The organism is Allotamlana fucoidanivorans (genome assembly GCF_006265225.1).
Classification (GTDB): Bacteria; Bacteroidota; Bacteroidia; order Flavobacteriales; family Flavobacteriaceae; genus Allotamlana; species Allotamlana fucoidanivorans.
The window spans coordinates 230,685-288,355 of record NZ_VDCS01000005.1 but is presented as its reverse complement, the minus strand read 5'-3'; the positions used below and the strand labels follow the sequence as shown (position 1 = coordinate 288,355).

Annotated in this window: 44 protein-coding genes and 1 tRNA gene; 20 read left to right on the top strand and 25 right to left on the bottom strand. The window is 34.9% G+C overall.

What is annotated here, in order from left to right; translation table 11 throughout:
• Nucleotides 1-210 precede the first annotated feature (210 nt).
• Entirely contained in the window at nucleotides 211-642 is a 432-nt protein-coding gene (locus tag FGF67_RS06825) for a tellurite resistance TerB family protein (RefSeq protein ID WP_139696057.1), read from the bottom strand.
• A gap of 147 nt (nucleotides 643-789) precedes the next feature.
• On the opposite strand from FGF67_RS06825, the gene mfd reads away from it, so the two are divergent.
• Both mfd and FGF67_RS06815 read left to right on the top strand, forming a co-directional pair.
• On the top strand, nucleotides 790-4,143 hold the full coding sequence (gene mfd / locus FGF67_RS06820) for a transcription-repair coupling factor (protein WP_139696055.1): 3,354 nt from the start codon (nucleotides 790-792) through the stop codon (nucleotides 4,141-4,143).
• 17 nt (nucleotides 4,144-4,160) lie between these two features.
• A complete protein-coding gene (locus tag FGF67_RS06815) occupies nucleotides 4,161-5,507 on the top strand; it encodes a TlpA family protein disulfide reductase (protein ID WP_139696052.1) in 1,347 nt (448 codons plus the stop codon).
• A 4-nt stretch (nucleotides 5,508-5,511) separates the two neighbouring features.
• Here the strand turns inward: FGF67_RS06815 and FGF67_RS06810 are convergent, their stop codons facing one another.
• The 6 genes from FGF67_RS06810 to FGF67_RS06785 all read right to left on the bottom strand — a co-directional run bounded on the left by FGF67_RS06810 (nucleotide 5,512) and on the right by FGF67_RS06785 (nucleotide 12,209).
• Nucleotides 5,512-5,874: a YraN family protein gene (locus FGF67_RS06810; protein ID WP_139696049.1), complete on the bottom strand. Its 363-nt coding sequence runs from the start codon at nucleotides 5,872-5,874 to the stop codon at nucleotides 5,512-5,514.
• 2 nt (nucleotides 5,875-5,876) lie between these two features.
• Nucleotides 5,877-7,037 carry a metal ABC transporter permease gene (locus FGF67_RS06805; RefSeq protein ID WP_139696047.1) on the bottom strand — a complete coding sequence of 387 codons (1,161 nt, stop codon included), beginning with the start codon at nucleotides 7,035-7,037 and terminating at the stop codon, nucleotides 5,877-5,879.
• On the bottom strand, nucleotides 7,030-8,157 hold the full coding sequence (locus FGF67_RS06800; protein ID WP_139696045.1) for a metal ABC transporter permease: 1,128 nt from the start codon (nucleotides 8,155-8,157) through the stop codon (nucleotides 7,030-7,032). The genes FGF67_RS06805 and FGF67_RS06800 overlap by 8 nt, the downstream gene beginning before the upstream one ends.
• 3 nt (nucleotides 8,158-8,160) lie before the next feature.
• Complete coding sequence (locus FGF67_RS06795; protein WP_139696043.1) at nucleotides 8,161-8,898, bottom strand: metal ABC transporter ATP-binding protein; 738 nt, start codon at nucleotides 8,896-8,898, stop codon at nucleotides 8,161-8,163.
• 90 nt (nucleotides 8,899-8,988) lie between these two features.
• Complete coding sequence (locus FGF67_RS06790; protein WP_139696041.1) at nucleotides 8,989-9,894, bottom strand: metal ABC transporter solute-binding protein, Zn/Mn family; 906 nt, start codon at nucleotides 9,892-9,894, stop codon at nucleotides 8,989-8,991.
• A gap of 8 nt (nucleotides 9,895-9,902) precedes the next feature.
• Entirely contained in the window at nucleotides 9,903-12,209 is a 2,307-nt protein-coding gene (locus tag FGF67_RS06785; RefSeq protein WP_139696040.1) for a TonB-dependent receptor, read from the bottom strand.
• A 100-nt stretch (nucleotides 12,210-12,309) separates the two neighbouring features.
• Between FGF67_RS06785 and FGF67_RS06780 the strand changes: the two genes are divergently transcribed.
• Nucleotides 12,310-12,966, top strand: coding sequence for a metal-dependent transcriptional regulator (locus FGF67_RS06780; RefSeq protein WP_139696038.1), 657 nt, complete (start codon nucleotides 12,310-12,312; stop codon nucleotides 12,964-12,966).
• 25 nt (nucleotides 12,967-12,991) lie between these two features.
• Here FGF67_RS06780 and FGF67_RS06775 read toward each other — a convergent pair whose 3' ends face one another.
• The 4 genes from FGF67_RS06775 to FGF67_RS06755 form a co-directional block, all read right to left on the bottom strand.
• Nucleotides 12,992-13,876, bottom strand: a complete 885-nt coding sequence (locus tag FGF67_RS06775) for a 3-keto-disaccharide hydrolase (protein ID WP_139696035.1) — start codon at nucleotides 13,874-13,876, stop codon at nucleotides 12,992-12,994.
• Nucleotides 13,877-14,147: 271 nt separating this feature from the next.
• Entirely contained in the window at nucleotides 14,148-16,247 is a 2,100-nt protein-coding gene (gene feoB / locus FGF67_RS06765; RefSeq protein ID WP_139696032.1) for a ferrous iron transport protein B, read from the bottom strand.
• Nucleotides 16,240-16,476: a FeoA family protein gene (locus tag FGF67_RS06760; protein WP_139696029.1), complete on the bottom strand. Its 237-nt coding sequence runs from the start codon at nucleotides 16,474-16,476 to the stop codon at nucleotides 16,240-16,242. The genes feoB and FGF67_RS06760 overlap by 8 nt, the downstream gene beginning before the upstream one ends.
• A gap of 71 nt (nucleotides 16,477-16,547) precedes the next feature.
• Nucleotides 16,548-17,222 (bottom strand): SCO family protein, encoded by a 675-nt coding sequence (locus tag FGF67_RS06755; RefSeq protein WP_139696027.1) that lies wholly within the window; start codon nucleotides 17,220-17,222, stop codon nucleotides 16,548-16,550.
• A 167-nt stretch (nucleotides 17,223-17,389) separates the two neighbouring features.
• Between FGF67_RS06755 and rseP the strand changes: the two genes are divergently transcribed.
• The 6 genes from rseP to FGF67_RS06725 all read left to right on the top strand — a co-directional run bounded on the left by rseP (nucleotide 17,390) and on the right by FGF67_RS06725 (nucleotide 22,418).
• A complete protein-coding gene (gene rseP / locus FGF67_RS06750; protein WP_139696025.1) occupies nucleotides 17,390-18,736 on the top strand; it encodes an RIP metalloprotease RseP in 1,347 nt (448 codons plus the stop codon).
• A gap of 72 nt (nucleotides 18,737-18,808) precedes the next feature.
• Nucleotides 18,809-18,882, top strand: a tRNA-Asn gene (locus FGF67_RS06745).
• 279 nt (nucleotides 18,883-19,161) lie between these two features.
• Entirely contained in the window at nucleotides 19,162-19,692 is a 531-nt protein-coding gene (locus FGF67_RS06740) for a hypothetical protein (RefSeq protein ID WP_139696023.1), read from the top strand.
• Nucleotides 19,693-19,914: 222 nt separating this feature from the next.
• Nucleotides 19,915-20,505, top strand: coding sequence for a Crp/Fnr family transcriptional regulator (locus tag FGF67_RS06735; RefSeq protein ID WP_139696022.1), 591 nt, complete (start codon nucleotides 19,915-19,917; stop codon nucleotides 20,503-20,505).
• A gap of 151 nt (nucleotides 20,506-20,656) precedes the next feature.
• A complete protein-coding gene (locus tag FGF67_RS06730; RefSeq protein WP_139696020.1) occupies nucleotides 20,657-21,160 on the top strand; it encodes a hypothetical protein in 504 nt (167 codons plus the stop codon).
• Between the two features lie 37 nt (nucleotides 21,161-21,197).
• Nucleotides 21,198-22,418, top strand: coding sequence for a serine hydrolase domain-containing protein (locus tag FGF67_RS06725; RefSeq protein WP_139696018.1), 1,221 nt, complete (start codon nucleotides 21,198-21,200; stop codon nucleotides 22,416-22,418).
• A gap of 118 nt (nucleotides 22,419-22,536) precedes the next feature.
• Here the strand turns inward: FGF67_RS06725 and FGF67_RS06720 are convergent, their stop codons facing one another.
• The 10 genes from FGF67_RS06720 to FGF67_RS06675 form a co-directional block, all read right to left on the bottom strand.
• The gene (locus FGF67_RS06720) at nucleotides 22,537-22,740 is read right to left on the bottom strand and encodes a hypothetical protein (protein ID WP_139696016.1); all 204 of its coding nucleotides are present in this window, start codon (nucleotides 22,738-22,740) and stop codon (nucleotides 22,537-22,539) included.
• Nucleotides 22,718-23,089: a hypothetical protein gene (locus FGF67_RS06715; protein ID WP_139696014.1), complete on the bottom strand. Its 372-nt coding sequence runs from the start codon at nucleotides 23,087-23,089 to the stop codon at nucleotides 22,718-22,720. Before FGF67_RS06715 ends, FGF67_RS06720 begins: the two co-directional genes overlap by 23 nt.
• A gap of 13 nt (nucleotides 23,090-23,102) precedes the next feature.
• A complete protein-coding gene (locus FGF67_RS06710; RefSeq protein WP_139696012.1) occupies nucleotides 23,103-23,453 on the bottom strand; it encodes a YtxH domain-containing protein in 351 nt (116 codons plus the stop codon).
• 180 nt (nucleotides 23,454-23,633) lie between these two features.
• The gene (locus FGF67_RS06705) at nucleotides 23,634-23,927 is read right to left on the bottom strand and encodes a FoF1 ATP synthase subunit delta/epsilon (protein ID WP_139696010.1); all 294 of its coding nucleotides are present in this window, start codon (nucleotides 23,925-23,927) and stop codon (nucleotides 23,634-23,636) included.
• An 82-nt stretch (nucleotides 23,928-24,009) separates the two neighbouring features.
• Complete coding sequence (atpD, locus tag FGF67_RS06700; protein WP_139696008.1) at nucleotides 24,010-25,518, bottom strand: F0F1 ATP synthase subunit beta; 1,509 nt, start codon at nucleotides 25,516-25,518, stop codon at nucleotides 24,010-24,012.
• A gap of 167 nt (nucleotides 25,519-25,685) precedes the next feature.
• Complete coding sequence (locus FGF67_RS06695; protein WP_139696111.1) at nucleotides 25,686-27,239, bottom strand: SGNH/GDSL hydrolase family protein; 1,554 nt, start codon at nucleotides 27,237-27,239, stop codon at nucleotides 25,686-25,688.
• 19 nt (nucleotides 27,240-27,258) lie between these two features.
• Nucleotides 27,259-30,024 (bottom strand): TonB-dependent receptor, encoded by a 2,766-nt coding sequence (locus FGF67_RS06690; RefSeq protein WP_139696006.1) that lies wholly within the window; start codon nucleotides 30,022-30,024, stop codon nucleotides 27,259-27,261.
• A 303-nt stretch (nucleotides 30,025-30,327) separates the two neighbouring features.
• On the bottom strand, nucleotides 30,328-32,181 hold the full coding sequence (glmS, locus tag FGF67_RS06685) for a glutamine--fructose-6-phosphate transaminase (isomerizing) (protein ID WP_139696004.1): 1,854 nt from the start codon (nucleotides 32,179-32,181) through the stop codon (nucleotides 30,328-30,330).
• 147 nt (nucleotides 32,182-32,328) lie between these two features.
• Nucleotides 32,329-34,038 (bottom strand): DUF4270 domain-containing protein, encoded by a 1,710-nt coding sequence (locus FGF67_RS06680; RefSeq protein ID WP_139696002.1) that lies wholly within the window; start codon nucleotides 34,036-34,038, stop codon nucleotides 32,329-32,331.
• Between the two features lie 29 nt (nucleotides 34,039-34,067).
• Nucleotides 34,068-34,877: a glycogen/starch synthase gene (locus FGF67_RS06675; RefSeq protein WP_139696000.1), complete on the bottom strand. Its 810-nt coding sequence runs from the start codon at nucleotides 34,875-34,877 to the stop codon at nucleotides 34,068-34,070.
• A 193-nt stretch (nucleotides 34,878-35,070) separates the two neighbouring features.
• On the opposite strand from FGF67_RS06675, the gene panC reads away from it, so the two are divergent.
• The 11 genes from panC to FGF67_RS06620 all read left to right on the top strand — a co-directional run bounded on the left by panC (nucleotide 35,071) and on the right by FGF67_RS06620 (nucleotide 54,772).
• Entirely contained in the window at nucleotides 35,071-35,922 is an 852-nt protein-coding gene (gene panC / locus FGF67_RS06670; protein ID WP_139695998.1) for a pantoate--beta-alanine ligase, read from the top strand.
• Between the two features lie 13 nt (nucleotides 35,923-35,935).
• Nucleotides 35,936-36,286 (top strand): aspartate 1-decarboxylase, encoded by a 351-nt coding sequence (gene panD / locus FGF67_RS06665; RefSeq protein ID WP_139695996.1) that lies wholly within the window; start codon nucleotides 35,936-35,938, stop codon nucleotides 36,284-36,286.
• 3 nt (nucleotides 36,287-36,289) lie between these two features.
• Nucleotides 36,290-37,249, top strand: coding sequence for a lysylphosphatidylglycerol synthase transmembrane domain-containing protein (locus tag FGF67_RS06660; RefSeq protein ID WP_139695994.1), 960 nt, complete (start codon nucleotides 36,290-36,292; stop codon nucleotides 37,247-37,249).
• Nucleotides 37,250-37,335: 86 nt separating this feature from the next.
• The gene (locus FGF67_RS06655; RefSeq protein WP_139695992.1) at nucleotides 37,336-38,484 is read left to right on the top strand and encodes an alpha/beta hydrolase; all 1,149 of its coding nucleotides are present in this window, start codon (nucleotides 37,336-37,338) and stop codon (nucleotides 38,482-38,484) included.
• Nucleotides 38,484-39,842, top strand: coding sequence for a DNA repair protein RadA (gene radA, locus FGF67_RS06650; protein WP_139695990.1), 1,359 nt, complete (start codon nucleotides 38,484-38,486; stop codon nucleotides 39,840-39,842). Before FGF67_RS06655 ends, radA begins: the two co-directional genes overlap by 1 nt.
• Nucleotides 39,843-40,133: 291 nt before the next feature.
• Complete coding sequence (locus tag FGF67_RS06645) at nucleotides 40,134-44,189, top strand: LamG-like jellyroll fold domain-containing protein (RefSeq protein WP_139695988.1); 4,056 nt, start codon at nucleotides 40,134-40,136, stop codon at nucleotides 44,187-44,189.
• A gap of 367 nt (nucleotides 44,190-44,556) precedes the next feature.
• Nucleotides 44,557-48,204 carry a LamG-like jellyroll fold domain-containing protein gene (locus FGF67_RS06640; RefSeq protein WP_139695985.1) on the top strand — a complete coding sequence of 1,216 codons (3,648 nt, stop codon included), beginning with the start codon at nucleotides 44,557-44,559 and terminating at the stop codon, nucleotides 48,202-48,204.
• Nucleotides 48,205-48,332: 128 nt separating this feature from the next.
• On the top strand, nucleotides 48,333-51,737 hold the full coding sequence (gene ileS / locus FGF67_RS06635; protein WP_139695983.1) for an isoleucine--tRNA ligase: 3,405 nt from the start codon (nucleotides 48,333-48,335) through the stop codon (nucleotides 51,735-51,737).
• Nucleotides 51,738-51,741: 4 nt separating this feature from the next.
• Nucleotides 51,742-52,119: a TraR/DksA family transcriptional regulator gene (locus tag FGF67_RS06630; RefSeq protein ID WP_199240662.1), complete on the top strand. Its 378-nt coding sequence runs from the start codon at nucleotides 51,742-51,744 to the stop codon at nucleotides 52,117-52,119.
• 62 nt (nucleotides 52,120-52,181) lie between these two features.
• On the top strand, nucleotides 52,182-52,811 hold the full coding sequence (locus FGF67_RS06625; protein ID WP_139695981.1) for a lipoprotein signal peptidase: 630 nt from the start codon (nucleotides 52,182-52,184) through the stop codon (nucleotides 52,809-52,811).
• 80 nt (nucleotides 52,812-52,891) lie between these two features.
• Complete coding sequence (locus FGF67_RS06620; RefSeq protein WP_139695980.1) at nucleotides 52,892-54,772, top strand: OmpA family protein; 1,881 nt, start codon at nucleotides 52,892-52,894, stop codon at nucleotides 54,770-54,772.
• Here FGF67_RS06620 and FGF67_RS06615 read toward each other — a convergent pair.
• From FGF67_RS06615 to FGF67_RS06600, 4 genes are read right to left on the bottom strand one after another with little or no spacing between them, the layout of a single operon-like run.
• Entirely contained in the window at nucleotides 54,769-55,335 is a 567-nt protein-coding gene (locus tag FGF67_RS06615) for a 5-formyltetrahydrofolate cyclo-ligase (RefSeq protein WP_139695978.1), read from the bottom strand. The two genes, FGF67_RS06620 and FGF67_RS06615, sit on opposite strands and share 4 nt — an antisense overlap.
• Nucleotides 55,336-56,310 (bottom strand): succinylglutamate desuccinylase/aspartoacylase family protein, encoded by a 975-nt coding sequence (locus FGF67_RS06610; RefSeq protein WP_139695976.1) that lies wholly within the window; start codon nucleotides 56,308-56,310, stop codon nucleotides 55,336-55,338.
• Nucleotides 56,311-57,186 (bottom strand): 30S ribosomal protein S6--L-glutamate ligase, encoded by an 876-nt coding sequence (gene rimK, locus FGF67_RS06605; protein WP_139695974.1) that lies wholly within the window; start codon nucleotides 57,184-57,186, stop codon nucleotides 56,311-56,313. It lies immediately after the preceding gene.
• Nucleotides 57,183-57,608, bottom strand: coding sequence for an ATP-dependent zinc protease family protein (locus FGF67_RS06600; RefSeq protein WP_139695972.1), 426 nt, complete (start codon nucleotides 57,606-57,608; stop codon nucleotides 57,183-57,185). The genes rimK and FGF67_RS06600 overlap by 4 nt, the downstream gene beginning before the upstream one ends.
• Nucleotides 57,609-57,671 lie beyond the last annotated feature (63 nt).

Below are 57,671 nucleotides of genomic sequence, written 5' to 3'. Positions count from 1 at the left end.
GTTTAAATAATATAACTATTGGTTAATATACAGCAACGTTTGATTTTTTTTGAATCAGAACGTGCAAAAACAGAAGATGTCAAGTTTATTTAAAGTTTTGATACAGCGTTTTGTGCGGTTCTCAGTTATGGTTTTAAAGCATAATCGCAAAAAAAAAAGCGAGCTTCAAATGAGAAGCTCGCTTTTGGTTATTTTCAAAATGAAATCTTTTTATTTATTCATGTTTTTTATTTGATCTTTGAATGTGTCAAGATCAACACCATTATTTACAAGTGTAAGTGCTTTATCCACTATATATTTCACATTTACGGCATGAAACCCTAAGCCGACACCAATTTTATTTAATAATTTATGCTCAGAGTCTCCTTTTATTTGGTCTACATGAACCATTCTTACCAAATCATAAAGACGCTCTAAACGTAGGTCATATTCAACGGGAGGGTTGATTGGGTGTGTTTTGTAGTTTTTTAAAATGTCCTTATACTGTGCTTCACTAATATCTAGGTTGTGAGCCAAACGATCTAAAAACGCTTGTTCTTCAGGGGTAATAATGCCATCATCCATGGCTACACGCACTATAGCAGCAAAATGTCCTTCATTTCGCCTTTTAAAACCTCCATCAAATAAGTTTGAAAATGACATATGTTTTGTGTTTTGTTAGTTACACAAACCTACATATTTTTTTTGTTTATTAATAGAGTTCGCATTCATAATTTTAACGCATTCATAATAAGAATTTGCCAAATTAAATACGCTAAGATGTATATTTGCAACTTAAAATGCAATTAGGTGAGTATAAGTGACCTCTCTCAAACCTATATACAGGCTTTGCAAACGCAAAATCTGCAGGATTGTCTTACCAAAAACCAAAATAAAATTCATGTAAAAGGCCTAGTCGGCTCTTCATTATCATTTGTAATATCAAGTGTTTTTAATACTATTAATAGGCCATTTTTAATGGTTTTTAATGATAAAGAAGAAGCTGCACACTATCTAAATGATTTAGAGCAATTATTAGGTGATAAAGATGTTTTGTTTTATCCAGGAAGTTACAGGCGGCCCTATGAAATTGAGGAAACTGATAATGCTAATGTGCTTCTTAGGGCTGAGGTTTTAAACAGAATTAATTCTCAAAAGAAACCAGCCATTATAGTCACCTATCCTGATGCTCTTTTTGAGCAGGTGGTCACTAGAAGAGAACTGGAACGTAACACCCTTAAAGTCTCTGTTCAGGATAATTTATCTATTGATTTTGTAAATGAAATATTATTTGAATATAAATTTAAGCGTGTCGATTTTGTTACTGAGCCAGGAGAATTTTCTGTTCGGGGTGGTATTGTTGATGTGTTTTCATTTTCGCATGATGAGCCTTATAGAATTGAGTTTTTTGGTGATGAAGTAGATAGTATTAGAACCTTTGATGTTGAAACACAACTTTCTGTAAATCAGGTTAAAAAAATCAATATTATTCCTAATGTAGCCAATAAATTGGTTGAAGAGAAAAGACAAAGTTTCCTTAAATACATTGCTCAAAAAACGGTGGTTTGCTTAAAGAATGCAGATTTATTGTTTTCAAGGATTGATGATTTTTATGCTAAAGCAGAAGAGGCTTTTGAAACCCTTTCTGAAACGATAAAGCACACCAAACCTCAGGAACTGTTTTGTAATTCAATATTGCTTAAAAAACAGCTTTTAGAGTTCTCTATATTAGAATTTGGGCCCACTTCATTGTTTTCAAATGCCTATAAAAGCATTGAAACTATTACTTATCAAACCACGCCACAGCCATCATTCAATAAACAATTTAATCTTTTAATAGAAGACTTAAATACCAACCATAATAAAGGATATGTTAATTACATAGCTTGTGTTAGTGAGCAACAAGCCAAAAGATTTCATGATATTTTTGATGACGTTGAAGTAGAGGTGGTGTACAAAACGGTTGTATTGTCCTTGCATCAAGGTTTTATTGATCATGAGGCTAAATTAGCCTGCTATACAGACCATCAAATTTTTGAAAGATATCATAAATTTCATCTAAAAAACGGCTATGCTAAAAAACAAGCCATTACACTAAAGGAGCTTACCAATTTAGATATAGGGGATTATGTAACGCATATAGACCATGGTATTGGGCGTTTTGGCGGGCTTCAAAAAATAGATGTAGAAGGAAAAAAACAAGAGGCTATTAAATTGATTTATGGAGAACGTGATGTGCTGTATTTAAGCATTCATTCGTTACATAAAATCACAAAGTTTAATGGCAAAGATGGTAAACCACCTAAAATATACAAATTAGGTAGTAATGCTTGGAAAACCTTAAAACAGAAAACAAAAGCACGTGTCAAGCATGTAGCTTTTAATCTGATTAAATTATATGCAAAGCGTAAAACAGAAAAAGGCTACCAATATAATCCGGATAGTTATATGCAGCACGAACTAGAGGCATCTTTTATCTATGAAGATACTCCTGATCAAAGTTTAGCAACGGCTGATATTAAGGCCGATATGGAAAGTGAACGCCCTATGGATCGCTTGGTATGTGGTGATGTTGGTTTTGGAAAAACTGAAGTCGCTATAAGAGCTGCTTTTAAGGCGGTTGATAATGGTAAGCAAGTGGCGGTTTTGGTGCCAACAACCATATTAGCCTATCAACATGCCAGAACCTTTAGGCAACGGTTGAAGGATTTTCCTGTTGCTGTGGATTATGTGAATAGATTCAGAACCGCAAAAGAAAAAAGAGTAACTCTTGAAGCTTTAGAGTGTGGTGAGGTTGATATTATTATAGGTACGCATCAATTAGTCAATAAAAATGTAAAATTTAAAGATTTAGGACTACTTATTGTTGATGAAGAACAAAAATTTGGCGTTGCTGTAAAAGAAAAGCTTAAAACGATTAAGGATAATGTTGATGTATTAACGCTTACAGCAACACCTATTCCAAGAACCTTACAGTTTAGTTTAATGGCAGCCAGAGATTTATCGGTCATTACCACACCTCCACCAAACAGATATCCTATAGAGAGTCATGTAATCAGATTTAATGAAGAAACCATCAGAGATGCTATTAGCTATGAAATTGAGCGGGGCGGTCAAGTCTTTTTTATTCATAATAGAATAGAGAATATCAAGGAAGTGGCTGGCATGCTACAACGCCTTATTCCTGATGCCAAAATTGGTGTGGGTCATGGACAAATGGAAGGAAAAAAACTAGAACAACTCATGCTGGCTTTTATGGATGGTGCTTTTGATGTTTTAGTAAGTACCACGATTATAGAAAGTGGCTTAGATGTGCCCAATGCCAATACCATCTTTATAAATAACGCTAATAATTTTGGGTTGAGCGATTTGCATCAAATGCGGGGTAGAGTGGGGCGTAGTAATAAAAAGGCGTTCTGTTATTTCATTACTCCAGAATATTCAGCCATGACTGATGATGCCAGAAAACGCATTACCGCCCTTGAACAGTTTACAGAGTTAGGCAGTGGATTTAATATTGCCATGAAAGATCTTGAAATAAGAGGCGCAGGTGATTTATTAGGTGGTGAACAAAGCGGGTTTATTAATGAAATAGGATTTGATACCTACCAAAAAATATTAAACGAAGCTATTGAAGAACTTAAAGAAAATGAGTTTAAAGATTTGTATAATGAACCAGAGGAAAAGAAGGTTTATGTTAAGGATGTAACTATTGATACTGATTTTGAATTGCTTTTCCCTGATAGTTACATCAATAATATAGCTGAAAGATTAAGCTTGTATACACAACTTAATGATTTAAAATCCGAAGATGAATTGCATACCTTTGAAAAGGAATTGATAGATCGTTTTGGAACCTTACCAAAACAGGTGACCGATCTGTTAAATAGTGTCCAAATTAAGTGGTTGGCTACAAAAATTGGTTTTGAAAAAGTGGTGATGAAGAAAGGAAAGTTGATAGGTTATTTTATTCATGATCAGCAAAGTAGTTTTTATCAAAGTGCTAGTTTTACTAGAGTTTTACAATACGTTCAAACCAATCCAAGAGCTTGCAAAATGAAGGAGAAACAAACAAGAAACGGACTTAGGTTAATGCTTACATTTGAAAATATAAAATCGGTAAAACAAGCGTTAGATGCTTTAAAGCCCATTATGGCTCAATAATTGTTTTTAACAGAAGTATGAAACATATCATTTTAATCCTATATCTTATTCCTAGTTTTTTGTTGGGGCAACATGTTATAAAAGGAACGTTTAGCCCAGCAGAAAGCTATAACGTTTTATTGTTGTATAAAGTAACACCAACCATTTCAGAGTATGTTGCCAATGCAAAAATTGATGATATGGGCAAGTTTGAAATAAAATTAGATTCCACCATTCAAAAAGGTGTATATCGATTAGTTTATGCTATGCCTCAAGAAGACTATAACTTTGATGTGATTTATAACGGAAAAGAGGATGTAGAACTTAAGTTTAATGCTGAAACAGGCGTAACTTATGAAAGTTCGTTTGAGAACAGGCTTCTAACCTCTTATACCAACAGCATGTCAATGGTAACGCAAAGCATTGGAAATTATTTTAGAAGAAAAAGTCGAGACACCACAGCTTTAAATACCATTTTTAAAACTCAACGCGAAACTCAGGCAAATTATGAAAATGCAGCAAAAGGGACTATAGCCTTAGAGTTTATTAAAGCAAATAAACCCTATACGCCCAAAGGATATACAGATATCGACTTGTATATAAAAAGCTTAAAAAAACATTATTTTGATTTTGTAGATTTTAGTAATCCAACCTTGCAAAGCTCTAATTTCTTAACGGAAAAAACGTTGAATTATGTGTTTGGTATGTCGTCTAAGAATGCAGATAAAATAACAACATTTAAACAAAATATTGATGTTGTTAGCCAAAAAATGAAAGTGGCTCCCATTGAAATACAGCGTATCTTATTATTTGATTTGTGGCAGCAAATGGCAGATTTAAAAATAGAACCTGTGGCAAATTATATTGCTGAAGAATATTTAATGGATATAGCCGTAAAGCTTAATGATCAGGAGTTATTACATACACTGATATTATATAAAGACCTTTCAAATGGTACAAAGGCTCCTGATTTTTCTTTGGAAGTTGATGGAAAAAATAAGGGTCTAGGAAAATTAAGTAATCTTAATGTAGCGGAACATTATGTTCTGATATTTTGGAGCAGCGGATGTTCTCATTGTTTAGATGAGGTACCACAGTTAAAAATGTTTGTTGATGAACTTCCAAAAGTAACAGTTAAGGTAGTAGCGATTGGCCTTGAAGATGAGCCCACTAAATGGAATGCTTTAATACCAAAATATTCAGATTTTATTCATGTTTATGGCCAAGGTAAATGGGAAAACCATATAGCTGCATCTTATGGTGTAAAGTCAACTCCAACGTATTTTATCCTTAATAAAGCTAAAGAAATATTGGATAAGCCTGAAGATTTTGAAGCGGTGAAAGCCTTTTTTAAGAATAAAGTGTCTAAAATTAGTTCAGAATAAAGCCTTAAAAGTGATAAAAGGCATTTTGTAGATGTTCTATGTCAAAGGTGTTGTTGCTGGTTTTCACTATGGCAATAATGTCAAAGCGAACATCAACATCTAGAGCATTGACTATAACGTATTCATTAACAGCTTTTACAAGATTTTTTATTTGATTGGGTTTAACAAAATCTTGAGGGTTGCCAAAATCTGTACCAGATCGGGTTTTCACTTCAATAATAGCTAGGGTGTTATTAATTTTAGCAATAATATCTACTTCGGCCTTATCAAACCTATAATTTCGTGCCATGATTTCGTACTGTTTATCAATAAGATAATCAACAGCTAGTTGTTCTCCTTTTTTGCCTAGATCATTGTGTTTAGCCATAACTATCCTCTAAATAAAAAGAAATCATCTTTCATGTGCTCAATTTTTGCGTCTTGATTGGTTATGATATAGTCAATGGCTTGCGATGTAAATTTTTCTCCTTTTTTGGTTAGGGAAACAATGTTTTTATCAAACTTTATCATATTATTTTTCAGGGCCAGCTCTAAAACGGTTTTTGAACGTACTTTTTGCCAATTTATATGTTCGTTAAGGTGGTTAACGTGGCGTTCTGTTTCTTCGGTGTGATTTTTTAAATGCAATAAAAAGGTAAGTAGAGATACCTCTGTACGTTGTTGTTTTTCTCTGTACAGAACAGCAATAATTCCTTTGTTTGGTGCAAATAAATAGAGCAGTAAAAACACCAGACCTAGCATGGTGGTTATGGAGCCAGCTATTGAAGCGTCTAGTGCATGGGCTACCCAATAGCCTGAAATGGCACTAAAAATACCAAAGCAAATGGCATAGAGAAGCATACGTTTTAAATCATTGGTTAGTAAATAGGCTGCTGCTGCGGGCGCAATCATTAAAGCAACCACAAGTATGGCGCCAACTGCATCAAAAGCACCCACTGTGGTAATGGAAGACATTGTCATTAGCCCATAATGAATCAGTGCTGGAGAAAAACCTAAAGAGGCTGATAACCCAGCATCAAAGGTGCTTACTTTTAATTCCTTGAAAAATGCAAAGAGTAAAATCACGGTGATAATAAGAATACAGCCAATAATCCATAACGATTTTGGACCTAAATCAAATCCCGAAACTACAAATCTGTCAAAAGGCGCAAAAGCCAGTTCCCCTAATAAAACGGCATCTACATCTAAATGTACATCATTGGCATTTTTAGCAATTAAAATAACTCCAATACTAAACAAAATAGGAAATACCAAGCCAATGGCGGTGTCTTCTTTTACCAATCCAGTTTTTTGAATGTACTCCACTAAAACTACCGTAATGATGCCAGTTATAGCCGCAAGAACAATGAGAAAGGGTGAATTTAAATCGTGAGTGATGAAAAATCCAATAACTATACCAGGTAAAATAGAATGACTTATCGCGTCACTAATCATAGCCATTTTTCTAAGTACCAAGAAGGTGCCAGGAATAGCACAAGCTATGGCAACAATGCAGGCAATGAGTTGTATTTCAAATTGAGCGCTAGTCATTTGTCTTCTCTTGTTGGTTATACAAATTGGTAGCGGTTTTAAAACCTTCTTCGGTTAAGTGCCACATGTTTCCATCAATCTTCACATAATTTTTTCTCACCAGTTGTTGAAGTGTACTTTTAGTAAAACCCTGAAAATTGTTTAGTATTTTTATAGCATGCGGGTGCGAAATATTGTCATGCGTTTCAGCGATGCGAAACATAAAGGCCAAGGTTTTATGTTGTTGTAGGTCGCGTCTGTTTTTTATAAAACGAATTTGTTTAAAGAGCAATCCTCTGCTTGGTGAAAATATAAAAGAGAACAATACGAAAACCCCAGCGATAATGACTATAACAGGACCTGTGGATAAATTATTTTGAGAGGCGCTAATAGCGGTACCAAAAACGCCAGAGAACGCTCCAAAAGTTGCCGATAAAACAATCATTATACCCAGACTGTTGGTCCATTGTCTGGCAGCTGCAGCTGGAGCTAGTAGCATAGCGCTCATTAAAACAACACCAACGGTTTGTAGACCTAAAACAATGGCTAGTACAATAAATGAGGTAATGAGAACATCAATGAACTTTGTGTTAAATCCTAATGTTTTGGTATAATCGGCATCAAACAGTAGAATTTTAAACTCTTTCCAAAAAAGAAGTAGTACAAATAGACAAATGCCGGTAACTATAGCCATCATCCAAACGTCACTTTCTACTAAAGTGGCTGCCTGACCAAAAAGGTATTTATCTAAACCCGCTTGGTTGGCATTAGGTTGTTTTTGAATGAAAGTAAGTAACAACATCCCAAAACCAAAAAACAAAGACAGAATAAGTCCGAGTGCCGTATCAGACTTTAAATGGGTCTTTTTTATGATACTACGAATCCAAAAGGTGCCTATAAGACCACTTATTAAAGCCCCAAGAAGTAACACATGACTATCTTTAGTGCCTGTTAACAGAAACGCTAAGGCTATACCTGGCAAGGCTGCATGAGAGATGGCATCCCCTAAAAGACTCTGTTTTCTTAGCACCGCAAAGCTGCCTAGCATGCCAGTTACAGCACCCAAAATAGCGGTGCCCAGTGTGATGGTTCTAAGGGTGTAATCGGTAAAAACCAGTTTTATATATTCTGATACATCCATGACTTATTCTTGAATACTAACCTTGTAATTGATGCCATAGGTTTTGGTTAAATTATCATCATTGAATATGTCTTTAACCGGACCCGTAGCAATTTTTTTCACGTTTAAGAAGGTTACCCAATCAAAATACTCAGGTACCGTTTGTAAATCATGATGTACTACAATAACAGTTTTTCCTGCCTTTCTGAGTTCTTTTAGAATGTTTATTATAGCAATTTCAGTAGTGGCATCAACACCTTGAAAGGGTTCATCCATAAAATATATGGAAGCGTTTTGCACCAAGGCCCGTGCTAAAAAGATACGTTGTTGCTGTCCGCCTGAAAGTTGGCTGATTTGCCTATTTTTAAAAGGAAGCATACCTACTTTTTCAAGTGCTTCAAGAGCTGCTTTTTTTTCTTTTTGCCCTGGACGTTTTATCCAACCAAGGCTACCATAAGTTCCCATCATAACCACATCAAGTGCTGTGGTTGGAAAATCCCAGTCTACACTTCCTTTTTGAGGCACGTAAGCTACCAATGCTTGTTGTTTTTTATAGGGTTTTCCGTAAATCCTTACACTGCCAGCAATAGGTTTTAAAATACCTAAAATAGACTTGATTAAAGTAGATTTCCCAGCGCCATTGGGCCCTACAATGGCCATAAGGACACCTTCAGGAATTTCTAAATCAATATCCCAAAGTACCGGTTTGTAGTTATAAGCTACGGTAAGGTCATCTATTTGTACAGCTATTTTATTACTCATATTCTTTTTTTAGCCCTGATAGAAGCGGCATCCTTTTTTGAGGAACGAGAAAAAGATACAGCGTATAGCAGGATTTTGCTTCAAATTACATTATTTTAACGCATTAACAATGGTATTAACATTGTATTTAAACATGCCAATATAAGTGCCTTCAATTGTGCCTTTGTCACCCAAAGCATCCGAGTATAGTAATCCTCCAATAGTAACATGATGGCCTTTTGAATTCACTGCGGCCTGTAAGGCTTCAACGGTTCGTTTTGGTACCGAACTTTCCACAAAAATGGCTTTTACTTGTTTTTCTATGATAAAGTTTGATAGATTTTGAACGTCTTGTACGCCTGCTTCTGTTGCGGTTGATAAGCCCTGCAGGCCTACTACTTCAAAATCAAACGCTTTTCCAAAATAATTGAAGGCATCATGTGCTGTGACTAAAATACGTTGTTCTTGAGGCAACTCATCGATTTTATCGTATACTTCTTTTTTAAGCTTATTTAGTTTTTCAATATAGACTTTTCTATTTGATGCAAAAACGGCACTTTTCTCCGGTATTGCTTCCGAAAGGTAATACTCAACAAAAACAGCAACTTCTTTCCAATAATCAATATCAAACCAAATATGCGGATCATAATTTGAAGCAAAATAGTCAGAACCAATGAGGGTGTTCTTGTCAATAGCAGCTGAGATGGCAATGGTTTTTTTGTTTTTCATTTTTTCAAAAACTTCAACCAGTTTGCCTTCCAGATGTAAGCCATTGTAAAAAATAAGATCGGCGTTGTATAGTTTGGTAACGTCCCCTTCACTGGCTTTGTATAAATGCGGATCTACACCACTACCCATTAGGCCTTGTAGATTGACTTCATCTTGGGCAATATTTGTAACTAAATCTGTGATCATGGTGGTTGTAGTGACCACATTGAGTTTACCATTTGTTTCTTTCTCATTTTTACAATTGAGAAAGAGTAATGATATGAAAAGTATAAAGATTGATTTTTGCATGGTTAAAATTAATTTAAAGTATAGCGTAATCCAAAAAATAATCGTCTCCCTTGATTGGGGGCATAAACATAGGACGGATCAAAGGTTAGGGCATACGGGTTGTTTTCAGTGGGCATAACACCTCCAGGTTGCACTGTGATGGTTTGCCCTGTGGCAGGGCTGGTAGCCATGACAGGTTGGTCTGACTCATTGTAGTCTACTTGTCTATCAAACGGATCTTCAGATCTAGCAATAATAAACGGATTTCCTTTATTAGGTGTCCAGTTTAAAAGATTTTTAATACCAGCGTAGATTTCAAAATTATTGAATCCGTTATAGGTAAATTGAATGTTTTGAATACTCCATGTTGGTGAATATTCACTACGCGGATCAAGTTCACCAAGCAGAGGTAAGCGCATGGGTCCATAAATATTTCCTGTATAATCTACCGTTATATTTGTTGGAAAATGTTTATAAGATAAAGACCAAACCCCTGTAAACCGCTCCGTTAATATTTGTCGTGTTTTTTCGCCATCCTCTGTCTTTGAAACGTCTTGAAACGTGGCACCTAATGATCCTTTAATACCATGACCTAAAATACCATCTATATTAAAGCTAAGGCCTTTGGTGGTTGAAAAGCCATCTAAATTTCTGTAAAATATTTTATTGGGATCTGAATCATAATCGGGAATAATGGCATTGGTAAAATAGGTATACCAGGCAGAAGCATCAAAAGTGAATAGCATACCACTTTTTGTATATAATTTTTTGAGATAGTTTAAGGTGATGTTATACGATGTTTCGGGTTCAAGCTCACCTTCTATAATAACATCTCTTGCGCCTGTAAGTGCAGCATGCTCTTCTGTAAACAGGTTAACTACCCTAAAACCAGTACCGGCGTTGAGTCTAATAATATCCTCTTCTGTGGGTTTAAACCTATATGCTAGTCTTGGTGTAACAATGGAACCATGGCGTTTATCATAATCATATCTAGCACCTAAAAGTAGACGTTGTTTTGAACTTAAGGTAATTTCATCCTGTACAAACACAGAGGGTATAGTAACTTCATCGGCAGTGTTGGTAGCAGGCGTATTATCATCATAAAAATTGTAGCGTGCAGCCAAACCAAAAAGAAGGTCATTGTTTTTTAGTGATTTATCCCAAAGGAGTTGCCCAAAACCTATGCGCTGTTTTGCTAGGTAGGGTGTGTCTCCGTATACGGAATTTTGATCATGGTCTGAATATGAAAACTGAAAGGTCATTTTTTCATGAATGGGCAGTTGATAGTTTCCAATAATTTCATAACGCGAGGTGTAGATGCTTTCTCCATAAATAACATCACCGCCACGATAGGTTTTGTTCCATTGCATTTCGCCGCCCCAACGGTCTTCATAAAAATAGCGTCCTGCCAAAGAGAATAATCTGTTGTTTTTTCGTTTGAAATTCCACTTTTGAAAAACCGAAATACGATCTTGAAGGGTAACATCGGTAAAGTTATCCTGATTTTTATCAATAGGGTTGGAGTAGTTGTAGTAGTTTGCCCCGATGAGTACATCGGTTTTTCTCCCAACCTTTGCTTTAAGTCCTGCGTCAAAATTAAATTCGCCCCAATCACTTAAATAGCTATCAGCAAACACCACGGGAGCATTTTCAGGTAATTTGGTAATGATGTTTATCAGGCCGCCCACGGCTTCACTGCCATATAGTGATGATGCTGGGCCTTTAACAATTTCAACTTGTTCAATAAGGGAATTGGGTATTCCTGATAACCCATAAACGGTTGACAGTCCACTAACTATAGGCATACCGTCAATAAGAACCAATGTATATGGGCCCTCAAGACCATTAATATGAATATCGCCAGTATTACACACATTACAGTTTAATTGCGGGCGCACGCCATTTACATTTTGCAGGGCTTCAAAAATATTTGGTGTTGGATTTTTTTTAAAAAAGGCAGGTGCATAGACCTCAACGGGCACTGGGCTTTCTAACCTTGAAACGGCTTTTAACGTACCAGTAACAATAACTTCGTCAAGGCTTTCAGACTCCTCGAGTTCGAAATTTATTGTAGCTGTTTTGCCTTCTGTTACTAAAATTTGCTTTTCTACTTTTTTAAAGCCCGTAAACGAGGCTACAATGGTATACTTGCCAGGTGCAATGTTTTTTATGATATAGAAGCCGTCTTCGTTACTTGAACTTCCTTTTGAATTGTTTTTAAGGTATACATTAACAAAAGGAAGGGGAGCCCCGTTTGCACGTGTTGTGCCAGCAATATGTTGTCCGGTTGCGCTTAAACTTAAAATACTAATAAGGAGTATGATAAGGTTTTTCATGATTTAAGTTTTTGCAAATATAAAATAAAATTTAGATTAGTCTAAAAATTATTTTAATGTAATAAATATTATATCTTTGCGTAGTGACTAAATTATATTCATGATTACCCTTACAGAAGAGAACTATATCAAGGCGATTTATCACTTAGGGAAGTACGGTGCCCACAATGTGAGTACCAATGCTATTGCTAAAGAAATGGAAACTAAGGCCTCATCGGTGACCGATATGGTGAAGAAGCTTTCTGAAAAAGGGTATGCCGACTACAAGAAATACCAAGGCGTTACTTTAACCGAAGAAGGAAAGGAAATTGCTTTGAGCATTGTGAGAAAACACCGCTTATGGGAGGTGTTTTTAGTAGATCATTTAAACTTTTCTTGGGATGAGGTTCATGAGGTAGCCGAACAATTGGAACATATAAAATCTAAAAAATTGATTGAGCAGTTGGATGCTTTTTTAGGATTTCCAACGCATGATCCGCATGGAGATCCTATACCCGATAAATCTGGACATATTAAAAAAATAGATAAAATTTTGCTTTCAGAAGCCCAAGTAGGGCATCGAGGTATTTGTGTAGGTGTAAAGGATTCTTCGTCTAATTTTCTTAAATATTTAGATAAGAATAGCATTGCCTTGGGTACTGAAATTGAAATTATTCACCGCGAACCTTTTGATCATTCTATTACAATACAAGCTAACAATAAAGAACTTATTATTTCAAACTTGATAGCCAATAACTTATTTATTAGAGTTTCTTAGATTGCTTTAATATTTTTAAAATAGATTATGATTTAAATCGTACTGTCTTCTTTATGAATTTTGGAAACTCTTTTATGGGCGTTATGGTTAAATCTTTGTAGTAACACGCAGCGGCTTCTGATTGAATTTGTATTTGTCCTTCCGTTAAAGGTTTTCCTGTTTCAGGGTTTATAGCGTTTTCAACAACCATAACTATTTGTCCGTTTACCACGTGTACTGCATCATTTCCTAATACATATATTTCTAAATGATTCCATTGCCCGTGTGGCATGTCGGGTTCAATATAGGCATGAATATAGCCATTGCCTTCAAAATAGGTGTCTTGGGTTGGGTCATATTGTTTCTTTTGAGCATTGCCTCGAATTTCAACCTTTGGACCAGAAACTTTAGGAATTTCAGTGTTTCCAGAAAGCGGAATGAAATCACCAAGATCTGTTTCCTGTACTTGATATTCTAAGCTGGTTTTCCACGTTTTCCAAAACCTTCCATGAGCTCCATAGGCATGGTACAAAATACCAGAATCTCTTTTGGCGTTAAGCCGAGGTTCCCATTTTTTATCGCCCCATTTAAACTTAACACTCAAATGATAGTTGCTAAAGTTTTTTTCTGTGGTGAGTCCGCCATAAATTTCACCTGTAATTTTTAGAACAAGGCTGCCTTCTTCTTCAATAACAGAGAACACCTGTTTTGCGTCTTGGTTTAAGCCAATGGGTGTACCACTGTTTACATTGTTAGATTGATACGTGCCTTCAGGAAGTCCTTTTACCGTGGTATGCGGAACACCAAGCCATGTTTCAAATTGACTCAAATTAGCATCCAATAAGGCAATTGATTTTGATTTATTCTGGCTATATGTTAAAAGGGAAGCTGCAAAGCATAGGCATAAAAAGAGTCTTAACTTAAAATACATGTTGCGTGTTTTTTACAAGTGTACTCAAATGTAATAAAAATAGATAAGCTATAGCCTTGAAAATATTGGTATAGCACAATTTGTATTTCAGGACATTATGATAATCTGCTAGTGGCAACCACAATCTTCATTGCCACACGCTTTTTTGGGTTTTGATTTTTTCCAAAAGAACTTTTTAATTAAAAAAGCCACAGCCAGTCCAACTGCAGAAAAAGCTAATATATTTTGTACTATGGTATTCATACCTTTAAAGGTCGTAAAAAAGTGGTAATTATTTCAATAATTGGAAGGCAATTAAAGCAACAATATATGCAAAAGAAGACATCAAGGCTAATTGAAGTGAAGGCCATTTCCAAGAATTGGTCTCTCTTTTTACCACAGCCAAAGTACTCATACACTGCATAGCAAAGGCATAAAAAAGTAGCAAGGATATTCCAGAAGCAAAATTAAACAAAGGCCCTCCCAAAATAGGATTGACTTCGCCAGCCATTCTATTTTTAATCGTTTCTTCATCGTCACTTCCTACACTGTAAATTGTGGCTAATGTACCAACAAACACCTCACGAGCAGCAAACGAACTTACAATAGCAATGCCAATTTTCCAGTCGTAACCCAAAGGTCTTATAACGGGTTCAATGGCTCTTCCTGTAATTCCTATAAAAGAATGCTCTAACTTATGTGATGTTATTTTATTTTGAAGTTCTTCGTCGCTTAAATTTTGCGAGGCAAATTGGGTTTTAACAATTTCTTCAGCATTATTAAATTGTTCTCCAGGGCCATATGAAGCCAAAAACCATAATACAATAGAAATAGCCAAAATAATTTTACCAGCTCCAAAAACAAATGCTTTTGTTTTTTCAACAACGGTTAGCACTACGTTTTTAAAAAGTGGTAATTTATAGTTGGGCATTTCAACCACAAAGAAAGATTTACTTTTTATTTGAAGCACTTTATTAAGGATATAAGCTGAAATGACTGCGGTTCCAAAGCCGATTAAGTACAGTAACATTAGGGTTAACGCTTGATAGCTTAAGCCCAAGAAGCGCCCTTCTGGTATTACCAAAGCAATTATAATAAGGTATACAGGCAGTCTGGCTGAACACGTTGTGAATGGGGTGACTAAAATGGTGATTAAGCGTTCTTTCCAACTTTCAATATTTCTTGTAGCCATAATAGCTGGAATGGCACAGGCTGTACCAGAAATAAGAGGCACGACACTCTTACCACTTAAACCAAAACGCCTCATAACACGATCCATTAAAAATACCACACGGCTCATATAGCCACTTTCTTCAAGAATAGAGATGAATAGAAAGAGAAAGGCAATTTGAGGAATAAAAATAACAATACCGCCTAACCCAGGAATAATACCTTCGGTAAGCAAGCTGGTAAAGGCGCCGTCGGGGAGTAAGTTAGCTAACCACTCACTTAATGAAGCAAAAGAGGCATCAATGAAATCCATTGGCACCGTAGCCCAGTCATAAATAGCTTGAAAAATAAGAAGCAGAATGGCAAAAAATATAATATACCCCCAAAATTTATGGGTTAAAATACGGTCAAATTTGGTGCGTAAATCTTTGGCCTGTGTTACATCAATGGTTTGCCCAACTTTTAAAACGTTGTTAATAAATTGATAGCGTTTTATGGTTTCCTTTTGCTGTAAACGTTTTAAGTCGGCATTAGTTTTTGTCTTGAAATCGGCCACCGCATCCACTTCGTTACGATCTACTTTCCCAAAATTAACATCTTGTGTAATAACCAACCACAATTTGTACATGAGTTGATTTGGAAAGGTTTTTTTCAAATTTTCAAAATACGTAACGTCAATGGAAGCAATATCTAAACAAGGTTTTACAGAAACATCTTTGTAATTAGAAATAAGCTGTTTTAATTCATCAATACCTTGTTTTTTTCTGGTGCTAACCAAGGCAATTTTTGTTTGAAGCTCCTTTTCTAAATGCTCAATATCCAATGAAATACCCTTGTAGCTCATTCTGTCGGCCATGTTTATCACCAAGATGGTAGGTATTTGTAAATCTTTTATTTGTGTAAATATTAAAAGATTACGCTTTAGGTTTTCAACATCAGTAACTACAACAGCAATATCAGGAAAGTCTTTGTTATTTTGATTTAAAAGAAGTTCAATAACTACGCTTTCATCTAATGAAGAGGCGTTTAAGCTGTAGGTTCCTGGTAAATCTATAATATGAGCTTTTACGCCTCTGGGGAGCTTACAAACTCCCTCCTTTTTTTCAACAGTAATACCAGGATAGTTTCCTACTTTTTGGTTTAAACCCGTTAAAGCATTAAATACCGAGGTTTTTCCTGTGTTTGGGTTACCAATTAGTGCAACATTAATCTGTTTACTCATTAGTTACCTTTTCAATTAAAATGTGAGCTGCCGTTTCTTTTCTAATAGCAAGATGAGACCCATTTATATTTAAATACATAGGGTCTTGAAATGGCGCTACTTGAACAAGTTTTACTGAATTACCAGGTAAACATCCCATTTCTAAAAGCTTTAGCGGAATGTGAATGGATGACACATCAGTAATGATAGCGTCTTCTCCTCGTTTTAAATGTGCTAAAGTATCTTGCAATGTTATTTAGATTGATTTTAAAGAAGCAAAAATAGTGTAAAAAATTAGCCTAAAAAAATGTATTTATAAAACTATTGCTGGTATTCTTCTTTTAGAATTTTGATGTCTTTTAAAAGACGCAAAATATCTTCTGAATTTGTGCCGTCATAAAACCCACGTATTTGCCGTTTTTTGTCTATGAGCATAAAGTTTTCGGTATGAATCATGTCAAAGGGACCACCATCGCCGTTATCTTTTACGGCTAAATAGCTTTTTCTGGCAAGCTCATAAATTTGCTTTTTATCACCAGTTACTAAATTCCATTTTTCGTCATTAACTCCCTTTTTGTTTGCGTACTGTCTTAATTGTGCCACAGTATCAATATCTGGTGTTACCGAATGTGATAACAGCATCACCTCGTCATCATTTAAAATCTCTTTTTGTATATCTGCCATGTGGTTGGTCATAATAGGGCATATCGTTTGGCAGGTGGTAAAAAAGAAATCAGCCACATATATTTTATCCTTGTAAGCTTCTTGAGTTATAATGTTTCCGTTTTGATTAACCAGACTAAAATCTGCTATTTTATGGTATTTCTTTTTGTATTGTATCGTGCTGTCTACCAATTCTGTGCTTACCATAGCGGGTTGGTAAATAGGGAGCGGTTGGTAAACGTTCAGCGTATTATAAATAAGGGCTATGATGACAATAGAAATGATTGTAAAAGCAATGGCAAATTTTTTGTACGCTTTAAAAAACGATAGCATGCGAACTTATATAAAATTATAAACACAAAAATACAATGAATTACGGATTTGGTTGTTAGATTTTTAGTTTAAAATGGTGTTAAAAAGAGATGCATACCGTAATAGTTTTTTCAAAGTTGGTTTAAAACGTTACTTTTGTGCGATTATAAAAAAATGTTAGACGATATATGGAATTTGTTATAAAGATATCTCAGTTTTTATTAAGCTTATCACTACTGATTATTCTTCATGAATTAGGGCACTTTATTCCTGCCAAAGCTTTTAAAACTCGGGTAGAAAAGTTTTACTTGTTTTTTGATGTCAAGTTCTCACTGTTTAAAAAGAAAATAGGAGAAACGGTATACGGTATAGGGTGGTTGCCTTTAGGAGGGTATGTGAAAATTTCGGGCATGATTGATGAGAGTATGGATACCGAGCAAATGGCACAAGAACCACAACCTTGGGAATTTCGGTCTAAACCAGCATGGCAAAGATTAATAATTATGTTAGGTGGTGTTACCGTAAATTTCTTGTTAGCCATATTAATTTACATCGGCATGAGTTATTTTTATGGTGATATCTTTCTTCCTAATGAAAATATAAAAGACGGATTACTTATTGAAAGTTCTGTAGCTAATAAAGCAGGATTACAAACTGGTGATAAGATTATAGCTGTAGATGGTGATGAGATTGAAACTTTTTCTCAAATTACTGAAAAGGTGTTGTTTGGTAAAGTTATCACCATTGAGAGAGATGGGAGACAATCTACCATCACGATGCCAGAAGATTTCCTATCACAATTGATGGATGCCAAAGAAAAAGGGTTTATAAATTTAAGACAACCCTTTATTGTTATGAAAGTACCTGATACATCTTTTAATTATACCAGCGGTTTAAAAGAAGGCGACATGCTTGTTGGATTGAATGGTGTTTCAACAAAATATGCCGATCAAGTAAAAACACAATTAGAAGCATTTAAAGGTCAAAGCGTAACAGGAATAGTAAAAAGAGACGATCAAGAGATTGAAGTTCCTCTTAAGATTAGTGATGAAGCTAAATTAGGTTTAGTGATTGCTGGCGGATCTACTTTTGAAACCTTGGAAGCTTTAGGATATTATGATTTTGAAGTTAAAGATTATGGGGTACTAGAAGCATTTCCTGTAGGGTTGAAAAAAGCCAAAGACAAAATTGTGTCATATTGGGATCAACTAGGGGCTATTTTTACGCCCAGCACAGGTGCTTATAAAGGTGTAGGTGGCTTTAAAGCTATATATGATATTTTTCCAAGTTCATGGAGCTGGCAGGTGTTTTGGAACATTACAGCCTTTCTTTCTATCATGTTAGGTGTGTTAAACTTGTTACCTATCCCTGCGTTAGATGGCGGTCACGTCATGTTTCTATTATATGAAATGATATCAGGAAGAAAGCCAGGAGATAAGTTTATGGAGTATGCTCAAATGGTTGGGTTCTTTATTTTAATTGCGCTTGTGCTGTTTGCCAATGGAAACGATATTTATAAAGCCATTTTTGGGTAAAAAATTTTAAAAAATTATTTGCAGTAATTAAAAAACAGTTTATATTTGCACTCGCTAAAGCAAAGCACATCTTCCTCTTTAGCTCAGTTGGTTAGAGCATCTGACTGTTAATCAGAGGGTCCTTGGTTCGAGCCCAAGAAGAGGAGCTTAGCAAGCATAAGGCTTCACAGAAATGTGAGGCCTTTTTTTATGGACTTAACTAAGCTTTTAACTTACCTGTATTTTACGGATCATGATCAATTGTTGTGTTTAGGCAAAAAAAGCATTCACCTACACTAATAAGTGGATGATGTTCTAGTTGCAATGATAAATATAATCTTATCGATATAAGAATAAAACCACCTAAGAAATTAGGTAGTTTTTTTGTGTTTAATACTTTCCATTTAAAGTTCCGTATCTTTAGAAAACTAATCAATAATAATGTTATGACAAAACTATTAATAATTGTGTTAGGTGTTTTTGGGATATTAAGCATAAATGCACAAGAGGAAGGAAAGTTTAGAGTAGGTTTAGATTTGGGGTATGTTTTTGAAAATGATGGCGGTGCACTTTTTTCAGTTGAGCCAAAATATAATATCACTGATAATTCAAATATTGGTTTAAGGCTTGGTTCGGCTGCTTCTCTAGGAATTAAAGATGCCGACTATAATATAAGTATATTAGGTACTTATGACTATTACTTTAGTAGTGAAAATTCTTCAACCTCACCATTCTTAGGAATTGGTTTAGGCTATTTTGCTTTAAGTGATATAGGAGGTCCAGGGGGAGATGTTATTAATCTAGGAGAGCAATTCGGAGCCTTAGTTAGAGGAGGGGTTGAATTGGGTAAATTTAGAATGACTCTAGAATATAATATCCTACCTAAGTCAGATTTAGAGTTTGGGGAATCCATAAAAAATAGTTATTTAGGAGCCAGTATAGGCTTTTATGTTAGTGGTGGAAAATGGAAAAACTAATATCATATTAAACGTTTTTTTATTGTCAATAAATATATCCCTATTAAATAATGAAGTAAACTTCAGCAAATTATCATTACATTGATTCGATAAAACAATATCTGTGAGGAGCTAAGCAAAATCAAGACTTCACAGTAATGTGAGGTCTTTTTTTATGCTTATAAAACACCCCATTTGTTTTTTGTATCTTTAAAAGAATTAATTCCTTAAATGTATTAATTGATGGAGCAAAGGTATGTTCATATGTTAAATCTGGTCAATCGTATTTCCAAATTAGACGCCCTTGAAGAGCAATTAATCATGAATAGCTTTAAACCTTTTAACCTTGTAAAGGGAGCCTGTTTTTTAGAGTCAGGCAAAATTAATAGACATGTTGCTTTTCTTCATAGCGGTTTGGTTAGGTATTTTGTTTATAATGATGGTGATGAAGCGACCTTTGAATTTACTAAAGAAGGAGAGTTTATAGCCGATTACCAAAGCTTCAATAATAAGACACCTTCACTACAAAATATTCAAGCTATAGAGGATTGTGAAATGTTAATAATTAACTATTCCGATCTGCAAAACATATTTAAAAAAGTGTCAAATGGAAATTTAATAGGACGTATTATTATTGAACATCGTTTTGAAGTTATGGTGCGTCAGTTACTCGCCATTTATATGCAGGGGCATGTAGAACGCTATAAAAGTTTTATAGAGAACTATTCTAATCTTGCTCAAAGAATTCCACAGTATCATATAGCGTCTTATGTTGGAGTAAAACCACCCTCATTAAGTAGAATAAGACGAAAATTTGCTAATGACATTTCTTAACTCAGGTTAATGAATCTTAGGTAACAGCTCATTAATTTTGACTTAGAAGTTTGTTAAAAGAAATAGTTTGACCATGAAAAAGATGCACGCAATTAAGTTTTCTAAGGTTTTTTTAAGCTTGATATTGCTAGTTTTTATCGGCTGTAAACAAATGAGTGACATTGAAATAGATCGTTCTGCCAGGCTAAATGGAGGGTTTGAACACATCCAAAATGATTTACCTGTGAATTGGCAAATGTATACGCCTCATACAGTTCCTAACTCTGATTTCAATATTGTGATAGATCAAGAAAATTTTATTGAGGGTAAAAAATCACTTAAGTTTGAAGTCAAACATTGTAAAAGTACTGGCGGATGGGGCTCTCCTGGGTTTACTAATCAGTTTCGCGAGGTAGGAAGTTTTAAAGGAGAAGCTAGTTATAGTATTAAGTTCTGGATTATGAATCAAGGTACAAAATATAGAATTAAGGCAGGTGGTGTTAATGCCTTTGAAGGACATATGAAGGTTATATTGGAAGATAACGCAGACATACACCGGTGGAAAATGTTTGAGTTTATCATAGATGTTCCTAAAGACATGGAACTTAGATTAGAGTTGAATATTCTTGAACCAGGAACTTTCTGGATTGATAATGTCCAAATACATAAAATATAATAGCTGAACCCGTTTTGTGTTACTAAGCCGTATTGAAATGATGAAACTAATCAAAAGAATAGGTAAAGGAATAATAGTTTTTTTATTGTTAGGAAGCCTTATTATAGCATTTTTTTACAGGCAAGAAGCTTATCGTTTATACAAGGTAGTTACCTTTTTTGAACCAGAAAGCATATCGGAGAATTTTCGTGATATTGAGTCCATTTTCCCAATAAGATTAGTTCAAAAATCATCACAACCCTATGCCTTTCCTTATGCCAATAAAGCACATATTTTGCCTAAAAATTTTAGTCATAATGATTCCGTTATAAACACACAATTTTATCTTGATTATACGCTTACAGATGCTTTATTGGTTATACAAAATGATTCTATTAAGCATGAATATTATAGCAATGGATTTCAACCAACAGATACCCATATTTCATTTTCCATGGCTAAATCTGTTATCTCTACACTCATAGGAATAGCTATTGAAGAGGGCTATATTAAAAGTATAAAGAATACCGTTACCGAGTATCTTCCAGAGTTTGAAGGAACGGGGTATGATGGTGTTCAAATTAAAGACGTGTTGCAAATGTCATCAGGAGTGAAGTTTAATGAAGACTATAGTGACTTTTATTCAGATATTAATATTATGGGACGCTATTTTGCTATTGGAAAACCCATGAGAAAATTTGCTAAAACCTTAATAAGAGAACGAGAACCTGGTACTTATAATCAATATGTAAGTATAGATACGCAAGTTCTTGGTATGATTTTGACTAAAGCAACAGGTATGTCAATTTCCGAATATATGTATAAAAAATTGTGGGAACCTATTGGAGCGGAATTTGATGCTTTTTGGATTATTGATAATGAGGGGATGGAGTTTGCTTTAGGTGGCTTGAACTGTACTGCTAAAGACTATGCTAAAATGGGACAGTTATTTCTGAATTTAGGCCATTGGAAGGGTAAACAATTAGTGCCTAGCGAATGGGTAAAGGCGTCCATTACACCAGATGCGCCACATTTAATGCCAGGCAAGCGCACTAATGCTAAATTGAAAGAGGGTTATGGGTATCAATGGTGGATTCCATTAGGTGCTCTTGATGAGTTTTATGCTCAAGGTATTTATACACAATTTATATATGTAGACCCAGATAAAGATATGGTTATTGTTAAACTATCTTCAAATTATCATTTTAAAACAGATACAACCCACTTTTTTCGAGATCATGAACTAACTTTATATAGAACTATTGCTGAATCTTTATAAAGTATTCTTATCATAAAGTGAAATCAAATGTTAGCAGGTTTTCTAATTGGTTGAATGCGATATATTATTGTGTAACAGTTCTACAAACCTAAAACATCAGAACAATGAAAGGTCTTTTTTACCTTTTAAATAGTTTCCTAAGAAATAGAAACGTACTGAGTTTACTTCCAAGTTCAACACCTGTTTGTAGCCACTGTGGCAGTTTTACACTATCCTCATAGTCTTTTTTTAGATGCTTTAATTCTTCTAACGCAATTTTGCGTTCAAGATTGAGAATTTTTAAATCGCGCTCAACACTTTCAAGATTGTGATATATTTTCATCGTTACTAAAAAAGGGTTTGGATAGAGATTTAACAATACTATTGTTTATTCGTTTTCTTAACATATAAACAATCAAAGCAAACAAAAGGTATAAGAGTCCAATTAAGCTAAAACCTAAGGGATAACTCTCTAAAATCACGCTTAATTTAAAGGCTAAGGCCACGGTAAAAAAGCTTAAAGCTATTAAAATTAAGCTACCTATAGCAAGCACCTTTAAGAGCATACTTGCTGAAACAGATAGTTGTTGAAATAGTTTTAATTTATAATATGCATACGATTTATTTAAGAATCGTTCGCCAGTTTCAACCGCTTTTTTATTCGTTTCTTTTACAGAATCAATAACGCTCATTAAGCCGAAGGTTTTAAGAGTTTGTTTTATTTGAAGTCTCCTTTTGAAATTGTTTATTTCGAGCCTTTAAAATAGCTAATTTTTGTTCTAAACTCGTAATAATATCATCAGCTTTGTAACTGGCATTGTTGAGTATAGATTCCAATTGACTATCTAATGAGTCTTTCTTTTGCTTCGCTTGAGATGCTACCTTGTCCTTTACCTCATGGGCTTTTTCAGATAAGTCTGCTTTAGCAGACAAGGCTTCATCCACTAGTTTTTGTCTGGTGTTAATCCCTTTGTCTGGTGCAAATAATATACCTAGAGTTGCCCCTATAGCGCCTCCTGCCAATAAGCCTAATACTAGATTACTACTTTTACTCATCTTGCTTTTTTTTAATTAATATTCCTTTTCCTTAAAATTAACTAAAATAATTGAGATGCCTAAAAAGAGTGATTTAAAAATTAAATCTTAAGTGCGTTTGTATTAATTGGTAACATCTTGAGCAAATAAAAAGGGAATGCAATCGCATTCCCTTTATTTATAGTATATCTTAAAATGAGATTAATCAGCCAAAATAATAGCCTTATTATCTTTCATTTCTAAAGTTCCTGATTTAATATTTATAAGTAAGACTTTGTTGTCTACCATATGAGGTTTAACTTCAGGATGTAATTGGTCATAATCTAAATGGCTTTCAGTGTGTATTCTAATCTTAATAGTTCCTGCTACCAAGGTTGAAACAATTGGAGCGTGATTATTTAACATTTGAAACTCACCATTTGCACCTGGTACAGCTACAGATTCTACCTTTGAATTAAATAATGTTGCTTCAGGGGATACAATTTCTAAATACATATGTTCTAATTATGAATTATGAATTATGAATTCCGAATATATTATGTACTCATAATTCTTCATTCTTAATTCTGAATTAAAATTAAGCTTCAGCTAACATTTTATCACCAGCCTCAATAGCTTCTTCAATGGTTCCTTTAAGGTTGAATGCTGCTTCTGGTAAGTGATCTAACTCACCATCCATAATCATATTAAACCCTTTAATAGTTTCTTTAATATCAACTAATACACCAGGAATACCAGTAAACTGCTCAGCTACGTGGAATGGTTGTGATAAGAAACGTTGTACACGTCTTGCTCTACCTACAGCTAATTTATCGTCTTCCGATAATTCCTCCATACCAAGGATCGCAATAATATCTTGTAATTCTTTGTAACGTTGTAATAACTCTTTAACGCGTTGGGCACAGTTGTAGTGATCTGCTCCTAAAATGTCTGCTGTTAAAATTCTAGACGTAGAATCTAATGGGTCTACCGCAGGATAAATACCTAACTCAGCAATTTTACGAGATAATACTGTTGTTGCATCTAAGTGCGCGAACGTAGTTGCAGGCGCAGGGTCAGTTAAATCATCCGCCGGTACGTAAACCGCTTGTACAGAAGTAATAGATCCTTTTTTAGTTGAAGTAATACGCTCTTGCATAGCACCCATTTCTGTTGCTAATGTTGGTTGGTAACCTACCGCAGAAGGCATACGACCTAATAATGCAGATACCTCAGATCCAGCTTGTGTAAAACGGAAGATGTTATCTACGAAGAAAAGTACGTCTTTTCCTTGACCATCACCAGCGCCATCACGGAAATATTCAGCAATAGTTAAACCAGATAAAGCCACACGTGCACGAGCTCCTGGAGGCTCATTCATTTGTCCGAATACGAAAGTCGCTTTAGATTCTTTCATTTTAGATTTATCTACTTTCGATAAATCCCATCCACCTGCTTCCATAGAATGCATAAAGTCTTCACCATATCGGATAATACCAGACTCTAACATCTCTCTTAAAAGGTCATTTCCTTCACGTGTTCTTTCTCCTACACCAGCAAATACTGATAAACCACCGTGACCTTTTGCAATATTGTTAATCAACTCCTGAATCAATACTGTTTTACCTACACCAGCACCACCAAATAAACCAATTTTACCACCTTTTGCATAAGGCTCAATAAGGTCAATTACTTTAATACCTGTAAATAAAACTTCAGTAGAAGTTGATAAATCTTCAAATTTAGGTGCTTGTCGGTGAATTGGTAATCCCGCATTTCCTGCTTTAGGTAAATCACCAAGACCATCAATAGCATCTCCAATTACATTAAATAAACGTCCGTAAACATCATCACCAATTGGCATTTGGATAGGAGCACCAGTTGCAATAACTTCAGTTCCTCTACTTAAACCATCAGATGAATCCATAGCTATGGTACGAACGGTATCTTCACCAACGTGAGACTGTACCTCTAGTACTAATATAGAACCATCAGGTCTTTTTATTTCTAATGAATCGTAAATTTTTGGAAGCTCTGAACCTGCAGCGAATTCAACATCGATAACTGGTCCAACGATCTGTGCAACTTTTCCTGTAACTTTAGACATTACTTATTTGTTTAATTTTATGCGACTTAATTGTGAAAACACTTTTTGTTTTCGCGCTGCAAAGATATATTTTTTAATTTAAAATGAAAGTGCTTTTTCTTGGCTTTTTTATAATAAAAAAACACCCTCATTTTGAAGGTGTTTTTTGCAATTCTTTCATATTTAAATTATTGTAACAAAGGTGAGTAGTTGGTTGGGTACGCGCCAATATCAACTAAATTGCCAGAGGCTTCAAAATTAGAGCCATATTTAGCATCAATGGCTTTCATAAATTCGTTCGCAATTATGGCGTAACCACGAGAGGTTAAATGTACACCATCTAATGAAAAGGCACCTCCAGTGACCAGATCTGACGTTAAAATAAAATTATTAGACGCTATGCCTGTGTCTTTTAGTTGAGATAACAAGGTATTGGCATCTACAAAGGCCAATCCAGCTTGACCGGCAGCAGCTTCAATAGTAGCATTAAAGTTATCTACTGCGGTTTTAATTTCGGCTTGCTCACTCGGAATGAGTACAAGTTGGTCTTGCAGGGGATAGCTAATGCCATTCACGTTAACAGGTGCTGGTAAGCCCGGAGCCGGTTTTCCAATTTGCGAACCAGCTGCTAAAAGGATTAGATCATCGGGTTTGGCTTGTCTGCATTTTCCAAAAATAGCTCCGAATGCGCCAGCGGTTGGTGCGCCTAAAACAGGAGTAAGTGTGGCTGCAATTTCTGCTGATCTATCGGTTGCGGTTTCGTCATGTATCAGTAAAGGGTTGGGGCCATCAGCGGATAGTAGATTAACTCGGTCGGGTTCTCCTAATGCTGTGAAAATCTGATTTAATGGTCCATAAAGTTGCGCGTTTAAGGTCGGAATTAAAGGCAAAATACTCTCAAAATCTGGGTCTGTAGGATCTAATAGATCCCATGGAATAGTTGTGAAATTTGGTATATCTGATACATAAGGAATATTAGCAATTACGCCTTTTGCACCTCCTGAGGTTAGGGTATTTACTATTGTAGTCATAGCAAAATCAAACGTGGGCTGGTCTGTAATAGGGTTAGTGCCATCACCTCCAGTTAATGCATAGCCTAAAATATCATTACTTCCTAACCATAATGTGAAAAATGTTGGGTTTTGAGCCATAGTTAATTCCAGAATACTGGCATTGGGCGTGTTTCCTGTCATTCTTATAAAGTACGGATTGGCGAGCGGTAAGTTTGCTAAATTACCATAACCTGGTGCTATCACATGAAAACTTTTTGCTCCAGGGACTCCCATATTGTTAAAAGGCCCCGTTGGGTTGTTCAATACAATATCTGTTGTAACGGTGACTGGTCCAATGACAGACTCTAAAGGTTGGGGGGCACCTCCTGTAGTTACAAATCTGGGATTGAAACCTTCAATTCTGGTGCCGTTTAAGGCGAGTCCACCAAAATTATCGCTAACTAAAGGTTGGGTAAATGCGCCACCGCCAGCTAATTCAAATTTTTCTGAAAGTATTTTTGGGAATGCGTTTTTCTGTGCAGCCAGAAAGAGCGTTCCGTCCGACAGTCCCGCTGTAAGTGAATTTCCAACAGAGACATACTTTGAAAAATCAGCCACACCAGAGGTTAAATCGGGTAAAATAATCTCTTTAGGGACTGGAATATTATTGTCTCTTAATACATCTTCGGGTGAATTACATGCGGTAAAACCCAGTAAAAGAAATAGAACGATTATATATTTTGTATTCATGATTTTCTTTTTCATTTTATTAATTGTTAATAATCCATGAAACGTAGTACATGGAACCTATAAAGCCAGTGCCATAAGCAGTATAGTATTCTTTCCCAGTAAGGTTTGTTGCCCCTGCTTTAAAAGTAGATTTAAAACTGGGTACTTGCAAATTGATTTGAGCATCAAGAACGTGGTATTCTGGAACAAGCCCGTTTCCAAAAGTAGCCTCCCAATAATAGTTATCGCTATATCTGTAAGCTATATTAAAGCCAAAGTTTTTAAACAACTCAGTATTTCCAAATGAAGCTTTGAATTTATGTTCAGGGGTGTTAAAGTTAGTTACAAAATCAGGGTATTTCTTTCTGTCAAAATCCAGTTTGGAATAGGTATAACTTCCGCTTAAATCGAAATTACCAAATATTTTGGTTGATAACCCAAGGGATGCGCCGTAGGAGTTTACGTCTGCTTCAGAATTTGTATAAATACCATAATCTTGAAAGTCACCATTTTCAATAGCGTTGATTGATAGTGAGTTATCTCCAACAGTGCCATAAAGTGGTGCTACAACTCTGTTCTGCGAAATAAAATCTTTATAGCTATTGTAATAGGCACTAAAATCAATAGTAAGGTTGTTAAGTTTTCCTCTATATCCAACCTCGGCCGAAGTCACTTGCTCTGGTTTTATTAGGCTAGGGTTACCAATGGCGCTAGGTTCTTCAAAAACATCGGTGTTTCCGGTTTCTTCATATTCTTGAACGGCACTTCTGGTGTATGAATTGGTATACGCTGCAGCCCCTGTTTGCGTGATTGAAGCTGGTTGCCCTAACAGTTGCCCACTAGTACTAACTCTATAATCTCTAGAATATCTATCTAAGTTGTTAGGAGCTGAGCCTACCAAAATATAAGAACTAGTGTCTAGACCAATAAATAAATCTTGGGTGGTTGGATTTCTAAATCCAGTTTGAACAGATGCTCTAATGTTATGATCTCTATTTATGGTTAAGCCTGCCGATAATCTCGGAGAAAAGAATCCATCAAAAAACTCTGATTTATCATAACGAACGGAGCCCGTTAACTTTAATTCTAAGCTTTGATTTAATTCTAGGCTTTTTTGAATTTGCGTATATAGTCCGAATTCAGAATAGTCAATAGATCCATCATAATCTGTGTAAATGGTTCCAAATGAATTTAAATTATATTTTCTGTAAGAGCCACCTACTTGTATCTCGGCCCAATCCATTAAATGACTAAAGTTATAATTTCCATCTGCATGGTAGTATTTAGAGGCATCTTGAAATTTTGATCCTGTAGCTAAATTAGGATCGTTGATACTTCGGTTAAAGGCCTCATTAAACTCTGGAGATCCAGGTAAATATCTTCCCGATTCTGCTTGTGCCCTTGCAGCAGCATGCGCTTGATCTTCAGTGGCTCCGCCCAATGTGGCTCCTACATAGGTGCTTATATAATCGCCAAACCAATCTTCATCACTTTTCCAAGCTCTATTAATTTGAACGGCTGTTACAACCATATCATAAGAATCACCAGCTTTATCTGAAACTACATATCCTCTTAAAAAGAAATTATTGTTCTTAAACTCTAGTTTATGCTGTTGTTGCGTGAAACCATCTATATAGTACCTATTACTACCTTGATAGATAGTAGACCCCGTACCAACTTTTCCAACATAAGATATTTCAAAATCGTTTTCCCAAGGGCGATAGTATAAGCCCCAATCCGCTTTAACACTTTCAGCATTGTGATCGGTTAAGTATTCTTCTTCATATCCCGTTCTACTTACATAAACATTTGGGACAAGAGGTTTGATAAATTCAGGAGCTTCTGCCCTTATATTTGCTGAAGCAAGATCACCATAAACGTTTACACCGTCATAATTTATATTGCTCTCTCGAGTGCCTCCATTCGAATTTTTATCAACCTTACTATTAGCAGCCCAATCAGTACCTTTTAAATAGCCAAAATTAATTTTCCCAGCAAATTTGTTACTGAACTTATGTGCTGCTCTAAAACTTAAATCAGTATAAGCATTATCGCCAGCAGCTTTTTGTGATGTGATTCCCCGTTTTAGTGATGCACTGATACCCGGATAATCAAATGGGTTTTTACTACGCATAAATAATATACCATTAAAGGCATTAGCACCATATAATGCTGAAGATGCTCCAGGTAGTAATTCAACACTGAGCACATCGGTTTCGGTCATACCTACTAAATTACCTATTGGGAAGTTAAGGGCTGGTGTGGAATTATCCATCCCATCAACCAATTGCATAAAGCGGTTGTTTGCAAAGGTGGCAAAGCCACGGGTGTTAACCGACTTAAATGTCAAACTATTGGTATTAACATCAACGCCTTTTAAGTTTTCTAAACCATCATAAAAATCTGCTGATGCTGTATTTTTTATCTCTTTAAGCCCAAAACGCTCTACGGTTACTGGTGATTCAAAAATACGTTCGGGTGTTCTAGAGGCTGAAATAACCACTTCGTCTAAGGCCGTACCTTCAATTAAAACAAAGCTTAGTGTTTGACTGTTTGATGTTACCTCTAAGGTCATGGATTCAAAGCCTACACTACTAGCCTGGACTGAAAATGGTGGATTTTGACTATAGGTTAATGTAAAATTACCGTCAAAATCGGTCACTGTGCCCGTTGTTGTTCCTAGAACAATGATATTTGCGCCAGGGATGGGTTGACTATTGTCATCAACAACTGATCCTGAAATTGTTGTTTGAGAGTATGCAAAACTGCAAATGAACAACAGTAATAATTGATAAAATGTCTTCATGTAATGTTAAAATAGTTAAGTTTGAACTAAAATAGTATTTTGTTTTAAATAGTGCTTGCCAATAAAAATATAAAAAAATTATGCACGCATAGTATGTTTTAATAAAATATTGAGTTAAATATTGCCATATTCTAAATTTAAACATAAAATATCTAAAATAATTGATTTTAAATCTAAGTAAGATAATGTGAGGAGAAGTAATGTCCTGAATCTTATTTGAAAGAATTTTTCGGACAACCTTAAAAGCAATAAAAAAGCCTATGAGTTTTAAATTCATAGGCTTTTAATATAGGTAAAATTAATTTATTCTACGGTAACAGATTTGGCCAAATTTCGTGGTTGATCTACATTCTTTCCTAGCATGACAGCAATGTGATAAGAGAGCAACTGCAATGGAATAGTGGTTAAGAGCGGTGATAAGGACTCTAAGGTTTCAGGTACTTCAATAACGTGATCTGCTAACTCTTTCACTTGACTGTCGCCTTCAGTAACAATACCAATAATTTTGCCTTTTCTTGATTTTATTTCTTGAATATTACTAACCACTTTTTCATAATGCCCTTTTCTAGTAGCTATAACCACAATGGGCATATTCTCATCAATCAATGCTATAGGACCGTGCTTCATTTCGGCGGCAGGATAGCCTTCTGCATGGATATAAGAAATTTCCTTTAGTTTTAAAGCGCCTTCAAGTGCTACAGGGAAATTATAACCTCTTCCTAGATATAAGAAATTACGAGCATCTTTATAAACATCAGAAATAACCTGAATTAAAGCGTCAGATTCTAATGCTTTTTCTACTTTTTTAGGAATCATTTCAAGCTCTAACAAATGTGTTCTGAAATCGGAACTACTTATAGTACCTTTTGCTCTGGCTAATCGTAAAGCCATTAAAGTAAGCACAGTAATTTGCGTAGTAAATGCCTTTGTTGAAGCTACTCCAATTTCTGGTCCTGCGTGGGTATAAGCACCTGCATCCGATTCTCTAGCGATGGAAGATCCTACTACATTACACACCCCAAAAACAAAAGCGCCTTTTGATTTAGCTAGTTTAATGGCTGCCAATGTATCGGCTGTTTCACCAGATTGAGAAATAGCTATGAGAATATCGTTTTCATTTATTATGGGATTTCTGTATCTAAACTCAGAGGCATATTCTACTTCTACAGGTATGCGGGCTAAATCCTCAAAAATATACTCTGCAACCAATCCTGCGTGCCAAGAGGTGCCGCAGGCTACAATAATGATACGGTTAGCATTAAGAAACTTTTTCATGTTATCTTCAACACCTACCATTTTTATAATAGCTTCGTTTCTTAATAATCTTCCTCTGTAAGTGTCTGTGATGGCTTTGGGTTGCTCATGAATTTCCTTAAGCATAAAATGCTCATAACCCCCTTTTTCAATTTGTTCCAGATTTATTTGTAGCTCTTGAACGTAGGTGTCTACATGAGAATCATCTTTTATCTTTCTGATTTTTATTCCCTTATGGAACCTAATAATGGCCATTTCTTCATCTTCAAGATATACGGCATTTTTTGTGTATTCTAAAAAAGGAGAGGCATCACTAGCAATGAAGAATTCGTCTTCGTCTTCACCAATACCAATGGCTAACGGACTACCTAAACGCGCTACAACAACTTCTTCAGGCTTATTTCTATCAAAAACAGCAATGGCATAAGCACCAATAACTTGGTTAAGTGCTATTTGAACCGCTTTACCTAATTTAATGTTTTCTTGTTTTTTTACGTCTTCAATTAAGTTAACCAGTACTTCGGTATCTGTATCAGACTGAAAAGTATATCCTCTGGAAATTAATTCCTGTTTGAGAGCCTCATAATTTTCAATAATACCATTATGAATGATAACCAAATCGCCCGAATTAGAAACATGTGGATGCGAATTAACATCATTAGGAACACCATGTGTTGCCCAACGGGTATGGCCAATGCCTACATTACCATGTTTTGTAATTTGTGCTTCAGCTTTTTCTTCAAGATCGGCTACTTTACCCTTTGTTTTAGAAACTTTTAAGTCAGTACCATCAAAAAGTGCAATTCCTGCACTATCATAACCTCTGTATTCTAATCGTTTTAAGCCTTCAATAATAATAGGGTAAGCTTCTCTGTGTCCTAGATATCCAACAATGCCACACATAGTTTTGAATTTTGATTTTGGGTTTTATTTTCTTGCAAACAAAGATGTAAAATAAAAATTAGCTTAAGCTAATTTTTATTTGAATAGAATGATTTAACCGACGAAATTCATATTCAAAAAGAACATATTTTATTTATTATGAGACGGTTAGTCTTCTTTGCCTTTGCTTAAGAAAATTTTAAGTTGTAATTTTTTATCCTCCTTTTCTGGTATCCCTTTGCTACCATACAAAATGGTTCCTCTTGGTGAAATTATAGAAGCTGTAGGTATTGCATCAACGTTATTTGCGCTATTTAGAATTTTAGAATTATTGGTATAATTAACATTGGTAGACAATACTAAGCCAATTTTTGTATTGGTAGAGTCGTTAAGCAAAATATTATTTAAATGCTGTGTTAACCTAATTTTGAAGGTTCCTTCTGAATTTCTTTGTCCTAAACTTATTATTTTTGAATTAACAGGGTTAACTGTGTTTCCGGATTGATCTACTATATAATCTATGGTACTAGCCTTGTTCTCAAGATCATAAGCATAAATTCTATCATATTTATGGTAATCTTCATCATCACCTGTATTCATGTCTTCATCTTCATTAATAATAAGATGCGCTTCATTTATGAGTCTTTTAAGTAAAAACCTTCTGGTTAAGGGATCAAATCTGTATTCACCATTTTCATCAGTCTGTCTGTACGTTTGCTTGAAGCATTCCAGAGCATCCATATCTGGTATGCCATCTCCATCACAATCTACATCACCACTAAATAAATCAACAATAGCCATAGAACCTTCCATGCCTTTTAAATATAATTTTTCATCGCCAGAAGCGGCATCACCGTTCTCAAGATTTGTTGTAAAATTATTTATAAAGGTAGTTAATCTGTTTCCCGAAAAATTAAGCGTATAAGTTGATTCTGTTCGGGCATCTGTTGGGCCTTTTTCATAGGTTATAGTAATTGTGGCTTTTGAAGAAGCTAGATTTAATAAAATCATAGAGCCATCATCTATACCCAGTGTTTCTGCTTTAAAATATAAGCCTCTAAAATAGTTTTTAAAGTTATTAGCATTACTTAAAACAGGATCGTCTTGTTTGTCTAATATGGTTTGTTGCCAAAAATCATTATCTAATTCTACCCTAAATGCAGGCTCAGATCTACTTGTCACAGCATCATCTCCTTCTCCAGTCTCTATTACAATAGCTTCATTACTTGGAATAAATTCATTGTCAACAAAAATTGGAGTGTCTACATTAACAATGTGATTGTCAAATAAGATAGTGCTGGTTCCTGTTAGGGCTGAGTTTGAATCACTGCTTCCGTTTGAATAGTAATTTTGCGAGTTTTCGGCAACACTGTTAGGGTCAAAATCTCTTAAAAAATAATTGTTTTGGTAAATGGTGAGTTTTATAGGTTGTTCTGTGTTACCATATAGTGAGTCGAGTTTATAAGTAACATGGCCTTCGTCATCTGTTCCATTAGCCGTGCTGTAATATGGAATATTTAAAACAACACTTACTACTTGAGGGTTTTCACCAAAATCGGGGTTAAATGATGTTGGTGTAACCTGAGATATAATGCTAGCTTTTGTAAGTCCGTAGGCAGGATCATTATAAACACCCAGCAAGCTTGCTGCGGCAGCGCCTGTAGTTGAGGTAGATCCTAATCTATTTATTTGGAGTGCACTCAATTTTTGATTATAAGCCACAACTGGAAGCAAGGTGTCTCCAGTGGTGAAATTAGCATTGTCTTTTCCAAGAACATCACTTTCAATGACATTAAATTCTTTGTCACAAGCAACAAGAGCAACAAGGACTAGAAGAAAAACAAAAGGAAATTTAAGGGCATTAATTGTCTTTTTCATATAACTTAGGTGGGTAGTGAATAGTTGAATTAACCTAAAACAGTGTTGTTAAAGAATGTTGTATAGGCTTCACCAAATTCATCTTTACTTTTGTATTCTAAAACAGGTTTATCAGAAGCTTTTAAATAGCTGTCGAGTTCTTCAGGAATACTTTCAGAACCAACTATTAAAGCATCAGAATAATCAATAGCAACTTTCATTAAGTTATTGTATGAGGGTTCTTCAAGAGGTTTAATAGCGTCTTCCTCAATATTATCAAACTTAATTTTATTTACCATGTCCTTGTTTAACGTCTCACTAAAACTTTGATTGTATACTGAGGTTACAATTTTACTCTCATTAAAAAGAGGCTCATCTTTGTAGTATTCTTTAAGATAAAGTGGTAGTAAGGAAGCTAGCCAACCGTGCACATGAATAATATCTGGAGCCCAATTCAATTTTTTAACGGTTTCTATAACACCTTTGGCAAAGAAAATAGCGCGTTCATCATTATCATCAAATAATTTTCCAGCTTCATCCGTTAAGGTGGCTTTTCGTTTAAAATACTCATCATTATCAATGAAGTAAACCTGAATACGCTCTTTTGGAATGGATGCCACTTTTATAATGAGTGGCATATCTAAGTCATTAATAACTAAATTGATACCAGATAGTCTTATAACTTCGTGTAGTTGATGCCTTCTTTCATTAATATTACCATATCGTGGCATGAAAATTCTAATTTGTCCACCTTGTTGATTTACTAATCTAGGGGCTTCAAATGACATGGAAGAGATTTCAGTTTCAGGTAAATAGGGCACGACTTCAGATGATACGTACAATATCCTCTTATCTTTCATATGTTAGTTTTTGTTGACTTTAAATACATTATAAAATAAATCTTGAAATCATTTCAATACAGAGAATGAGTTAAAGAATATAATAAAGGCTGTGCTTTTGATTATTCAAAATAAAAAACACGCAAAAATACAAAAATTTATGCAAATTGCTTGTAAAATCTTAAGTTTGCACGCGTTAATTTTATATTAAATTGTGAAAGTTTACTCAAAAAAAGAAGACATAAGAACTGTTGTTGATGCTTTAAAAGACCAAAATATAAGTTTAGGGTTGGTGCCTACTATGGGGGCTTTACATGCAGGGCATTTGCAGTTGGTAAAGACTGCTTTGGCAGAAAATGATAAAGTGGTTGTGAGTATTTTTGTGAATCCTACACAATTTAATAATTCAGAGGATTTAGAAAAGTATCCACGAGCTTTAAATGCAGATGTTTCTCTGTTAGAAGCCGTTAACAAAGATGATATTTTGGTTTATGCACCTACGGTTGAAGATATGTATGGTAGTACACTAGAGTCTCAGTCATTTGATTTTGATGGATTGGAGCATGAAATGGAAGGTAAATTTAGAGCAGGACATTTTGACGGAGTTGGCACTATAGTGAAACGCTTCTTTGATATTGTAAAACCTCATAAAGCTTATTTTGGAGAGAAAGATTTTCAGCAACTCGCTATTATAAGAAAATTGGTTGAAAAGTATAGTATACCTATAGAAATTGTAGGGTGCAAAATTCATAGAGAAGCAGATGGTTTAGCTATGAGTTCTAGGAACGCAAGACTAAAACCAGCATACAGAGCGGCAGCGCCATTTATATATGATACACTAAAAGCTGCCAAAACTAAATTTGGCATAAAAAGTGTAGATAAAATAGTGGAATGGGTTGAAAATCAATTTAATAAAAATGAATTATTGAATTTAGAATATTTTGTGATTGCTGATGAAATGACCCTAAAGCCCATAAAACGAAAAACAAAAAACAAAGACTATAGAGCGTTTATTGCTGTATATGCAGATGATATTAGACTGATTGACAATATCGCATTAAATTAATTATCTTTGCCGCATGCAAATTCAAGTAGTAAAATCTAAGATTCATAGAGTTAAATGCACAGGTGCAGAACTCAATTATATAGGAAGCATTACCATTGATGAAGACTTAATGGATGCTGCCAACATTATACAAGGTGAAAAAGTTCAAATTGTAAATAATGATAATGGCGAACGATTAGAAACCTATTGTATCCCTGGTCCGAGAAATAGTGGAGAAATAACACTTAATGGAGCGGCTGCAAGAAAAGTATCGGTTGGCGATACACTCATTCTAATTACATATGCTATTCTAGATATAGAAGAAGCAAAGGTGTTTAAACCTGCGCTGGTGTTTCCTGATGAGGCCACAAACTTGCTAAAATAAACTTTGAATAGAAAGTTAAAACACACTATTAAAATTTTACTCCCATTATTATTGGGAGTTTTTTTAGTCTGGTATTCATTGTCAAAAGTATCAGTGAGTGAATTACTGGTTTATGCAAAACAGGCTGATTACACTTGGATTTTATGTGGTATGTTTTTGGGCTTGCTCAGTCATTTATCAAGAGCTTATCGGTGGCTGTTTCAATTAGAGCCTATGGGATATAAAGTAAAATTTATTAATAGTGTTATGGCGGTATTTGCTACCTATTTAATCAATTATACCATTCCTAGAGCGGGTGAAGTAGCTCGAGCATCTATATTAACAAATTATGAGAATGTACCCTTTGAAAAAGGGTTTGGAACTATTGTAGCCGAGCGCATTGCCGATCTTATTGTAATGATCGGTATCATAACAATAACCTTATTTTTACAATTTGATTTTATTTATGCCTTTCTATTAGAAAGATTTAATCCTTTAAAAATGGTTTTACTAATCATTGGGATGGTTGCAACTATTTTTGTTTTTACACAATTTATAAAAAAGAGCAAATCGACCCTAGCATTAAAGATAAAAACCTTTGTTAATGGTTTGATTGAGGGAGCTTTGAGTATCTTCAAAATGAAAAAAAAGTGGGCGTATATTTTTCATACATTATTCATATGGAGTATGTATGTCCTCATGTTTTATGTCACCTCTTTTTCACTCGAAGATTTAGAAGGTATTTCAATGGGAGCTATTCTAATTGGTTTTATTTCGGCCAGTTTTAGTATTGCTGCTACTAATGGCGGTATAGGGTCATATCCCTTGGCGGTGTATGCTGCGTTTTCAATCTTTGGGATAGCTGAAGAACCAAGTATTGCGTTTGGTTGGATTATGTGGGCGTCACAAACCTTAATGATTATTGTTTTTGGAGGAATGTCACTTATTTATTTGCCCATTTATAACCGAAGAAATAAAGAGTAATTCTTGTTTGGTCTTAACTATTCCTGTTTTGAGGCTCTTCTTTTTTTAGTACCTTGGCAGTATCAAATCATCAAACTGTGTTTCAAATGAAGAACTTACTTTTTGTTTTGTGTCTTATGCTGACACTTAATGTTACGAATGCCCAGATAAAATATGAAACGATTCAATCTTCAAAATTAGGAGAAGAAAGGCAAATCAAGATACAATTGCCAAGAGGATATGATCCGTCTGACAATAACACATATCCGTTATTTGTAGTTTTTGATGCCGATTATATGTTTGAAGCGGTTGCGGGTAATGTAGATTATTTTTCATATTGGGAAGACATGCCTAGTGCTATTGTGGTGGGAATTAATCAAATGGGAAAACGTTATGATGATTGTATGTATTCTGAACAAAATTCATTACCTATTAAAACTGGAGCTGCCTTTTTTGAATTTATTGGTCTTGAATTGATTCCGTATATAACAAAAACCTACAAATCAGGGAGTTATAGGGTAGTCGTTGGGCATGGTGAAACAGCAAATTTTATTAATTATTACCTCTTAAAACCAAATGCTTTATTTAGTAGTTATATAGCGGTTAGTCCTAATTTAGCACCCAATATGATTGACTATTTGCCAGAAACCTTAGCTAAAGTGAATAAGCAAACATTTTACTGTTTGTCAAGCACAGTGAACGCTTCAAAATCTGTGAAAGACATGGTCAATGTACTAAATTCAGATTTAGCGGTTATAGAAAATGAAAATTTCAAGTATAGCTATACACAGTTTGATGAAGCGTCGCATTATTCTCTGCCTACTTATGCTATTCCAGGCGCTATTGAACGTATTTTCAAAGTGTATCAACCCATTTCTAAAAAGGAGTATAAAGAAGTTATTCTGGAGTTAGAAATCTCACCCGTGTTATATTTACAGGAAAAGTATGCGCAAATTTTAAATTTATATGGTATAGATAAGCAAATTCTCATTAATGATTTTAAAGCCATTGCAGCGGCCATTGAAAAAAATGAAACGTTTGAGTATTATGAAGAGCTGGGTAAAATGGCAAGAAAAGCCTATCCTAATACCATGTTAGGGGGTTATTATTTAGGACGATTTTATGAAGAAACGGGTGATCCCAAGCGGGCTATGAGAACATATCAATCTGCCTATACTTTTGATGAGATTGCAGGAATTACAAAAGATGAAGTGCTTGAACGTGCCGAGTCTATTAAACAAGATTTTGGATATTAATGGCAAAAGTAAAAACCACTTTTTTTTGTCAAAATTGCGGCACACAATATGCGCAATGGCAGGGTCAGTGCAAAGCCTGTAAAGATTGGAATACTATAGTGGAAGAGCTTGTTCAAAAGCCTGAAAAACAAGTATGGAAGTCGTCGTCATCATCTAGTAAGAGGGTAGCAGTGCCTTTAAAAATAGATCAAATTGATACTTCAAAAGAACCCAGATTAAATACGTACAATGGGGAGCTAAATCGTGTTTTGGGAGGTGGTATTGTGCCTGGTTCTCTAACACTTTTAGGCGGAGAACCAGGTATTGGAAAAAGCACTTTAATGCTTCAAATTACGCTTGAACTTCCTTATAAAACCTTGTATGTTTCTGGTGAAGAAAGTCAAAAACAAATAAAGATGCGTGCTGAACGTATACATCCCAAGGGGGGAAATTGCTTTATTTTAACTGAAACTAAAACACAGAATATCTTTAAACAGATTGAAGATTTACAACCCGAAATTGTAGTGATTGATTCCATACAAACACTGCATAGCGATTATATTGAGTCGTCTTCTGGAAGTGTTTCACAAATTAAAGAATGTACAACAGAGTTGATAAAGTTTGCAAAAGAAACGGCAACACCTGTTTTGTTAATTGGTCATATTACAAAAGATGGTAGTATTGCAGGCCCAAAGATTTTGGAGCATATGGTTGATACTGTGTTACAGTTTGAAGGCGATAGAAACCATGTGTTCAGAATATTAAGAGCGCATAAAAACAGATTTGGATCCACACATGAGCTCGGTATATATGAAATGCAGGGTTCAGGACTTAGAGAGGTTTCAAACCCTTCAGAAATATTAATTTCAAAGAAAGACGAAGAACTTTCAGGCAATGCTATAGCGGCTACGCTTGAGGGTATGCGCCCATTAATGATTGAAGTACAGGCTTTGGTAAGTACTGCTGTTTATGGAACACCACAGCGTAGTGCTACAGGCTTTAATGCTAAACGATTAAACATGTTACTGGCGGTTTTAGAAAAAAGGGCAGGATTCAGGCTTGGTGCTAAAGATGTTTTTTTAAATATTACAGGAGGTATTACAGTTGATGATCCTGCAATTGATTTGGCAGTTGTAGCAGCTATTCTTTCTTCTAATGAAGATGTACCTATTCAAAATGATTTTTGTTTTGCGGCCGAAGTAGGTCTTTCTGGAGAAATAAGGCCTGTGCAGCGTGTAGAGCAACGTATTCTAGAAGCTGAAAAGCTTGGGTTTTCTACCATTTTTGTTTCTAAACACAATAAGATTTCTTTAAAAACAGCTAGTATTAAAGTTCAATTAATCTCAAAAGTTGAAGATTTAATAGGTTTTGTGGTTTAGTCGACAAAGTGCGTTTTATCGTTAAAAAATACATTTAAACGATTAAAAATTGGTTTTTGTCGATATTTTGTGATAATATTGTCGCTAGTTGAGCGTAAATCATTACGCGTTATGTGACGAAAATTAGTCTTCCCTCAAGATTGGTTAAGGAAACGATTGTAGAATTGTAAATGTTTTGGTGTCTTTTTTAATCTATGTGATAGCAAATAGGTAAAAGAGGTGTTAAAATGAGCAATAAAACAATTATATTTTAATTATAAATTAATTCTGATTTCCCCAAATCTAGTAATTATGAAAACACATGCTCCTGCTTTAGGTTTAAGGTTTTTTAATCTCTGTTTTTTTGTGCTATGCTGTTCCGTAAGCCTTTATGCGCAATATTGTACTCCCATAAATGTTGATCATGCAAACAATAATTATATTTCTAATGTGTCAATTGGGAGTATTAATAATTCTAGTTCAGGTACTACAGGAAGTTATACTTATTATTCATCAGTTACATCGGCTGATATAAATGCGGGCGAGACCATTACAGGAACCGTTACCGTGAAACTTAACGGGTGGAATAAAAATAAAAACACCCTAATTGTTTGGATGAATTTTAATAATTCTGATAGTGATTTTGAAGATTCGAGGGAGCGTTTTTTGTTTACTGTAGAAGATAAATCAAAAGAAGATGGCGAAAAAACCGTTGTAGTTCCTGTAGAAATAACAATTCCTGATGATGTTGAACTTGGGGCTTCTGTGATGCGCATTGGGTTTAGAACGGGTCAAAACAATAATTTTACCTCCTGTGATTATCAATATCAGTCAGGAGAAATTGAAGATTATAATATTTCGTTTGTTGCTAGTCAAAACAGTAACATCGGATTTAATAATGGTAACTCTGCATTGAATGGCTCTTTGGTGACAGATAGTGATGGTGATGGTATTGCAGATATTACAGATCTAGATGATGATAATGACGGGATAAAAGATACTGATGAATCAGGAGGGATAGACCCTTCTGCAGATGATGATGGCGATGGGGTTTTAAATTATAAAGATTCAGATTTTTGTTCATTAGGAGCTTCAGGGATTTGTGAAGACTTAGATCAGGATGGAGATGGCATACCGAATCATTTAGATTTAGATAGTGATAATGATGGAATAACAGACGTTATTGAATCAGGTGGAACCGATGCTGACTATAATGGATTTGCTGATGGTACCATTGGCATAACAGCCACCACTATGGGAATTCCAAGCTCTGCAAATACAGGCACGGTTCCAAGAAATACAGATGGAGATAGTAATGAAAGCGGTAGTAGGTATTTAATCTATGATTTTTTAGATATTGATTCAGATGAAGATGGTATTCCAGATAATGTTGAAGCGCAATCAACGTTAGGTTATATAGCTCCTAGTGGTGGTGTATCAACAACAGGAATAGATACAAGTTACGGATTAGGTATTGTGGTTGAAGATACAGATTATGATGGCATACCAGACTATATTGATTTAGATTCAGATAATGACGGAAAACCAGATGAAGCTGAAAACGGACTGGCCACTCCCTCTACAAATCAAGATAAAGATGCTGATGGATTGATAAACCCGTTTGAGACTACAAATATTAATGATACGGTTTGGGATGTTAATGAAGCTATTGAAAATCCGTCCGATTTATCAATTCTTCCTGATGGTGATAACGATTTAAATACTGGTGGTGATTTAGATTATCGAGATGTTTTTGATACGAATCCTCCAATTTTGGCTACCATTGATTTTGATGGGGTTGATGATTTTATGGCTAGTGATTTGAATATTGGAGGCAATAATCAAACAACTATAATGGCGTGGGTGAAGTTGGATGAAAATTTTTCAAATGCAGGAACGGTTGTGAGTTTTGGAGACTTAAATATAACCGTGCAAAGCTCAAAGCAAGTCAGTTTTCAGGTGAATGGCGTGACGCTAAATATGCCAGTTTCAAATTCTTTGGTATTAAATCAGTGGGCGCATATTGGATTTGTGTATAACGGTTTAGATGCTAGCTCTAAACTACAAGTTTATCTTAATGGTGAACTGTTAAATTCTAGTAATAATGCAGCTTTGTCAGGAGGTATAAATGCTTCAAGTAACGACTTTACAATAGGGGTAAACGCGCCTTCGATGTCATATTACTTTAAAGGAAGCATTGATGAAGTGCGTGTGTTTGATGTGGCATTAACGGATGATCAATTACAGCAAATGGTGTATCAAGAGATTGAGAATAATTTGGGTAAGATACAGGGTAAAATCATCCCAAAAGATATAACAGATAGAGAAACAGATGCTACGGTGTCTTGGTCAAGTCTTATAGGGTATTATCCTATGACCGAAATTATTAACGCCAAAACTTCCGACTATTCCGATAATGATTTTGAAGCCATTTTGTATAACATCACCACGGTGCAAGATCAATCGGCACCTATGCCGTATGAAACTATTATGCAGGGTGATTGGAATAATAATACAACTTGGTTGTATGGAGATCTTTGGGATATTACCAATACTGTAACAAACAAAGCATGGAGTATTGTAAAAATAGCTAATAATGTTACTGCTGCACACAATGTGCAAACATTAGGGTTAGTTATAGATGATGCTAAAACCCTAACCATACAAGGCGATAATTTGGTAGAAAATACCTGGTATTTAGAGTTGAATGGGGCGCTAGATCTTGAAGATGATTCTCAGTTAATTCAAACCATATATAGTGATTTGGTGACTGATAATGATGGCAAGGTTTTAAGGCGTCAGGAAGGTGAAGCAAGTCCTTTTAGATACAACTATTGGGCATCGCCGGTTGGAGCCGTTGGAATTACCAGTTTAACAAATAATAACGCGGCTTTAAACAACGCTAATAACAGCTCATTCAAATTAAATACCTTAAAGGATGATGTTGGTTTGAATATGCCTTTTACGTCTAGTTATACAGGAAATGGCAGTATAAGCACCTATTGGTTGTATACATTTATAAGCGGTATTACTTACTGGGATTGGAAAAAAGTGGCACCTTCTTCTCTTATTAAACCAGGCATTGGCTACACCCAAAAAGGTACAGGAACAGCGGCGCCAAAACAACAATATATTTTTGAAGGAAAACCTAATAATGGAACTGTTTTATTGGATGTTACAGACAAAGGAGGAGCAGGTTCAGTGCCCGATGTGTCAAAAACAGAATATTTAATCGGTAATCCGTATCCATCAGCAATAGATATTCATAAATTTATTGATGATAATCAAGGGGTTATAAAAGGTGATTTGCATCTTTGGCAACAATGGAGCGGAAATTCACATTATTTAAGTGAATATCAAGGAGGTTATGCGCAGGTAAATAAAACTGGAGCTTGTAGAGCGTATCAATTTGTAGGTTTATCTGGTGGGCACAATGGGTCGCAAGATGGAACTAAAGTACCAACAAGATACCTTCCTGTTGGTCAAGGCTTTGTTGTTGAGGTTGAAGCCGATGGTCAAATTGAGTTTAATAATAATCAGCGCATTTTTATTAAAGAAGCCGATGCTAATAGCTCCTATGATAGTGGTTCTGTGTTTTTAAAGTCTAGCGGTACTAAATCAAATGGGAAAACCTTAAAAAGCAGTGGTATGGCTAAAGAAGATTCTGAAAAGATCATGCAACGCATCCGATTAGAGTTTAATACTGTTAAGGGGCCTAAAACAAGAAGAGAATTATTGTTAGGATTTGCTCATGATGCTACTGATGGTTTTGACTATGGTTATGATGCTGAATGTTTAGAAATAAATAATAATGATATGAATTTAAGTTTGGAAGGAAAAAATATGAACATTCAAGCGTATAGTCCAATATCAGACGATAAGGTCATTCCTTTAAATTTTAAATCTTCTGGGGATAATACTTTTGAAATCAAGATGACATCGGTAGAAGGCATTCCTGATGATCAAGAGATTTTCTTGAAAGATAATGTAACAGGAGATTATTTTAATCTTATAAGCGGTGAACCCTATGGGTTTAGTTCAGATCAAGGAAAATTTAATACCAGATTTGAAATTGTTTTTCAAAGTGAACAGCACTCGCTAAGTATTGAAGAGTCTGAGGCCAAGAACAACTTTATCTATTTCAAGAATAAAACGAATACACTGTTTGTAAAAAAAATGAATGGTAATAAAATAAGAAATTTACAGTTGGTAAACATGCGTGGTCAAGTAGCTTTACAAATGCCTAATTTACCAGTAGAAGCCTTAGAAAATGGATTTCAATTTTACAACCTTTCAAGTGGTGCCTATATTGTGCAAATACGTACTGAAAATAATGAAGTGCTTTCTAAAAAGATTATAGTAAATTAATTAGAGGTGTTTTTATTGAAATTCTATATACCGCTCCGCTCTTGACTGGTCTTTTTTTGCCTTATAATGACGATAAAACACATTTTATCGAACAAAAACACATTTTATCGGATTTTTATTAGTTTTTATCGGATTTTTATTTTAATATTGTCTTTAATTGAATGTAAAACCGTACGGTTTGTTTCGACGAAAATTATTCTTCCCTCAAGATTAATTTCAAAAAGTTTGTACATATTGAAGTAAAGCTGTTCTAAGGATTTAGAAGCCGATTTACTAACCTGCTTTCAAAAAACAATGATGCTTTTGAAAGTGTAATATATAACTAATTGATAATGAATTAATTTTGTTTACCCCAAAGCTATTAATCATGAAAACAAAACTATTCCTACAACGCTCTATATTGTTATTGGTTTTAAATACTTGTATAGGGCTAAAAGCTCAAACCTGTGGTCCGCATACTTGGAATCCGCCAGGGCAACCCACAACATGTACCTATACCTATACGGCTTCAGGTTGGGTTGATAGTTTAGGCAATCCAACAGGCGTACCTTCAGGACTTAGCTCTTCAGATTCTGTGTGTATTTTGGCTGATAACTCTGACGCTATTATGGCAGGAGGAGTTTTCAAGGGGACGCTATACATTGCACCAAATGTTACATACTCAGGCCAAATAGATAAAATGAATGCTGTGACCTTGATTGTTGAAGGGGTTATTGATTTTCCAACGGAAACAGGGTTTCAAGGCACCAATATGATTTATATTTATGATACAGGATCTATTACCATACCAGGACAATTCAATCCACCTTCAGCATCCATAGTATACAATATGGGTAACTTTAATGTGGCTGGAGATTTGAGTGTTGGGGGTAGTGCAACTTATGTATCGTTTTATGGCAGTAGAACAACTGTTGGGGGCGATGCAGGTATTGCAAGTGATTATTCCAATTGTGGTATATTAGAGGTATTTGGGTCTTTGTCTTCGGGAGGATCTAGTGCATTGATTAATGATTGTTCCTTATTTATTCATACTGATATGTCTCTTAATGCCGATTATGTGAATAATGGTTTGTTTGTTTTAAAAGGAGAATTGACTTTTGGTACGGCTAAGTTTTATAACAATGGTACCATGTTACTCGATAATATAAACTTAAGTAATGATGATTTGATTGGTGACGATGAAAATTCATTACTCATTGTAAGGCACAATGCTTCGCTAACAAGTGGAGCCACCGTTACAGGACATATGTATTATGACGAAGATGATGGTGGCGGATTTGATGCGGTGAGTGCAGGTTCCGTAGAGGATATTGATGTGCTTTTAGATGTGACTATTCCGCCTACTGAAGAACTTATTTTAGCAGATTGTGGAGCCAATATTACTATAAATCCCGTTTTATTTTCGTCAAAACTAGATTTTGATGGAGTTGATGATTATGTGTCTACACCAGAATTTATTAATGGAGAAAGCGATATTACATTTATGGCTTGGGTCAAGTCAGATTCAGGGAATACAACCAATATGACCATAGGCGGTGAAGATACAGGTTTTAAATTATGGTTGCAAAATGGGAACAGACCCTCTTTTACAGTAACAACCGCTGGTAACTCAGCGCAAACAATTGGGCAATGTGCTTGTTCAGCCATTAACTATGATGAATGGCATCACATTACAGGCAGTTTTTCTAGTTCAACAGGACTTATGAAACTTTATGTTGATGGCGTACTTGTCGATTCCCTTGATACGGGTATTATTGGAGTAAATATTGAAAACACCACAGATACAAATGGTAATTTTGAAATAGGAAGAACAACTAAAAATGTTTCCAATAGGGAATATTATAAAGGAGATATTGATGAAGTTAGAGTGTTTAATACCGTACTTACCGATGATCAAATTCAACGTATGGTATATCAGGAAATAAAAGATAACTCGGGTATTGTTAAAGGCGCTGTGATAGATAAAGATATTGTAGATATTACTACAAATAATACTATTCCGTGGTCAAGCTTGTTAGCTTACTATCCAATGTCTGATATTATTTCTTATGATAGAACAACAGATTATTCTTATATCGGTAGAATTACCAAATTGAATAATATAACTTCATTACAACAACAAACAGCTCCAATGCCTTATGTGTCTAATAATCCTGGGGCTTGGACTGATGAAGCTACCTGGAAAAGTGGTAATGTTTGGGATATTGAAGATGTTGCGAATAATAAAGATTGGAGCATTGTAAAAATATCAAATGATGTTACGGCCTCACATGACATTAAAACATTAGGGCTTATTATTGATGACACAAGAAGCTTATCAGTTTCGGGAGATCATGCCGTGTATAATACATGGTATTTTGAGTTGAATGGAGCTTTAGATTTAGAAGATGATTCGCAGTTAATTCAAACAGAACACAGTGATTTGGTGACCAATGAAAATGGTAAAGTATTAAGAAGGCAGGAAGGAGAGTCTAATCCGTATCGATACAATTATTGGTCATCTCCTGTTGGAGAAACTATGGCAACCACTCTTACTAACAATAATGGAGCTTCAAATAATACAAATAACACACCTTTTAAAGTAAATATGATTAAAGATGCTAGTGGGTTCAATTGTACTTTTACAACAGGTTATACTGGAAGTAATAGCATAAGTACCTATTGGATATACACTTATATGGGAGGGTTAACCTATTGGGATTGGGCACATTTATCACCATCAACCCCCTTAATTCCAGGTTTTGGTTATACCCAAAAAGGAACGGGTGTTGCCGCTTCAGAGCAGCAATATATCTATGAAGGGAAACCCAATAATGGAACCATTATTTTGGACGTGTTAGATAAAGGTGGTGCTGGTTCTATTCCAGATAAAACCAAAACCGATTACTTGCTGGGTAACCCGTATCCTTCCGCTTTAGATATGTATCAGTTTATTGATGACAATCAAGGTGTTATAAAAGGCGATATTTATCTTTGGCAACATTGGGGTGGAGACACACATTATTTAAGTCAATATGAAGGTGGTTATGCACAGGTAAATAAAACAGGATCTTGTAAAGCCTATCAGTTTGTGGGGCTTTCAGGAGATACAAATGGGTCTCAAGATGGTACCAAGTTGCCTACTCGTTATCTTCCAGTGGCTCAGGGCTTCGTAGTTGAGGTTGAGGCAGATGGACAAATTGAGTTTAATAATAATCAGCGTGTTTTTATTAAAGAATCAGATGCCGATAATATTAATGAAGAAAACGGATCGGTTTTTTTAAAAAATACGGGTGGAAAGCCTAAAAATGAATCAAAACAGCCAGACAACTCAAGTTCTGCAATGCAAAAAATAAGACTAGAAATTAATTCAGTATCTGGTCCTAAGACAAGACGTGAACTTTTAATTGGTTTTAGTGAACTTACTTCAGATGACTATGATTATGGCTATGATGCCGAATGTTCAGAAGTAAATAATAACGACCTCAATTTGAGTTTGAACGGCAAAAATATGAACATTCAGGCATATGGGCCATTGGCAAATGATAAGGTGATTCCTCTTAATTTTAAATCGTCTGGAGATAATGCGTTTGAAATTAAAATAACCAGCCTTATAAATATTGAAAAAAGTCAAAAAATTTATATCAAAGATAATCTTACAGGAGAATATTATGATTTAACTAAAAACAATGCGGCTTACACCTTTTCTTCAGAACAAGGTAAATTCAATAAAAGATTTGAAATTGTATTTCAAAATGAACAGCAAGCCTTGAGTATGGCAGAGGCTCAAGCTAGTGATAATTTTATTTATTATAAGAATACAACCAACACCTTGTATGTTAAAAAATTGAACAGTAATATAAAGCGGTTGGCTTTAGTGAATATGCGAGGCCAAATAGCTCTAGATATGCCAGATTTACCTATTTCGGCATTAGAAAATGGGTTTCAGTTTTATAATCTGTCTAGTGGCGCATATATCGTGCAATTACGTACGGAAGATAACCAAGTGCTTTCAAAAAAGATTATTGTGAATTAATTGGGGTAATAATCTTGAATAAGATATTCTAAATAGATCATTCGTTAGAGTGGTCTATTTTTGTTTTAAAATGAAAATTTTTCAAGGATAATTCCTTAAATTCGCGAACTTATAAGAAATTAGAGTAAATGAGCGTGAAATTCCCTGAATATAAAGGACTTGACCTGCCTAATGTAGCAAATGAAATTCTACAATACTGGCAGGAAAATAACATATTTGAAAAAAGTGTAACGTCAAGAGAAGATCGTGAATCCTACGTCTTTTTTGAAGGACCTCCTTCTGCAAATGGATTGCCAGGTATTCATCATGTTATGGCGCGCGCTATTAAGGATATTTTCTGTCGTTATAAAACTCAAAAAGGTTATCAGGTAAAAAGAAAAGCAGGTTGGGATACCCATGGTTTACCTATTGAATTAGGTGTAGAAAAAGAGCTTGGCATTACAAAAGAAGATATTGGGAAATCTATTTCGGTGGAAGATTATAATGCCGCTTGTAGAAAAGCGGTGATGCGTTACACTGATATTTGGAATGATTTAACCCAAAAAATGGGGTATTGGGTAGATATGGATCATCCGTACATTACCTATGAACCCAAATATATGGAAAGCGTTTGGTGGTTGCTTAAGCAAATTTATAATAAAAACCTTTTGTATAAAGGCTATACCATTCAACCATATTCCCCAAAAGCAGGTACTGGCTTAAGTTCGCATGAGTTGAATCAACCAGGAACGTATCAAGATGTTACAGATACTACGGTGGTTGCACAGTTTAAAGCGATTTCTAATACGCTACCTGACTTTTTACAAAACTTAGGTGCTATTCACTTTTTAGCATGGACAACCACACCTTGGACTTTGCCAAGCAACACAGCATTAACTGTAGGTCCTAAAATTGAGTATGTTTTGGTTGAAACGTTTAATCAATATACGTTTGAGCCTGTAAAAGTGGTGTTGGCTAAAAAACTTGTAGGATATCAATTTTCTGGCAAGTTTAAGCAGGTTGAAGAGTCCTCAGAACTTGCTTCGTATAAAGCAGGAGATAAAAAGATTCCGTTTTATATTGTAAAAGAATTTATGGGTAAAGATTTAGTTGGTATTACATATGAACAGTTATTACCATACGCTTTGCCTCATGATAACCCTGAAAATGCTTTTAGAGTGATTTCGGGCGATTTTGTAACTACTGAAGATGGTACAGGTATTGTGCATACCGCTCCTACTTTTGGTGCAGATGATGCTTTAGTGGCTAAACAGGCTGTGCCTGAAGTACCACCTATGCTGGTGAAAGATGATAATGGAAATCTTGTTCCACTTGTTGATTTACAAGGTAGATTCAGACCAGAAATGGGTGAGTTTGCAGGTAAATATGTTAAGAATGAATACTACAATGATGGTGAAGCACCAGAGCGCTCTGTTGATGTAGAACTTGCTATAAAGCTAAAGGAAGAGAATAAAGCGTTTAAAGTTGAAAAATATAAACACAGTTATCCTAATTGCTGGCGAACAGATAAACCCATTCTTTACTACCCGCTAGATTCATGGTTCGTCAAGGTGACTGATGTAAAAGACAGAATGTTTGAACTCAATGAAACCATTAATTGGAAACCAAAAGCAACCGGAACAGGGCGTTTTGGAAATTGGTTAGCTAATGCCAATGATTGGAATTTATCGCGTTCGCGTTATTGGGGTATTCCGTTGCCTATTTGGCGAACTGAAGATGGAAAAGAACAGATTTGCATTGGTTCAGTTGAAGAATTAAAAGCTGAAATGACCAAAGCTGTCGCCGCGGGCGTGCTTGAAAAAGATATTTTTGAAGATTTTGAAGTTGGTAATAATTCCGAAGAAAATTATGCTAAAATCGATTTGCATAAAAATATTGTTGATGCTATTGTTTTGGTAGCGCCATCGGGTGAAAAGATGTATCGTGAAAGCGATTTAATTGATGTTTGGTTTGATTCTGGCTCTATGCCATACGCGCAGTGGCATTACCCGTTTGAAAATAAAGAATTGATAGACAAAGGGACGTCTTATCCTGCCGATTTTATTGCTGAAGGTGTTGATCAAACAAGAGGGTGGTTTTACACGCTTCATGCTATTGGAACCATGGTTTTTGATTCAGTAGCCTATAAAAATGTCGTATCTAACGGACTGGTTTTAGATAAGAACGGACAAAAAATGTCTAAGCGTTTAGGTAATGCCGTTGATCCATTTGAAACCCTAGGGAATTATGGGGCTGATGCCACACGTTGGTATATGATTTCAAACGCTAATCCTTGGGATAATTTAAAGTTTGATAGTGATGGTATTGAAGAGGTAAAGCGTAAATTTTTTGGAACCCTTTATAACACGTACTCTTTTTTTAGTTTATATACCAATTTAGATCAATTCACTTATGCCGAGTCAGATATTCCGCTTGAGGAAAGACCAGAATTAGATCGCTGGATATTATCTGAATTACATACCTTAATCAATAAAATTGATAAGTTTTACGCTGATTATGAGCCAACAAAAGCAGCAAGAGCTATCTCAGATTTCACACAAGATTATTTGAGTAACTGGTATGTTAGATTAAGTAGAAGACGTTTCTGGAAAGGTGAGTATGAACAAGATAAAATTTCGGCCTACCAAACCTTGTACACATGCATGGTAACCTTGGCAAAACTTGGGGCTCCAATAGCACCGTTCTACATGGATAGGCTTTATTTAGACCTTAATGCAGTAACCAAGAAAGAAAATTTTGAAAGTGTACATTTAGCAGATTTTCCAAAGTTTGATGAGGCTTTTGTTGATAAAAGCTTAGAGCGTAAAATGGAAAATGCACAAACCATATCCTCATTGGTATTGTCTTTACGAGCTAAGGAAAAGATTAAGGTACGTCAGCCGCTTCAAAAAATTATGATTCCAGTAGCTAATGACCAACAAAAAGCGGAAATTTTAGCAGTATCAAATTTAATAAAACATGAGGTAAATATTAAGGAGATAGAGCTTTTAGAAGATGCTTCAGATATTTTGGTTAAGCAGATAAAACCTAATTTTAAAGTGCTAGGACCGCGCTTTGGGAGAGAGATGAAAGCCGTGGCTGAAGCAGTAATTAACTTTACACCTGAAGATATTAACAAAATAGAACAAAATGGGAGTTTAGAGGTTGATATTAACGGAAAAAATATTACATTAGAACGCTCAGATGTAGAAATCACCTCACAAGATATTGAAGGGTGGTTGGTTGCAAATGAAGGAGCTTTAACAGTGGCTCTTGATGTTACTATTTCTGATGATTTACGTAGAGAAGGTATTGCCAGAGAATTGATAAATAGAATTCAAAATTTACGTAAAGATTCAGGCTTTGAAGTTACTGATAGAATCAATGTAACGCTCCAAAAAGATGAACAGGTTGTAAATGCCGTTGATGCCAATATAACCTACATTAAGTCTGAAACATTAACAAATGAACTTGAAATAATTGATAAAGTAGAAGATGGTATAGAAATTGTATTTGATGATGTATGTACCAAATTATTTATCCAAAAAAATTAAGACTATGGGAGACAGCGTAAGATATTCTGATGCTGAATTGGAAGAATTCAAAGCATTAATTACAGAGAAGATAGAAAAAGCTCAGCATGATTTAGAGTTGATAAAAAGTGCCTATATGAATGATCATAATAACGGTACTGAAGATACATCACCGACCTTTAAAGCTTTTGATGAAGGGAGTGCCGTGATGAGTAAAGAATCAAATTCTCAATTAGCTATTCGTCAAGAAAAATTTATTCGTGATTTAAAAAATGCTCTTATTCGTATAGAGAATAAAACCTACGGTATTTGCCGTGTAACGGGTAAATTAATCAATAAAAAACGTTTAGAGCTTGTGCCACATGCTACATTAAGTATTGAAGCAAAAAATATGCAACAATAATTGTATAAAAGAGTCATTTATAAAAACGCCTCATGCCTTGAGGCGTTTTTTGTTTAGATGTTATGTCGTTAAAAAAATCTATCGTTCTTATTGTCATCGTTTTGTTGGTTGATCAAATCAGTAAAATATATGTAAAAACACATTTTATACTTCATGAAAGTATTGACGTATTTAGTTGGTTTAAAATATACTTTATAGAAAACGATGGGATGGCCTGGGGAACAAAAATAAGTGATTTTACGTCCTTTATATCAGATAGAACAGCAAAGGTAGCCTTAACCTTATTTAGAGTTTTTGCCATATTTGGCATAGGCTATTGGTTATATAACACCACTAAAAAGGGAGGATCTACAATTTTAATTATTGCTATAGCCTTGATTTTTGCAGGCGCCTTAGGTAATATTATTGATTCGGTGTTTTATGGCGTTTTATTTAATGACAGTACAAGTCAATTGGCTAGTTTTATGCCGGAAGGAGGGGGGTACGAGTCATTGCTTTATGGGCGTGTGGTAGATATGCTATACTTTCCACTAATAGAAGTTGATCTGCCTCAATGGGTGCCTTTATACGGAGGTAAGCGTTTTAATTTCTTTGAACCTGTTTTTAATATTGCCGATGTTGCTATAAGCGCTGGGTTTATTATGTTGCTTCTTTTCAATAAAAAAGCTTTTTCTAAAAAGAATATCCAATAAAAGGTTTTCCAGGTAAATATTTTCGAATTTACTTTTACTATATTTACCTATTGCTATTATTTATTTTAATCCCTCAATTAATGAAAGGTAAATACATTCCTATCATCCTTATTTTATTCTCTCAATTTTTATTCGCGCAAAATACATTTGATATTATTCTGAATGGAGACAATCGAGAAAAAGATTGTAAACAGTGTATAGAAACGTTTAGGCAGAAACCTAAAGGCGTTCGGTTTTCAATTGAACGAGAAGGTAATAATCTATATTTTCAAGTCAACGATAAAAAATGGTTTGAGACCCTATTTAACAAATCTGGTGACGGCATTGCTATTGATGTTGTATTGAAGAAAAGGTATGCCTGTGGTTTAGGTTCTGTGGCCAGTTCTCAAATAAAAGGTGAACTTCTAGAGCCCGTTTATGCTAAAGCCTTAAAAGCTGGATTGAAACCATATGCTGATGATTTATTTCGAGTAAAAATAGGAACTATTCCTGAGGCATATCTGAATCAAAAATCAGAGTTTAATATTCTATTTTTGAGTAACAAAACACTTTGTCAATACTATGTTATTTATGAGTTGGAGTCCTATCAATGGGAGTTGTTAGATATGGGCATGTATTTAGATTCCTTAACCTACAACCCTAAAAAAGTACAGTCTTCTGAGTCTAAGAGCACACTCATTAGAAACAAAATTTTAAAGTTTGATATTCCCTTCCAAAAAAATAAATCTAATTATTCGCAACAAGATATTAAACCTATTTACGATTCGTTACGGCTAACCGATTTCAATATTAAGACCATTAAGGTAAAGTCATATTCTTCAATTGAAGGTATAACAACAAGAAATTTAGAGCTTCAGGAACTTAGAGCCAACAGTATTATTTCGGCATTACAGAAATTTCAAAAGCCAACTATTCAAACAACTGTGTCTACGGCCGAGAATTGGGTAGAGTTTTTAAATGACATAAAAGGAACCAAGTACGAGTATTTATTGTCTTTAACAAAAAATGACATTAAGGATGCTATTGCTGGTAAGCTATCAAGAGACATGGAGTCCATTTTGAAACATCATAGAAAGGCTGTTTTAGAAATGGAACTTGAAAAAATTTATGAATACAAAGGGGTGTCTCCCAAAGAATTGCTTATTAATTTCAATACAGCGGTTCGTTTAAATCAAGAGGCGGCAGCAAGACGTATTCAAAACTCCATTTTTGAAAAAATAAAGTCTGGTGAAGTTACTTCCGATATTTTAAGTCAGATGGCAGTGCCTATGAGTGATAAGTATGTTCAAATTAGAAATAATAATGCAGCGTTTAGGTATATGCTTGATTTTAGGGAAGTGTTATTGGTTTATAATGAAATGCTGGAGCTTGAAAAACTCATGCCTAACAGCAAAAAAATAAAATATAATGTAGCGGTACTTAAACTTCAGCTATGGCGTTACAACGCTATTGAAATTAATGAAGATGCATTAGAGAAGCAAATTTATGATTTGAAACAATATGGTATCGGAGATGATTTAATAACTCGAATGATAGTAAACTTTAATATTATTAGGGCTGAAAATTTAATGCGAAACAGAGATTATAAGAATAAAGATAAAGCCGTAACCTTTATTAAAGACCATTATGACAAATTTTCGTTGTCGGAATATGATTATTTAAGTTTAGCTCAGTTTTTTAGCTATTATGCTAAAACAGAATTTTCTGTTGATCTTTTAGAGAACAAGGCAAGGAGTATTTATATAGATGAAAACCTATTGTTTTACTTTTTAAATCTTACTATTATTAGAAATGAGTTTGTAAAAGATGTAGATTATAGAACGATTTTGTTAAATGCGATAAACATTAATAAACCACGTTTTTGTAAATTATTTGAAGCAATAGAAGATGGTGGTGTTACTTTTCAAATATTAGACAATAATTACCTTAGGGCTGTATACTGTGAAAACTGTAATGATTAAAATTGATAAATTGTGTTTGGAGTAACGCAATAGTTTAATGGAATATCATTACTGGTAACCTCTGCAATGTGGTCTTCAGCTTCAAAAAATGAAAGCCCAATTTTTATGGTTTCTGGCTTGCATTGGGCTAAAAATTTATCATAAAATCCTTTGCCATATCCTACGCGGTTACCACGTTTGTCAAAAGCTAGAAGCGGAATAAAAACAACATCTATTTTATCATTTGAAATGGGAATACCATCCACAGGTTCTGGAATGTTATAGGCATTATTTTTAATTACGGTATTGTCTGTTAGCAAAAAATTAAACATCTCTCCTGTTTCAAAATCACTTTTTGAAATGAGGATATGTTTGTCTTTTCCAGAAAGAATGTTTAAAATATAATCTGTATTCACCTCTTTTTTGTCTTCAATAGTTAGAAAAATATGATAGAATCCATAGTTCCAAACAGGTAGTTTTAAAAGCTGATTTGAAATCGCTAGACTCAAATCTTCAATAGCATCAAAATCAAGGTTTTTTCGTTTGTCTTTATAGGTTTTTCGCAAAGTAGTTTTGGTTGCCATTTAGTCTTTTATTTTTATTGAAATATGAAATAAAGCATCACCCTGATACACAATAGGAGACTCATTTACGTTAATGATATAACCCGTATATCGGGCTCTAACAAAATAATTAAATTTCCCATAAGGATCGGTAATATTACCTAAAATATCATCTTTTTCAACATAAGCACCAATAGATGTATTGGCTTTAAACATGCCAGAATATTTAGCACGAAGCCATTTACTTTCTTCAATAAAAACACAAGCATTTTTTGGTCTGGTAGACTTAAAAACCGTTTTTAACATGCCTAAATGTTTTAGTAAGCGTTTAGAACCATTCACCCCAGAATTGGTTACTACCTCATCAATATGAAACGATTTCCCGCCTTCAAAAAGCAAAAGCGGTTTTCCTAATTTAGAACAGGTTGCTCTAAATGATTTAGAAAGATTTTTAGAATAGAGCACAAAAGGCGCTCCAAAAATTTTAGCTAAGTCATTTAGGTAGGTGTCCTTTTTTAAATAGCGTAATTGTGGTGCATTAAACCGACCCGAGCCACCTGTATGAAAGTCTACAATCAAATCAACATGCGGAATAACGTCATGAATAAGCTTGTGGGCAACTCGGCCTGCTAGAGAACCAGTCGGGCTTCCAGGAAATACCCTGTTGAGGTCTCGGCCATCAGGAAATTCACGTTTTAAGTTGATAAATCCAAACACATTAATAACAGGCATGCATATAATAGTACCAATTTTTGGTTGATTAATACCTTTAGCAATAAGTTGGCGTACAATTTCAACACCGTTTACTTCATCGCCATGAATGCCTGCCGTAAAAAGCACGGTTGGCCCTGGTTTTTTAGAACGTTCAATGATTACTGGAACATTAACAGGGGTTGAAGTATGTAGGTTAGCTACATCAAAATTCACCTCTTTACTTTGTCCTGGCATAATGGTTTCACCAAGAATATGTAATACATCTGCCTTTAGTTTAGACATTTATTTAGCGTTTTTTTCAATAAACCTTATAATAGATTTAGCAATATTGCGCCCAGTAGCAATTTCAATACCTTCTAAGCCAGGAGTAGAATTTACTTCAAGGAGTAAAGGACCTCTTGCAGATTGTAGCATATCAACACCGCAAACAGGTAGGTTTAATGCTTTTGAAGCGTTCATGGCCAATTTTAATTCGTCATGATTAAGCTTTATAATTTCGGCAGAACCACCTCGGTGTAAATTTGATCTAAACTCACCTTCTTTTCCTTGTCTTTTCATAGCACCAACTACTTGCCCATCTACAACCAGCGCTCTTAAGTCGGCACCCTTAGCTTCTTTAATGAACTCTTGAACAATAACACGGGCTTGAAGACCATTAAAGGCTTCTAAAACAGATTCAGCGGCGCTTTTAGTTTCGGCTAAAACAACACCCAGACCTTGTGTGCCTTCAAGAAGTTTAATAATAACAGGTGTACCCCCAACATGTTCAATAACTTCTTTTACATCTCTAGAGTAATTGGTAAATACGGTTTTAGGCATACCAATTCCTGCTTTGCTAAGCCGTTGTAAACTTCTTAATTTATCACGAGAACGCTGAATAGCACCAGAGGTTACAATGGTAAAAACACCCATCATTTCAAATTGACGTACTACGGCACATCCATAAAAAGTTACAGAAGCGCCAATTCTAGGAATGATGGCATCAACATAATTTAAATAGCGGTCTTTATAAAAAATAGTCGGTTTTTCCTTTTCAATAATGATATCGCATTTAAGCGGATCAATAACTTCTACTTTATGCCCGCGCTTTAAGCCTTCTTCAATAAGGCGTTCAGTAGAATATAATTGAGTGTTTCTAGATAAAATGACTATGTTCATGCTGTTTTCGTATTAAAAGAGACGTTTACTAAATCTACGTCAACAATAAATTTATGTCTTAAGAATTCCCTGCCAATTAAAACAGGAAACTTCATGTCATCTCTAGTGCTTAAAGTTAAGTTAATCTTATATGTTTTACCAAAAATTACGACTTCAGATTTTACCTTGTACCGGTTTTCTTTAAAACCATTACTACTTTTTACGTCTGTTCGGCTAAAAGCTTCAAATATAATTTCTGTTTTACCAAAATTTTTGTGCGTGCTACTATTAAAAGTGCAGAGCAGTGTATGGTCTATTTCAATAATATCAGAGCAATGAATGGCTGAAGTATAAGCTCCAGTATCAATTTTAACATCTATATTATGTAAATCGAGTTTTGGAAAATCTAAAACATCAACCCGACCTATAATTTTTTTACTCATCTGTTTTACATATTATAATTCTGTACTTTTTTGCATTCTGAAATATGTTCAAAATTAAGGTTT

Bases quoted from the DNA above. Each gene is read 5' to 3' on its own strand.
- FGF67_RS06825 (WP_139696057.1), bottom strand. From the start codon at position 642: ATGTCATTTTCAAACTTATTTGATGGAGGTTTTAAAAGGCGAAATGAA.
- FGF67_RS06815 (WP_139696052.1), top strand. From the start codon at position 4,161: ATGAAACATATCATTTTAATCCTATATCTTATTCCTAGTTTTTTGTTG.
- FGF67_RS06810 (WP_139696049.1), bottom strand. From the start codon at position 5,874: ATGGCTAAACACAATGATCTAGGCAAAAAAGGAGAACAACTAGCTGTT.
- FGF67_RS06805 (WP_139696047.1), bottom strand. From the start codon at position 7,037: ATGACTAGCGCTCAATTTGAAATACAACTCATTGCCTGCATTGTTGCC.
- FGF67_RS06800 (WP_139696045.1), bottom strand. From the start codon at position 8,157: ATGGATGTATCAGAATATATAAAACTGGTTTTTACCGATTACACCCTT.
- FGF67_RS06795 (WP_139696043.1), bottom strand. From the start codon at position 8,898: ATGAGTAATAAAATAGCTGTACAAATAGATGACCTTACCGTAGCTTAT.
- FGF67_RS06790 (WP_139696041.1), bottom strand. From the start codon at position 9,894: ATGCAAAAATCAATCTTTATACTTTTCATATCATTACTCTTTCTCAAT.
- FGF67_RS06785 (WP_139696040.1), bottom strand. From the start codon at position 12,209: ATGAAAAACCTTATCATACTCCTTATTAGTATTTTAAGTTTAAGCGCA.
- FGF67_RS06780 (WP_139696038.1), top strand. From the start codon at position 12,310: ATGATTACCCTTACAGAAGAGAACTATATCAAGGCGATTTATCACTTA.
- FGF67_RS06775 (WP_139696035.1), bottom strand. From the start codon at position 13,876: ATGTATTTTAAGTTAAGACTCTTTTTATGCCTATGCTTTGCAGCTTCC.
- feoB (WP_139696032.1), bottom strand. From the start codon at position 16,247: ATGAGTAAACAGATTAATGTTGCACTAATTGGTAACCCAAACACAGGA.
- FGF67_RS06755 (WP_139696027.1), bottom strand. From the start codon at position 17,222: ATGCTATCGTTTTTTAAAGCGTACAAAAAATTTGCCATTGCTTTTACA.
- rseP (WP_139696025.1), top strand. From the start codon at position 17,390: ATGGAATTTGTTATAAAGATATCTCAGTTTTTATTAAGCTTATCACTA.
- FGF67_RS06740 (WP_139696023.1), top strand. From the start codon at position 19,162: ATGACAAAACTATTAATAATTGTGTTAGGTGTTTTTGGGATATTAAGC.
- FGF67_RS06735 (WP_139696022.1), top strand. From the start codon at position 19,915: ATGGAGCAAAGGTATGTTCATATGTTAAATCTGGTCAATCGTATTTCC.
- FGF67_RS06730 (WP_139696020.1), top strand. From the start codon at position 20,657: ATGAGTGACATTGAAATAGATCGTTCTGCCAGGCTAAATGGAGGGTTT.
- FGF67_RS06725 (WP_139696018.1), top strand. From the start codon at position 21,198: ATGATGAAACTAATCAAAAGAATAGGTAAAGGAATAATAGTTTTTTTA.
- FGF67_RS06720 (WP_139696016.1), bottom strand. From the start codon at position 22,740: ATGAAAATATATCACAATCTTGAAAGTGTTGAGCGCGATTTAAAAATT.
- FGF67_RS06715 (WP_139696014.1), bottom strand. From the start codon at position 23,089: ATGAGCGTTATTGATTCTGTAAAAGAAACGAATAAAAAAGCGGTTGAA.
- FGF67_RS06710 (WP_139696012.1), bottom strand. From the start codon at position 23,453: ATGAGTAAAAGTAGTAATCTAGTATTAGGCTTATTGGCAGGAGGCGCT.
- FGF67_RS06705 (WP_139696010.1), bottom strand. From the start codon at position 23,927: ATGTATTTAGAAATTGTATCCCCTGAAGCAACATTATTTAATTCAAAG.
- atpD (WP_139696008.1), bottom strand. From the start codon at position 25,518: ATGTCTAAAGTTACAGGAAAAGTTGCACAGATCGTTGGACCAGTTATC.
- FGF67_RS06695 (WP_139696111.1), bottom strand. From the start codon at position 27,239: ATGAATACAAAATATATAATCGTTCTATTTCTTTTACTGGGTTTTACC.
- FGF67_RS06690 (WP_139696006.1), bottom strand. From the start codon at position 30,024: ATGAAGACATTTTATCAATTATTACTGTTGTTCATTTGCAGTTTTGCA.
- glmS (WP_139696004.1), bottom strand. From the start codon at position 32,181: ATGTGTGGCATTGTTGGATATCTAGGACACAGAGAAGCTTACCCTATT.
- FGF67_RS06680 (WP_139696002.1), bottom strand. From the start codon at position 34,038: ATGAAAAAGACAATTAATGCCCTTAAATTTCCTTTTGTTTTTCTTCTA.
- FGF67_RS06675 (WP_139696000.1), bottom strand. From the start codon at position 34,877: ATGAAAGATAAGAGGATATTGTACGTATCATCTGAAGTCGTGCCCTAT.
- panD (WP_139695996.1), top strand. From the start codon at position 35,936: ATGCAAATTCAAGTAGTAAAATCTAAGATTCATAGAGTTAAATGCACA.
- FGF67_RS06655 (WP_139695992.1), top strand. From the start codon at position 37,336: ATGAAGAACTTACTTTTTGTTTTGTGTCTTATGCTGACACTTAATGTT.
- radA (WP_139695990.1), top strand. From the start codon at position 38,484: ATGGCAAAAGTAAAAACCACTTTTTTTTGTCAAAATTGCGGCACACAA.
- FGF67_RS06645 (WP_139695988.1), top strand. From the start codon at position 40,134: ATGAAAACACATGCTCCTGCTTTAGGTTTAAGGTTTTTTAATCTCTGT.
- FGF67_RS06640 (WP_139695985.1), top strand. From the start codon at position 44,557: ATGAAAACAAAACTATTCCTACAACGCTCTATATTGTTATTGGTTTTA.
- ileS (WP_139695983.1), top strand. From the start codon at position 48,333: ATGAGCGTGAAATTCCCTGAATATAAAGGACTTGACCTGCCTAATGTA.
- FGF67_RS06630 (WP_199240662.1), top strand. From the start codon at position 51,742: ATGGGAGACAGCGTAAGATATTCTGATGCTGAATTGGAAGAATTCAAA.
- FGF67_RS06625 (WP_139695981.1), top strand. From the start codon at position 52,182: ATGTCGTTAAAAAAATCTATCGTTCTTATTGTCATCGTTTTGTTGGTT.
- FGF67_RS06620 (WP_139695980.1), top strand. From the start codon at position 52,892: ATGAAAGGTAAATACATTCCTATCATCCTTATTTTATTCTCTCAATTT.
- FGF67_RS06615 (WP_139695978.1), bottom strand. From the start codon at position 55,335: ATGGCAACCAAAACTACTTTGCGAAAAACCTATAAAGACAAACGAAAA.
- FGF67_RS06610 (WP_139695976.1), bottom strand. From the start codon at position 56,310: ATGTCTAAACTAAAGGCAGATGTATTACATATTCTTGGTGAAACCATT.
- rimK (WP_139695974.1), bottom strand. From the start codon at position 57,186: ATGAACATAGTCATTTTATCTAGAAACACTCAATTATATTCTACTGAA.
- FGF67_RS06600 (WP_139695972.1), bottom strand. From the start codon at position 57,608: ATGAGTAAAAAAATTATAGGTCGGGTTGATGTTTTAGATTTTCCAAAA.